Annotated in this window: 57 protein-coding genes and 1 pseudogene (1 of these 58 cut by a window edge); 34 read left to right on the top strand and 24 right to left on the bottom strand. The window is 69.5% G+C overall.

Annotation, left to right across the window (positions count from 1 at the left end; all coding sequences use genetic code 11):
- The first annotated feature begins 229 nt into the window (after window positions 1-229).
- The 6 genes from LCL61_RS15765 to LCL61_RS15790 all read left to right on the top strand — a co-directional run bounded on the left by LCL61_RS15765 (window position 230) and on the right by LCL61_RS15790 (window position 6,300).
- Entirely contained in the window at window positions 230-2,428 is a 2,199-nt protein-coding gene (locus LCL61_RS15765; protein WP_425342045.1) for a SulP family inorganic anion transporter, read from the top strand.
- 55 nt (window positions 2,429-2,483) lie between these two features.
- A complete protein-coding gene (bioD, locus tag LCL61_RS15770; RefSeq protein WP_340688594.1) occupies window positions 2,484-3,200 on the top strand; it encodes a dethiobiotin synthase in 717 nt (238 codons plus the stop codon).
- An 84-nt stretch (window positions 3,201-3,284) separates the two neighbouring features.
- On the top strand, window positions 3,285-4,301 hold the full coding sequence (bioB, locus tag LCL61_RS15775; protein WP_340687510.1) for a biotin synthase BioB: 1,017 nt from the start codon (window positions 3,285-3,287) through the stop codon (window positions 4,299-4,301).
- Entirely contained in the window at window positions 4,288-4,491 is a 204-nt protein-coding gene (locus LCL61_RS15780) for a hypothetical protein (protein WP_125684417.1), read from the top strand. The genes bioB and LCL61_RS15780 overlap by 14 nt, the downstream gene beginning before the upstream one ends.
- A 97-nt stretch (window positions 4,492-4,588) precedes the next feature.
- Window positions 4,589-5,194, top strand: coding sequence for a DUF2567 domain-containing protein (locus LCL61_RS15785; RefSeq protein WP_340687511.1), 606 nt, complete (start codon window positions 4,589-4,591; stop codon window positions 5,192-5,194).
- 44 nt (window positions 5,195-5,238) lie between these two features.
- A complete protein-coding gene (locus LCL61_RS15790) occupies window positions 5,239-6,300 on the top strand; it encodes a M48 family metallopeptidase (RefSeq protein WP_340687512.1) in 1,062 nt (353 codons plus the stop codon).
- Between the two features lie 193 nt (window positions 6,301-6,493).
- Here the strand turns inward: LCL61_RS15790 and LCL61_RS15795 are convergent, their stop codons facing one another.
- Together LCL61_RS15795 and LCL61_RS15800 are read right to left on the bottom strand one after the other, a co-directional pair.
- Entirely contained in the window at window positions 6,494-7,210 is a 717-nt protein-coding gene (locus LCL61_RS15795; protein WP_340687513.1) for an LON peptidase substrate-binding domain-containing protein, read from the bottom strand.
- A 40-nt stretch (window positions 7,211-7,250) separates the two neighbouring features.
- The gene (locus tag LCL61_RS15800) at window positions 7,251-7,886 is read right to left on the bottom strand and encodes an NUDIX hydrolase (RefSeq protein ID WP_340687514.1); all 636 of its coding nucleotides are present in this window, start codon (window positions 7,884-7,886) and stop codon (window positions 7,251-7,253) included.
- A gap of 115 nt (window positions 7,887-8,001) precedes the next feature.
- Here LCL61_RS15800 and nadA point away from each other — a divergent pair, with 115 nt between their 5' ends.
- The 4 genes from nadA to LCL61_RS15820 are packed head-to-tail and all read left to right on the top strand — an operon-like array spanning window position 8,002 to window position 12,767.
- On the top strand, window positions 8,002-9,012 hold the full coding sequence (gene nadA / locus LCL61_RS15805; protein ID WP_340687515.1) for a quinolinate synthase NadA: 1,011 nt from the start codon (window positions 8,002-8,004) through the stop codon (window positions 9,010-9,012).
- The gene (locus LCL61_RS15810; RefSeq protein ID WP_340687516.1) at window positions 9,009-10,664 is read left to right on the top strand and encodes an L-aspartate oxidase; all 1,656 of its coding nucleotides are present in this window, start codon (window positions 9,009-9,011) and stop codon (window positions 10,662-10,664) included. The genes nadA and LCL61_RS15810 overlap by 4 nt, the downstream gene beginning before the upstream one ends.
- Entirely contained in the window at window positions 10,661-11,551 is an 891-nt protein-coding gene (nadC, locus tag LCL61_RS15815) for a carboxylating nicotinate-nucleotide diphosphorylase (RefSeq protein ID WP_340687517.1), read from the top strand. Before LCL61_RS15810 ends, nadC begins: the two co-directional genes overlap by 4 nt.
- A 46-nt stretch (window positions 11,552-11,597) precedes the next feature.
- A complete protein-coding gene (locus tag LCL61_RS15820) occupies window positions 11,598-12,767 on the top strand; it encodes a S8 family serine peptidase (RefSeq protein WP_340687518.1) in 1,170 nt (389 codons plus the stop codon).
- 134 nt (window positions 12,768-12,901) lie between these two features.
- Here LCL61_RS15820 and LCL61_RS15825 read toward each other — a convergent pair whose 3' ends face one another.
- From LCL61_RS15825 to LCL61_RS15850, 6 genes are all read right to left on the bottom strand, one after another.
- Window positions 12,902-13,279: a hypothetical protein gene (locus LCL61_RS15825; RefSeq protein ID WP_340687519.1), complete on the bottom strand. Its 378-nt coding sequence runs from the start codon at window positions 13,277-13,279 to the stop codon at window positions 12,902-12,904.
- Between the two features lie 10 nt (window positions 13,280-13,289).
- Window positions 13,290-14,636 carry an alpha/beta hydrolase gene (locus LCL61_RS15830; protein WP_340688595.1) on the bottom strand — a complete coding sequence of 449 codons (1,347 nt, stop codon included), beginning with the start codon at window positions 14,634-14,636 and terminating at the stop codon, window positions 13,290-13,292.
- 32 nt (window positions 14,637-14,668) lie between these two features.
- Window positions 14,669-15,973 carry a WXG100 family type VII secretion target gene (locus LCL61_RS15835; protein WP_340687520.1) on the bottom strand — a complete coding sequence of 435 codons (1,305 nt, stop codon included), beginning with the start codon at window positions 15,971-15,973 and terminating at the stop codon, window positions 14,669-14,671.
- Window positions 15,970-16,374 (bottom strand): hypothetical protein, encoded by a 405-nt coding sequence (locus LCL61_RS15840; RefSeq protein WP_340687521.1) that lies wholly within the window; start codon window positions 16,372-16,374, stop codon window positions 15,970-15,972. The genes LCL61_RS15835 and LCL61_RS15840 overlap by 4 nt, the downstream gene beginning before the upstream one ends.
- A 110-nt stretch (window positions 16,375-16,484) precedes the next feature.
- Entirely contained in the window at window positions 16,485-16,787 is a 303-nt protein-coding gene (locus tag LCL61_RS15845; RefSeq protein ID WP_005155348.1) for a hypothetical protein, read from the bottom strand.
- Between the two features lie 21 nt (window positions 16,788-16,808).
- The gene (locus LCL61_RS15850; RefSeq protein ID WP_076153289.1) at window positions 16,809-17,150 is read right to left on the bottom strand and encodes a WXG100 family type VII secretion target; all 342 of its coding nucleotides are present in this window, start codon (window positions 17,148-17,150) and stop codon (window positions 16,809-16,811) included.
- A gap of 230 nt (window positions 17,151-17,380) precedes the next feature.
- Here LCL61_RS15850 and LCL61_RS15855 point away from each other — a divergent pair, with 230 nt between their 5' ends.
- Window positions 17,381-18,334 (top strand): hypothetical protein, encoded by a 954-nt coding sequence (locus LCL61_RS15855; protein ID WP_425342046.1) that lies wholly within the window; start codon window positions 17,381-17,383, stop codon window positions 18,332-18,334.
- 52 nt (window positions 18,335-18,386) lie between these two features.
- On the opposite strand, the gene LCL61_RS15860 is transcribed toward LCL61_RS15855, so the two are convergent.
- On the bottom strand, window positions 18,387-19,085 hold the full coding sequence (locus LCL61_RS15860) for a S1 family peptidase (RefSeq protein WP_340688596.1): 699 nt from the start codon (window positions 19,083-19,085) through the stop codon (window positions 18,387-18,389).
- Window positions 19,086-19,309: 224 nt separating this feature from the next.
- Between LCL61_RS15860 and cpt the strand changes: the two genes are divergently transcribed.
- Entirely contained in the window at window positions 19,310-19,831 is a 522-nt protein-coding gene (cpt, locus tag LCL61_RS15865; protein WP_340687523.1) for a chloramphenicol phosphotransferase CPT, read from the top strand.
- Window positions 19,832-19,877: 46 nt separating this feature from the next.
- Window positions 19,878-20,674 (top strand): annotated as a pseudogene (locus LCL61_RS15870) (inositol monophosphatase family protein).
- 641 nt (window positions 20,675-21,315) lie between these two features.
- Here LCL61_RS15870 and LCL61_RS15875 read toward each other — a convergent pair.
- From LCL61_RS15875 to eccCa, 3 genes are all read right to left on the bottom strand, one after another.
- Complete coding sequence (locus LCL61_RS15875) at window positions 21,316-22,353, bottom strand: HNH endonuclease signature motif containing protein (protein WP_340688597.1); 1,038 nt, start codon at window positions 22,351-22,353, stop codon at window positions 21,316-21,318.
- A gap of 421 nt (window positions 22,354-22,774) precedes the next feature.
- Window positions 22,775-23,743: a serine hydrolase domain-containing protein gene (locus tag LCL61_RS15880; protein WP_340687524.1), complete on the bottom strand. Its 969-nt coding sequence runs from the start codon at window positions 23,741-23,743 to the stop codon at window positions 22,775-22,777.
- A 9-nt stretch (window positions 23,744-23,752) separates the two neighbouring features.
- Window positions 23,753-27,694: a type VII secretion protein EccCa gene (gene eccCa / locus LCL61_RS15885; protein ID WP_340687525.1), complete on the bottom strand. Its 3,942-nt coding sequence runs from the start codon at window positions 27,692-27,694 to the stop codon at window positions 23,753-23,755.
- Between the two features lie 153 nt (window positions 27,695-27,847).
- On the opposite strand from eccCa, the gene LCL61_RS15890 reads away from it, so the two are divergent.
- From LCL61_RS15890 to eccD, 6 genes are read left to right on the top strand one after another with little or no spacing between them, the layout of a single operon-like run.
- The gene (locus tag LCL61_RS15890; RefSeq protein WP_340687526.1) at window positions 27,848-28,627 is read left to right on the top strand and encodes a WXG100 family type VII secretion target; all 780 of its coding nucleotides are present in this window, start codon (window positions 27,848-27,850) and stop codon (window positions 28,625-28,627) included.
- A 21-nt stretch (window positions 28,628-28,648) separates the two neighbouring features.
- The gene (locus tag LCL61_RS15895) at window positions 28,649-29,683 is read left to right on the top strand and encodes a hypothetical protein (RefSeq protein WP_340687527.1); all 1,035 of its coding nucleotides are present in this window, start codon (window positions 28,649-28,651) and stop codon (window positions 29,681-29,683) included.
- Window positions 29,684-29,700: 17 nt separating this feature from the next.
- Entirely contained in the window at window positions 29,701-31,050 is a 1,350-nt protein-coding gene (locus tag LCL61_RS15900) for a WXG100 family type VII secretion target (protein ID WP_340687528.1), read from the top strand.
- 5 nt (window positions 31,051-31,055) lie between these two features.
- A complete protein-coding gene (locus tag LCL61_RS15905; protein ID WP_340687529.1) occupies window positions 31,056-31,574 on the top strand; it encodes a hypothetical protein in 519 nt (172 codons plus the stop codon).
- Window positions 31,571-31,900 carry a YbaB/EbfC family nucleoid-associated protein gene (locus tag LCL61_RS15910; protein ID WP_016336001.1) on the top strand — a complete coding sequence of 110 codons (330 nt, stop codon included), beginning with the start codon at window positions 31,571-31,573 and terminating at the stop codon, window positions 31,898-31,900. Before LCL61_RS15905 ends, LCL61_RS15910 begins: the two co-directional genes overlap by 4 nt.
- A complete protein-coding gene (gene eccD / locus LCL61_RS15915) occupies window positions 31,897-33,273 on the top strand; it encodes a type VII secretion integral membrane protein EccD (protein ID WP_340687530.1) in 1,377 nt (458 codons plus the stop codon). Before LCL61_RS15910 ends, eccD begins: the two co-directional genes overlap by 4 nt.
- A gap of 96 nt (window positions 33,274-33,369) precedes the next feature.
- On the opposite strand, the gene LCL61_RS15920 is transcribed toward eccD, so the two are convergent.
- The gene (locus tag LCL61_RS15920; RefSeq protein ID WP_340687531.1) at window positions 33,370-34,443 is read right to left on the bottom strand and encodes a type VII secretion protein EccE; all 1,074 of its coding nucleotides are present in this window, start codon (window positions 34,441-34,443) and stop codon (window positions 33,370-33,372) included.
- A gap of 119 nt (window positions 34,444-34,562) precedes the next feature.
- Between LCL61_RS15920 and eccB the strand changes: the two genes are divergently transcribed.
- Genes eccB through LCL61_RS15935 form a run of 3 tightly spaced genes read left to right on the top strand, consistent with a single transcriptional unit; the run spans window position 34,563 to window position 37,407 of the window.
- Entirely contained in the window at window positions 34,563-36,017 is a 1,455-nt protein-coding gene (gene eccB / locus LCL61_RS15925) for a type VII secretion protein EccB (protein WP_425342005.1), read from the top strand.
- The gene (locus tag LCL61_RS15930; RefSeq protein ID WP_425342006.1) at window positions 36,014-36,754 is read left to right on the top strand and encodes a response regulator; all 741 of its coding nucleotides are present in this window, start codon (window positions 36,014-36,016) and stop codon (window positions 36,752-36,754) included. The genes eccB and LCL61_RS15930 overlap by 4 nt, the downstream gene beginning before the upstream one ends.
- Window positions 36,751-37,407: a response regulator gene (locus LCL61_RS15935; protein WP_034319368.1), complete on the top strand. Its 657-nt coding sequence runs from the start codon at window positions 36,751-36,753 to the stop codon at window positions 37,405-37,407. The genes LCL61_RS15930 and LCL61_RS15935 overlap by 4 nt, the downstream gene beginning before the upstream one ends.
- A gap of 10 nt (window positions 37,408-37,417) precedes the next feature.
- Here the strand turns inward: LCL61_RS15935 and LCL61_RS15940 are convergent, their stop codons facing one another.
- The gene (locus LCL61_RS15940) at window positions 37,418-38,314 is read right to left on the bottom strand and encodes an SMP-30/gluconolactonase/LRE family protein (protein ID WP_340687533.1); all 897 of its coding nucleotides are present in this window, start codon (window positions 38,312-38,314) and stop codon (window positions 37,418-37,420) included.
- A gap of 68 nt (window positions 38,315-38,382) precedes the next feature.
- Here LCL61_RS15940 and LCL61_RS15945 point away from each other — a divergent pair, with 68 nt between their 5' ends.
- The gene (locus LCL61_RS15945) at window positions 38,383-38,871 is read left to right on the top strand and encodes an Lrp/AsnC family transcriptional regulator (RefSeq protein WP_340687534.1); all 489 of its coding nucleotides are present in this window, start codon (window positions 38,383-38,385) and stop codon (window positions 38,869-38,871) included.
- Here LCL61_RS15945 and LCL61_RS15950 read toward each other — a convergent pair.
- Entirely contained in the window at window positions 38,819-39,613 is a 795-nt protein-coding gene (locus tag LCL61_RS15950; protein ID WP_340687535.1) for a carbon-nitrogen hydrolase family protein, read from the bottom strand. The genes LCL61_RS15945 and LCL61_RS15950 overlap by 53 nt on opposite strands.
- A gap of 84 nt (window positions 39,614-39,697) precedes the next feature.
- Here LCL61_RS15950 and hisD point away from each other — a divergent pair, with 84 nt between their 5' ends.
- Genes hisD through hisB form a run of 3 tightly spaced genes read left to right on the top strand, consistent with a single transcriptional unit; the run spans window position 39,698 to window position 42,716 of the window.
- Window positions 39,698-41,023, top strand: coding sequence for a histidinol dehydrogenase (hisD, locus tag LCL61_RS15955; protein WP_340687536.1), 1,326 nt, complete (start codon window positions 39,698-39,700; stop codon window positions 41,021-41,023).
- Window positions 41,020-42,120, top strand: coding sequence for a histidinol-phosphate transaminase (locus tag LCL61_RS15960; RefSeq protein ID WP_340687537.1), 1,101 nt, complete (start codon window positions 41,020-41,022; stop codon window positions 42,118-42,120). Before hisD ends, LCL61_RS15960 begins: the two co-directional genes overlap by 4 nt.
- Window positions 42,117-42,716, top strand: a complete 600-nt coding sequence (hisB, locus tag LCL61_RS15965) for an imidazoleglycerol-phosphate dehydratase HisB (RefSeq protein ID WP_340687538.1) — start codon at window positions 42,117-42,119, stop codon at window positions 42,714-42,716. Before LCL61_RS15960 ends, hisB begins: the two co-directional genes overlap by 4 nt.
- An 18-nt stretch (window positions 42,717-42,734) precedes the next feature.
- Here the strand turns inward: hisB and LCL61_RS15970 are convergent, their stop codons facing one another.
- From LCL61_RS15970 to LCL61_RS15980, 3 genes are read right to left on the bottom strand one after another with little or no spacing between them, the layout of a single operon-like run.
- A complete protein-coding gene (locus LCL61_RS15970) occupies window positions 42,735-43,307 on the bottom strand; it encodes a dihydrofolate reductase family protein (protein ID WP_340687539.1) in 573 nt (190 codons plus the stop codon).
- On the bottom strand, window positions 43,307-43,777 hold the full coding sequence (locus LCL61_RS15975) for an SRPBCC domain-containing protein (RefSeq protein ID WP_340687540.1): 471 nt from the start codon (window positions 43,775-43,777) through the stop codon (window positions 43,307-43,309). The genes LCL61_RS15970 and LCL61_RS15975 overlap by 1 nt, the downstream gene beginning before the upstream one ends.
- A 2-nt stretch (window positions 43,778-43,779) precedes the next feature.
- Window positions 43,780-44,118 (bottom strand): metalloregulator ArsR/SmtB family transcription factor, encoded by a 339-nt coding sequence (locus LCL61_RS15980; protein ID WP_340687541.1) that lies wholly within the window; start codon window positions 44,116-44,118, stop codon window positions 43,780-43,782.
- 88 nt (window positions 44,119-44,206) lie between these two features.
- Here LCL61_RS15980 and LCL61_RS15985 point away from each other — a divergent pair, with 88 nt between their 5' ends.
- Window positions 44,207-44,362, top strand: a complete 156-nt coding sequence (locus LCL61_RS15985; RefSeq protein ID WP_016335988.1) for a hypothetical protein — start codon at window positions 44,207-44,209, stop codon at window positions 44,360-44,362.
- A gap of 89 nt (window positions 44,363-44,451) precedes the next feature.
- Here the strand turns inward: LCL61_RS15985 and LCL61_RS15990 are convergent, their stop codons facing one another.
- Window positions 44,452-46,626: an MMPL family transporter gene (locus LCL61_RS15990; protein WP_340687542.1), complete on the bottom strand. Its 2,175-nt coding sequence runs from the start codon at window positions 46,624-46,626 to the stop codon at window positions 44,452-44,454.
- A gap of 160 nt (window positions 46,627-46,786) precedes the next feature.
- Between LCL61_RS15990 and LCL61_RS15995 the strand changes: the two genes are divergently transcribed.
- Complete coding sequence (locus LCL61_RS15995; protein WP_016335985.1) at window positions 46,787-47,356, top strand: TetR/AcrR family transcriptional regulator; 570 nt, start codon at window positions 46,787-46,789, stop codon at window positions 47,354-47,356.
- A gap of 46 nt (window positions 47,357-47,402) precedes the next feature.
- The gene (locus LCL61_RS16000) at window positions 47,403-48,275 is read left to right on the top strand and encodes a hypothetical protein (RefSeq protein WP_340687543.1); all 873 of its coding nucleotides are present in this window, start codon (window positions 47,403-47,405) and stop codon (window positions 48,273-48,275) included.
- Here the strand turns inward: LCL61_RS16000 and LCL61_RS16005 are convergent.
- Both LCL61_RS16005 and soxR read right to left on the bottom strand, forming a co-directional pair.
- Window positions 48,272-48,820, bottom strand: coding sequence for an RNA 2'-phosphotransferase (locus LCL61_RS16005; protein ID WP_340687544.1), 549 nt, complete (start codon window positions 48,818-48,820; stop codon window positions 48,272-48,274). The genes LCL61_RS16000 and LCL61_RS16005 overlap by 4 nt on opposite strands.
- A gap of 46 nt (window positions 48,821-48,866) precedes the next feature.
- Window positions 48,867-49,328, bottom strand: a complete 462-nt coding sequence (soxR, locus tag LCL61_RS16010; protein ID WP_016335982.1) for a redox-sensitive transcriptional activator SoxR — start codon at window positions 49,326-49,328, stop codon at window positions 48,867-48,869.
- Window positions 49,329-49,380: 52 nt separating this feature from the next.
- Here soxR and LCL61_RS16015 point away from each other — a divergent pair, with 52 nt between their 5' ends.
- Genes LCL61_RS16015 through LCL61_RS16025 form a run of 3 tightly spaced genes read left to right on the top strand, consistent with a single transcriptional unit; the run spans window position 49,381 to window position 51,407 of the window.
- Window positions 49,381-50,073, top strand: a complete 693-nt coding sequence (locus LCL61_RS16015) for a transketolase (protein WP_340687545.1) — start codon at window positions 49,381-49,383, stop codon at window positions 50,071-50,073.
- Between the two features lie 4 nt (window positions 50,074-50,077).
- Window positions 50,078-50,968 carry a transketolase family protein gene (locus LCL61_RS16020; protein WP_340687546.1) on the top strand — a complete coding sequence of 297 codons (891 nt, stop codon included), beginning with the start codon at window positions 50,078-50,080 and terminating at the stop codon, window positions 50,966-50,968.
- A gap of 10 nt (window positions 50,969-50,978) precedes the next feature.
- A complete protein-coding gene (locus tag LCL61_RS16025; protein WP_340687547.1) occupies window positions 50,979-51,407 on the top strand; it encodes an NUDIX hydrolase in 429 nt (142 codons plus the stop codon).
- On the opposite strand, the gene LCL61_RS16030 is transcribed toward LCL61_RS16025, so the two are convergent.
- The 3 genes from LCL61_RS16030 to LCL61_RS16040 all read right to left on the bottom strand — a co-directional run bounded on the left by LCL61_RS16030 (window position 51,393) and on the right by LCL61_RS16040 (window position 53,525).
- Window positions 51,393-52,061 (bottom strand): NIPSNAP family protein, encoded by a 669-nt coding sequence (locus LCL61_RS16030; protein ID WP_340687548.1) that lies wholly within the window; start codon window positions 52,059-52,061, stop codon window positions 51,393-51,395. The two genes, LCL61_RS16025 and LCL61_RS16030, sit on opposite strands and share 15 nt — an antisense overlap.
- Window positions 52,062-52,100: 39 nt before the next feature.
- Complete coding sequence (locus tag LCL61_RS16035; protein ID WP_340687549.1) at window positions 52,101-53,273, bottom strand: acyl-CoA dehydrogenase family protein; 1,173 nt, start codon at window positions 53,271-53,273, stop codon at window positions 52,101-52,103.
- Between the two features lie 72 nt (window positions 53,274-53,345).
- On the bottom strand, window positions 53,346-53,525 hold the full coding sequence (locus LCL61_RS16040) for a hypothetical protein (RefSeq protein WP_038510342.1): 180 nt from the start codon (window positions 53,523-53,525) through the stop codon (window positions 53,346-53,348).
- A 136-nt stretch (window positions 53,526-53,661) separates the two neighbouring features.
- On the opposite strand from LCL61_RS16040, the gene hisH reads away from it, so the two are divergent.
- Both hisH and priA read left to right on the top strand, forming a co-directional pair.
- Window positions 53,662-54,285 carry an imidazole glycerol phosphate synthase subunit HisH gene (hisH, locus tag LCL61_RS16045; RefSeq protein ID WP_340688599.1) on the top strand — a complete coding sequence of 208 codons (624 nt, stop codon included), beginning with the start codon at window positions 53,662-53,664 and terminating at the stop codon, window positions 54,283-54,285.
- Window positions 54,286-54,294: 9 nt separating this feature from the next.
- Window positions 54,295-54,952, top strand: partial view of a bifunctional 1-(5-phosphoribosyl)-5-((5-phosphoribosylamino)methylideneamino)imidazole-4-carboxamide isomerase/phosphoribosylanthranilate isomerase PriA gene (gene priA / locus LCL61_RS16050; RefSeq protein WP_007029948.1) — the 5' portion only. The gene runs 80 nt beyond the window's last position; 658 of the gene's 738 nt are visible here — the first part of the coding sequence; its start codon is at window positions 54,295-54,297; the stop codon falls past the right edge of the window.

Here is a 54,952-nt window from a genome sequence, read left to right on the forward strand (position 1 = left end):
TTCCCTCGGCTCAGCCGAGGGAAGGGGGCCTTCACGCGCGGTCGGCCGAGTTGACCGGGCGGCCGATCGATACATCCCAGGATTCGGGAGTCCATAAGGCTTTTCGCAACGCGGGAGACATCTCCGGGCAACGAAACGGGCCGAAAGTGGGCCACACCACTCTCCTGCGGGGTGATATTCACTCGATAGGGTGGTGCATATCGGACAATTCACCAGTTTCCTGGTGATCATGATGGTGATCATCAAAAAACCTCTCGCCGTGCTCCGGCACGACCTGCCCGCCTCGTTGGTGGTGTTCCTCGTCGCCGTCCCGCTTTCACTCGGGATCGCTCTCGCGTCAGGGGCGCCGATCGTCGCGGGGTTGATCGCCGCCGTGGTGGGAGGTGTGGTCGCCGGAGCCCTCGGTGGCTCCGCTCTCCAGGTCAGCGGCCCCGCCGCCGGTTTGACGGTGATCATGGCCGAGACCATCGCGACCTTCGGCTGGGCGACCACCTGCGCGATCACCGTCGTCGCGGGGGCGCTCCAGATCCTGCTGGGCCTGAGCCGCATCGCCCGCGCGGCGCTCGCGATCTCGCCCGCCATCGTCCACGGCATGCTCGCCGGTATCGGGGTCACGATCGTCCTCGGCCAGCTCCACGTCGTACTGGGCGGAACGGCCCAGAGCTCGGCGCTCAAGAACATCGCCGAACTGCCCGCGCAGATCGTCGGCCACCACGACACCGCCGCGTTGATCGGCGTGCTCACCATCGGCGTCCTGCTGCTGTGGCCGCGGCTTCCCGAGTCCGTCCGCAAGGTGCCCGGCCCGCTGGCCGCGATCGCGCTGGTGACCGTGCTGTCCGTCGCCGCCGGGATGACCCTGCCCCGCGTCGACCTGCCGGGTGATCTGCTCAACATCCGCTTCGCGCCGGAATTCCCGGACGCGGGCTGGGGCGCCTTCGCCGTCGCGGTCATCACCATCGCGCTGATCGCCAGCGTGGAAAGCCTGCTGTCGGCGGTCGCCGTCGACAAGATGCACACCGGGCCGCGGTCGAACCTCGACCGCGAGCTCATCGGGCAGGGCGCCGCGAACATGACTTCCGGCGCGCTGGGCGGCCTCCCGGTCACCGGCGTGATCGTCCGCAGTTCCACCAACGTCGCCGCCGGCGCCCGCACCCGCGTGTCCGCGATCCTGCACGGTGTCTGGATCCTGGTGTTCGTCGCCGCGTTCGCCGGGCTGATCCAGAACATCCCGCTCGCCGCGCTGGCCGGCCTGCTCGTCCACGTCGGCGCGAAACTGGTGAACCCCGGACACATGAGGCAGGTCCTCAAACACGGCGACCTGGGGCTGTACCTGGTGACGCTCGCCGGGGTCGTCGTCTTCGACCTGCTCACCGGCGTCCTGCTCGGGATCGCGCTTTCGGTACTGCTGATGCTGCGCCGCACGGTGTGGTCCGGGATCCACGCCGAACGCGACGGCGACGATTGGCGCGTCGTCGTCGAGGGCGTCCTGACGTTCCTTTCGGTGCCGAGGCTCAGCCGGGTGCTCGCGACCGTGCCCGACGGCGCGAAGGTGACCCTGGAGCTGGTCGTCGACTACCTCGACCACGCCGCCTTCGAAAGCCTGTCGAACTGGCAGCAGGCGTACGAACGCTCCGGCGGGCAGGTGACCGTCGACGAGATCGGGCATCCGTGGTTCGCCAACGGCAAATCCGGTGATCCCACGCTGACCAGGACGGCCGCGATGCGTTCGGTTCCGCGGTTCCTCGCGCCATGGTCGGACTGGCAGGCCAAGGACATCGAGGTGCCCGGCCAGCGTGGCGGGCCCACCCTGCGCGGGGCGACCGAGTTCCAGCGGCGCACCGCCGCGCTCATGCAGCCCGCGCTCAGCAAACTGGCGGGTGGCCAGTCGCCGCACACACTGTTCATCACCTGCGGTGACGCGCGGATCGTGCCGAACATGATCACCACGAGCGGTCCCGGCGATCTGTTCACCGTCCGCAACATCGGGAACCTGGTGCCCGCCCGCCGGGCCGACCCGTCGATGGGCGCCACCGTCGAGTTCGCGGTCGGGGTGCTGAAGGTGCGCGAGATCGTGGTCTGCGGGCATTCCGGCTGTGGCGCGATGCAGGCGCTGGCCACCGGCGCCCCGGACGGCGCGCCGATGCTGGCTTCGTGGCTGCGGCACGCCGAGCCGAGCGCGAACCGCAAGGTGGCGGTGACCCTCGACGGCGAACGCCCGGAATCCGAGGTCAACCGGCTGGCCCTGCAGAACGTGCTGCAGCAGCTGGAGCACCTGCGTCACTACCCGCTGATCGCCGAGGCGGAGGCACGCGGCGAACTGCATCTGACCGGGATGTACTTCGACGTCGGGGCGGCGCAGGTCTACCTGTCCGACGACGAGAGCCCGGCGTTCACGCCGGTCGGGGCCGTCACCACATCCGGGGGCTAACGGAAGCCGTTCAGCGCGACTCGAATCCGACCCACTAAGTTCAACGCACGTGAGCATGCTGGTCATGACCGGCACCGGTACGGGTGTCGGCAAGACGATCTCCACCGCCGCCATCGCCGCTCTGGCCGCCGGTCAGGGCCAGCGTGTCGCCGTGCTGAAACCGGCGCAGACCGGAGTGGGCCCGGACGAACCGGGCGACCTCGCCGACGTGCTGCGGCTCGCCGGTCCGGTCACCACCCGTGAGCTGCGGAGATACCCGGATCCGCTGTCGCCGGAGGCGGCGGCCAGGCTCTCGGGACTGCCGACGCTGGGCCCGAGCGAGATCGCCGCCGCGGCGAGCGACCTCAACGGCGAGCACGACCTCACGCTCATCGAGGGCGCGGGCGGCCTGCTGGTCCGTTTCGACGCCGACGGGGCCACGCTGGCCGACGTCGCGTGGTCGCTGGGCGCGCTGGTCATCATCGTCGCCGAGGCCGGGCTGGGCACGCTCAACGCGACCGCGCTGACCGCCGAGGTCGCCACCAAACGCGGGCTCACCGTGGCCGGGGTGATCATCGGTTCGTGGCCGGACAAGCCGGATCTGGCGGCGGTGTCGAACCTGCGGGATCTGCCGGTCGCCGCCGGCGCCCCGCTGCTGGGCGTGCTGCCCGCCGGGCTGGGCACGGCCGGGCCCGAGGAGTTCGCCGACCGGGCCAAAGCCGGGCTCTCGCCGTGGTTCGGCGGGGAGTTCGACCCGGAGTGCTTCGCCGGCCGCGCGTCGGCGCAGAAGTGACCTGCGTCGCTGTGGCCGAGGCGCCCGGTCGTGCACGATGATGTGCCTTTGCATCACCGCCCCATCCCGAACAGGAGCCGCCTCGTGACCACTGCCCCGGAGACCGTCGACATCCTCGCCGTGGCGCGTGACCAGGTCCTCGAGCGTGGTGTCGGGCTCAGTGAAGAGCAGATCCTCGAGGTCCTGCGGCTCGGCGACGACCACCTGACCGACCTGCTGGCGCTGGCCCACGAGGTCCGGATGCGCTGGTGCGGCCCCGAGGTCGAGGTCGAGGGCATCATCAGCCTCAAGACCGGCGGCTGCCCGGAGGACTGCCACTTCTGCTCGCAGTCGGGCCGCTTCCCGACGCCGGTGCGGTCGGCGTGGCTGGACATCCCCGGCCTGGTCAAGGCCGCCCGCCAGACCGCCGAGACCGGCGCGACCGAGTTCTGCATCGTCGCCGCCGTCCGCGGCCCCGACAAGCGGCTGCTCTCGCAGGTCCGCGAGGGGATCAAGGCCATCCGCGAGGACGGCAACGACATCCAGATCGCCTGCTCGCTCGGCATGCTCACCCAGGAGCAGGTCGACGAGCTCGTCGAGATGGGCGTGCACCGCTACAACCACAACCTGGAGACCGCGCGCTCGCATTTCGCGAACGTCGTCACCACGCATACGTGGGAAGAGCGCTGGGAGACCCTGCGCATGATCCGCGAGGCGGGCATGGAGGTCTGCTGCGGCGGCATCATCGGCATGGGGGAGAGCATCGAGCAGCGCGCCGAGTTCGCCGCGCAGCTGGCCGAGCTGAACCCGGACGAGTGCACGATGAACTTCCTCATCCCGCAGCCGGGTACGCCGTACGAGGGATACGAGGTCGTCGAGGGCAAGGACGCGCTGCGCACCGTGGCCGCGTTCCGGCTTGCGATGCCCCGCCCGCTGCTCCGCTTCTCCGGCGGCCGTGAGCTGACCTTCGGCGACCTGGGCACCAAGCAGGGGATGCTCGGCGGCATCAACGCGATCATCATCGGCAACTACCTGACCAACCTCGGCCGCCCGGCCACGGCGGACCTGGCGATGCTCGACGAGCTGAAGATGCCGGTGAAGGCCATCAGTGACGTCCTCTGACCGACCGGCGTTCTGTGTCCACTGTGGACAGCCGTCCGACGGTGGCGCGGAACATCCCGCCTGCCACAACCCGAGAACGGCGCTCGAACCGCCGCGCTACTGCACGTACTGCGCGCGGCGGATGGTCGTCCAGATCACCCCGGTCGGCTGGACGGCGCGATGCAGCCGTCACGGTGAACTCGCGGGCTGACTTCCCGCATTCAGAGGACGAAACGCGGTGGAGGCGCGTGCGCTGGGGGCGTCATTGGTTACGCTCTGCACAAGCAGCACGAGGGAGGAGTCCGGGGTTGGGCGAGACGACCGGTAAACCGGCGCACCTGTCTTCCAGCGTGCCCGACCCCTGGTCGGTGCCCGTGCTGCCGAGGCCGCGCCGTCCGTACCCCAAGGTCGTCGTCAAGGCCGATCTGCTGCCGGCGGTCAGCGTCCTGTCCACGGCGGGGCTGCTCGGCTTCCCGCTGGCCTGGCTGTGGTCGCTGCTCGCGCCGCCGCAGCGGATGCGGGTCATCAACGACCGCGGCGGTCTCGCGCCGCTGGAACTCGAGAGCTGGCACCGCTTCGACGACCTCGCCATCTACGGTTTCCTCGCGCTCGGCGCTGGGCTGCTGATCGGCATCGTGACCTGGCTGCTGCGGGAGTGCCGCGGCCCGGTCGTGCTGATCGCCGCGGTCGGTGGCGCCGCCTTCGCGGGCTGGCTGGGCACGACGATGGGCGTCGGGTTGGCCAATATCCGCTACAAGATCACCTCGGCACCTGCCGTCGGTGACGTCATCGCGAAGGCACCGCAGATCGAATCGCCGTGGATCATGCTCGCCGCGCCGCTGATGACCGCGCTGGCGTACACGCTGCTGACCGCGTGGAACGGACGGGAAGACCTGGGCCGCCGCCTCGGCTGACGAATTTCCTCTAGGGTGGGCGGCAACTTCTCTAGGGGGCTTTCTTGACCGACGACATCGAGGTTTCCCGGCACAACGCCGTCCGCTTCCCGGGTATCAGCCCGCGCGCCTACGAACACCCCGTCGACCGCGGCGCACTGGCCACGCTGCGCGCCGTTCCCGGGTTCGCGCAGGTCGTGAAGGCGGTCTCGGGCTTCTACGCCGAACGCGGCGAGCGGCTGATGGCGCTCGCGTCCGCGATCAGGGTCGGCCCGAAGCAGTATCCGGAACTGGACAAACTGCGCAACGAATGCGCCGAAACGCTCGACCTCGACCGCGTGCCGAACCTGTTCGTCGCCCGCAGTCCCGAGGTCAACGCGCAGACGATCGGCATGGACGAGCCGTTCATCGTGCTCAACACCGCGGCCGTCGAGGCGATGGACCTCGCGTCGCTGCGGTTCGTGATCGGGCACGAGATGGGGCACGTGCTTTCCGGGCACGCGGTGTACCGCACGATCATGATCCGGCTGATCGGCCTGCAGATGTCGATGTCGTGGACGCCGGTGAGCGCGATCGGCATCCGCGTCGTCATCGCCGCGCTGCGCGAGTGGTACCGCAAGGCCGAACTGTCCTGCGACCGCGCCGGGCTGCTGTGCTCCCAGGACCCGACGGCGGCGCTGCGCTCGCAGATCCTGGTCGCGGGCGGGATCGACCCGTCGAAGATCGACATCCCGGCCTTCCTGCAGCAGGCGGCGGAATACGAGTCGGTCGAAGACATCCGGGACAGCTACCTGAAGCTGCGCTACGTCGAGACGATGTCGCATCCGCTGGCCGTCGTGCGCGCCGCGCAACTGCAGAAGTGGGCCGCGTCGGAGGAATACCGGGGGATCCTTGCCGGCGAGTACCCGCGCCGCGACGAGGACGCGCCCTCGTCCAACTGGACCGACGACCTGAAGTCGGCCGCGAAGTCGTACAAGGATTCCTGGAACAGCTCGGCCGACCCGTTGACCAAGGTGTTCAGCGACGTCGGCGAGGCGGTGTCCGGGGCGGCGGGCAAGGTGTGGAGCAAGTTCGGCGGGGGCGGGAACGGTTCGGACGAGGGGTCTTCCTCGGAGTCCGGTAAGTAGCGCCTCGCGCGTGCTATGAAAGGACCTTTCATGGCATCAGGGGCAGGGCGGCTGAAGGGGACTTTCCCCGCGTCCCGTGTGGTGAAGGGAGCTTTCGTCGCGTGGCATGCGGGGAAAGCGCCCTTCACCCCCCCGGCGGGGGAGCGGCCTCCGGGACAGGGGGGCACCTCGGGATCGAGGGGCCCCGGGCGCCTCAGTTCAGGTTCGAGGGGCGGGTGAACTCGCCGAGTTCCCCCGGCGGCATCGGGACCGCGCCGAGCGTGCTGAGGAACCCGGCCTCCCGCGTCAGCAGCCGGCACGCGATCCGCAGCCGCCGCAGTGGGTTGGTCTCCTCCAGCAGACGCTGCCGGTCCTCCAGCGGGAGCAGGCAGTCCGCGGTGAGCCGGTACGCGAGTGCCGCGATGTCACCGTCGTCGGGCGGCGTCGTCCAGTCGTCGGCGTCCCAGGCTGATTCGCAGTAGCGCCGGTGCGCGGCCTTCGCGACGTCGGCGAGCCTGGTCACGGTGTCGCCGTGCACCGTGGCGACCTTGTCGTCGGGCACCCACTCGACCGAGCCGATCAGGTACGGCGCGGAAACGCGGTCGATCTCGAGCAGGCGGAACCGGCGCCGCGCGGTGGTGACGACGTCGAATCTGCCGTCCGGCAGCCGTTTCGCCTCACGTAACACCGTGCTGCAGCCGAACTCGTGGACGTGTTCGGGCCCGCTGACCTCCCTGATCATCGCCGAACGCAGCGCGACGACGCCGAACTCGCGGTCCGGGACGACTTCGGCGACGAGGTCGGCTATCAGCTGCCGGTACCGCGGTTCGAAGATGTGCAACGGAAGGTGTGTTCCGGGCAGAAGCACGGTCTGTAGCGGGAACAGCGGCAAGATCGCCTTCCCGGTGGACTCCTCGCTCGGCTCGGTCACCCGTTCAAGGTACGGGGACCGGGAGGACTTCGCAGGACGGTCACTTCCCGGTGGGCGGGCGGAAGACCGCGAACGGGTCGGTGATCTGCATCCCCTTGCCCGCGAAGGAGAAGAGTGCCGCCGGACGTCCGCCGCTGCGCCCGGGCGGGGCGGTGTGCCCGGTGGGGACGAGCAGCCCGCGCCGGGACAGCACCCGCTGCAGGTTCGTCGCGGACACCCGGTAACCCAGCGCAGCCGAATACAGGCCCCGCAACGCCGATACGGTGAACTCTTCCGGGGCGAGCGCGAACCCGAGATTCGTGTAGCAGAGCTTCGAGCGCAGCCGGTCCCGCGCGCGCAGCACGATGGCCTCGTGGTCGAACGCCGTCCGCGGCAGCTCGGAAACGTCGTGCCACTCGGTGTCTTCGGGGACCGCGGGGTCCACATCGGACGGTACGAGGCCGAGGAACGCCGTCGCGACCACGCGGGGTCCCGGCACCCGGTCCGGCGCGCTGAAGACCGCCAGTTGCTCCACATGCTTCAACTGGCGTACGTCGACCTTCTCCGCGAGCTGCCGCCGGATGGACGCCTCGACGTCTTCATCCGGGCGAAGCCTGCCGCCGGGAAGGGACCAGCGGCCCAGATGCGGATCGAGCGCGCGCCGCCACAGCAGGACCCGGAGTGTGTCGGAGCGCACTTGCAGGACCGCTCCCAAAACCTCGTGGGCAAGGGGGGTCTGGGTGTTAAGATGACTTCGCACGGTTTTCGATTGTAAGGCGAAAACCGGAGATCGGTCCAGGAGGGCCAGAACGATGACGAGCACCCTGCAGAACGACCTGACCCCGTACGGCGGAGTTGTCGCCGACGCCGCTTGGGCGGAGGAGGTGCGGAGCCTCGCTCACAAGCGCGACGCCGTCCTGCTCGCGCACAACTACCAGGTCCCCGAGATCCAGGACATCGCCGACTTCACCGGCGACTCCCTCGCGCTCAGCCGCATCGCGGCGAGCAGCGACGCGTCCACCATCGTCTTCTGTGGCGTGCACTTCATGGCCGAGACGGCGAAGATCCTGGCGCCGGAGAAGACGGTCCTGATCCCGGACGCGCGGGCGGGCTGCTCCCTCGCGGACTCGATCACCGGCGACCAGCTGCGTGCTTGGAAGGCCGAGCACCCGGGCGCGGTCGTCGTGTCGTACGTGAACACCACGGCCGAGGTCAAGGCGGAGACCGGCATCTGCTGCACGTCGTCGAACGCCGTCGACGTGGTCGCCTCCATCCCCGCTGACCAGGAGGTTCTCTTCCTGCCGGACCAGTTCCTCGGCGCGCACGTCAAACGCGTGACCGGCCGGGAGAACATGCACATCTGGGCGGGGGAGTGCCACGTGCACGCCGGGATCAACGGCGCCGAACTGGCCGAGCGTGCCTCGGAGAACCCGGACGCCGACCTGTTCATCCACCCGGAATGCGGCTGCGCGACGTCGGCGCTGTACCTGGCGGGCGAGGGCGCCGTCGCCCCCGAGCGGGTCAAGATCCTCTCGACCGGCGACATGGTCCACGCCGCCCGTGACACCAAGGCCAAGTCGGTGCTCGTGGCCACCGAGATCGGGATGATCCACCAGCTGCGGAAGGCCGCGCCGGAGATCGACTTCCGCGCGGTGAACGACCGGGCCTCCTGCCGGTACATGAAGATGATCACGCCGGCCGCCCTCCTGCGGTCGCTGCGTGAGGGAGCCGACGAGGTCCACGTCGACGCCGAGACCGCCGCCCGTGCCCGCGCTTCCGTGCAGCGCATGATCGAGATCGGGCAGCCTGGCGGCGGAGAATGACCGACCCGGTTACCGCTCTCCAGGCGAAAACCTGCCCGGCTTGGGAGGCCGCCGCCGATCTCGTGGTGATCGGCAGCGGCGTGGCCGGGCTGACCGCGGCGCTGCGCGCACAGGAGCTCGGCCTGCACGTCCTGGTGGTCACCAAGGCCGCGGTCTCCGACGGGAACACCCGCTGGGCGCAGGGCGGGGTCGCGGTCGTGCTGGAGAACGAGCACGAGCGAGGCGACTCGGTCGGCAAGCACGCCGCGGACACGCTCACCGCCGGTGCCGGGCTCTGCGACGAGGACGCCGTGCGGTCGATCATCGCCGGTGGCCCCGCCGCGGTGGCCCGGCTGCGCGCCGAGGGCGCTCGTTTCGACCCGGCGGCCGAAGGGCGGCCCGAGCTCGCCCGAACGCGGGAAGGCGGGCACAGCGCGTTCCGCGTCATCCACGCCGGTGGCGACGCGACCGGCGCGGAGGTCGAGCGGACGCTGGTCGCGACGGCCGGTGACCGGCGGATCCCGGTGCTGGAGCACCACATCGCCGTCGACGCGATCCGCACGCCCGCGGGCGAGGTCGCCGGCGTGACCGTCCTGGACCGCAACGGTGTGCCCGGGGCAGTCCGGGCGCCGGCGGTGCTGCTGGCCAGCGGCGGGCTGGGGCAGCTCTACCAGGCGACGTCGAATCCGGAGATCGCCACCGGGGACGGGCTGGCGCTCGCGTTGCGCGCGGGGGCGCAGGTCGCGGACGTCGAGTTCGTCCAGTTCCATCCGACGGTCCTGTTCACGCCCGGCGCGCGCGGCCGTCTCCCGCTGGTCACCGAGGCGGTGCGCGGCGAGGGCGCGACGTTGCACGACGCGACGGGCGCTTCGGTGATGCGGGGAGTCCATCCGCTCGGCGATCTCGCGCCACGGGACGTCGTGTCGGCGGCGATCACCCGCCGGATGGTGCAGGCGCCCGGCGGTATCGACGACCATGTTTTCCTTGACGCGACTGGGATCTCCGGGTTCGCCAAGCGGTTCCCGACCGTGCACGCGGCGTGCGCGGCGATCGGGTTGGACCCGGCGAAAGAGCCGATCCCGGTCACGCCCGCGGCGCATTTCGCCTGCGGTGGTGTCGTGACCACTGTGGACGGACGCTCCGGCGTCCGCGGTCTCTACGCGGCGGGCGAGGTCGCCAGGACCGGTCTGCACGGCGCGAATCGGCTGGCCTCCAACAGTTTGCTCGAAGGCCTGGTCGTCGGGCAGCGGGTGGCGGAAGCGGTCGCCATCGATCTCGCCGCCGGATTGCTGGCCGACCCGCGCCGTGGTGTGCTCCTGCCTCCGGCGAAGGTCGCGGTGGCCGATCGCGACGCGTTGCAGCGGGCGATGAGCCGATACGCCGCCATCGGCCGGGACGCCGAAGGCCTTGCGGTCGTGGGTTCGGTGCTGGATCTCACCGTGACCGAGAGTCCTTTGTGGACTCCCCGGGTCGTGGAGGACGCGGCGCTCACCTTGGTGGCGGAGGCACTGGTCGCGGCGGCGGCGCGCCGGACGGAGTCCCGCGGCTGCCACGTGCGGACCGATTTCCCCGAACGCGACGACAACGTCTGGCAACGCGGCCAGCTCATCCGGCTCAGCCCGTCGGGGCAGCCGGTCCTGGCCGATCCGATCGCTTTGGAGGGTGTGGCATGAGCGAATTCTCCCCGTGGGTCACCAAGGCGCTGGCCGATCACGGTCTCGACGTCGCCGATGTGCACCGTGTCGTCACGACGGCGCTGGCCGAGGATCTGCGGTACGGGCCCGACGCGACGACGAACGCCACCGTGCCCGAATCCGCCCGCGCGCTGGCCGAGCTCACGCCGAGGACGGCCGGTGTGGTCGCCGGGATCCCGGTGGCGCTGGCGGTGTTCGACGTCGTGCTCGGCTCGGGCCTGGAGATCCTGGCCGCCCGTGACGACGGCGACCGGCTGACCGCCGGCGAGCCCGCGCTGGTCGTGCGGGGTCCGGTGCGCGGCCTGCTCACCGCCGAACGCACCGCGCTGAACCTGTTGTGTCACCTGTCCGGTATCGCCACCGCGACCGCCGCCTGGGTGCGCGCCGTGGAGGGAACCGGTTGCCGGGTCAGGGATTCCCGCAAGACGCTGCCCGGGCTGCGGTTGCTGGAGAAGTACGCCGTGCGGGCCGGTGGCGGGGTGAACCACCGGCTCGGGCTCGGCGACGCGGTGCTGATCAAGGACAACCACGTGGTCGCCGCCGGCTCGGTGACCGCCGCGCTCGCGGCCGCGCGCGAGCACGCGCCCGAACTGCACTGCGAGGTCGAGGTCGATGACCTGGCCCAGCTGGAGAAGGCGCTCACCGCGGGTGCCGACGAGGTGCTGCTGGACAACTTCACCCCCGACGAATGCGCGAAAGCCGTCGATCGGCGCGACGAGGTTTCGCCGAAGACCAGGCTGGAATCCTCGGGCGGCCTGCGGCTGGACGTCGCGCGGGCGTACGCCGAGTCCGGTGTGGATTTCCTCGCCGTCGGAGCGCTCACGCATTCCTCGCCCGCGCTCGACCTCGGGATGGACCTCCGCTGACCTCCGGCAGTAGAATTCCCTTGTGTGACAAGGGAGTTCTGGAGGAATGGTGGGCTTTGCCGGTAAAAGTGCCGTCGCGGGATGCGTGGGTTTCATGGCACTGCTCGGCACCCCCGTCCCGTCGACGGCGGTCGCCGAACAATGCGCGAACCCGACGGGCACCTATACCGCGGCCGTCCCGTGGGGACAGCGGCTGATCGATCCCGTGCGGATCTGGCCGCTGTCCCGCGGCACCGGCCAGCTGGTCGCGGTGATCGGCACCGGGGTCGACGGCGGCAACGGCCAGTTCGCGCCCGGTCAGCTTCTCGGCGGCCAGGGCACCCAGGCCGACGACTGCGACGGCCGGGGCACCATCGCCGCTGGGATCGTCGGCGCGCAGCCGGATCCGTCCACCACGTTCACCGGGATCGCGCCCGGTGCCAGGATCCTGCCGATCCGCTACACCCAGGTGAATGGTGGCGGTGACCCCGGGCAGCTCGCGTCGGCCATCGAAACCGCGCTGAACCGCGGCGCCGGGATCATCCTGATCGCCGTCCCGGCCGCCTCCGACAGCCCCGCGCTGACCGATGCCGTCTCGCGTGCCAGGGAGAAGGGGGCGCTGATCGTCTCGCCCGCCGCGGGGTCGCAACAGGGCCAGACTTCCTACCCGACCGCGACACCCGGCGTGCTCGCCGTGGGATCGACCAACCAGGCCGGTGAGGCGGTGCAGACTGAAGCCGGTTCCTACGTGGGGATCTCCGCGCCCGGCGCCGAACTGGTCAGCACGTCCGCGGGCGCGGGTGGGACGGTGGCGCACCGGTGGCCGGTGAGCGACCCGAGCCTGGCCGCCGCGCATGTCGCGGGTGTCGCCGCGCTCGTGCGCGCGTATCACCCGGAGCTGTCGCCGGAGCAGGTCGTCACGCGGCTGACGCTGACCGCGCACCGCGGCCCGAGCGGCGGGCACGATCCCCGGCGGGGCTGGGGCGCGATCGACGCCTACGCCGCCGTTTCCGCCTCGATCCCGGCCGGCACACCCGGACCTGGAGGGCCGCCGAGTGTCGGCCCGGAAACCTTCGTCGTCCCCGCCGCCGCGTCCGCGCGGGCCAACGCGGACAAGGTTTCCGGTGTGCTCGCCATCTCCGGGGTGGCCGCGGCCATCGCGGCGGGCGTGGTGGTGGCCGCGGTCCGGCGGGGCAAACGCCGGGGTTGGAAGCCTTCGCGATTCCGCGCCTCGTGAGCGGCGGCGCCGATGAGGCTTCTCTGTGTGCCGCCTGTGCGTTTCCTGTGAACGATCNAAGAACTCTTGAGGTGGACCGGGGTTCCTGGGGACACCGCCGCCACTCACGAGGCCTTTTCGCGACCCCCTGGGGTTTAGGGGACGGATACGCAGGCCGTCGAGCCCACGATGGCCACGCCGTCGCCGGCGCGGGAGACGTGCACGTTGAAGTCGGCGCCGTCCCGGCTGAACTGAGCGATCAGCTCACGCGGGTTGCTGCGGTCGCGCGTCCGCCAGCCCTGGCTTTCCAGCAGGGGCAGGACGACGTCGACGAGTTTGCGGATCGCGTCGGTCGCGTCGTCCACCCGGAGGCCGTACTGCCAGCAGAGCAACCGGCCCGGCTGGGTCGGGTCGCAGTCCAGCTCGCCGTCCACGGTGCGCTCCGCGCTGGAGCCGAAGGTGCCCGCGACACCGTCGATGACCGCGGTCAGGTCCTCGGCCAGCGGGTCGAGCTCGGTGTTCCTGGTGATCATGGTGAACCCCTCACAAGCCTCGTCCGACGCCTTCGATGACCATCTCGCGCAGCGAGCCACCGGTGAAGCCCTCGTGCGTGACCGCGCCGCCCGTGATCACACCGTAGATGTTGTTCCACGAATCGGAACCCGGCTTGAGCACACCGCTGTGGGATTCGAAACCCCACTGCAGATCGCCGTTCGCGTCGCGGCCGGTTTCCAGTTCGACGACGCCGGGGAAGCGGTCGGGGTCCGCTCCGTGCCCGGCGCCGAGCCATTCGAAGAGCCCCGCGTTGCCCTGTGCCACCACGATCGGGTCGAAGGGGGCCGTCATGGAGTACCGCTGCACACCGGCCTGGCTGGCCGGGAGGTCGTCCGGGCTCCAGATCCCGTGTCCCATCCCCGCGGACTCGACGTGCAGCACCTGGTCGGCCCTGAGCCCGAGCTGCTCGGCGAGCCCCACGGTCGCGCCGCCGTAGCTGTGCCCGACCGCCGTGACCACGACGCCCGGCCCGGCGTGGCTGTCGATCTGGCCGCGCAGTTCGTCGCCGAACGCCTTGAGATCGGGCGCCATCGTCTGCGCGTAGTGCGCGGCCGGCCCTTCGGTGACGACGTTCTGCGGGAAGACCCCGTCGGCCCAGACCACCATCGCGGTCCGTCCGGTGGCGTCCGCGGCGACCAGGCTCTTGCCGAGGTCGGCGTAGCTCTGGAAGTTGTCGAACGAGGTGTTGACGCCGGGGACGAACAACCCGACGTTGCGCGTGCCCGGCTCGATGCGGCCGACCAGTTCGACGATGCGCCCGAGCTCGCGCGGGTCGAACCGCAGGATCTGCCGGTCGTTGGCGAGGATGTCCTCGTACAGCGCGATCCGGGTGCGCGCGCTCGCGATGTCGTCGGCTTTTCCGCCGTGGGCAAGGAGATTCGCGAGCCGTTCGCGTTCGGCGGTCAGCGCGTCGGTGACCTTCGTGCGGTTTTCGGCGATCGCGGTGGCCCAGGAACCGGTGTCGGCCGCGCCACCGACGCCGGACGGATTCCCGGCCCTGGGCAACGGGTTCTCCGGCATCAGCGACCGGTACGAAGCGGCGATCTGGACGTCGGCGCGCCGGTAGCCGCCACCCGCGGCCGTGAGGCCCTGGTGGATCACCGTCGCCTTGGTGATCTGGCCGTCGAGTTTGCCCGCGACGTCCTTGATCGTCTTGGTGTATGTCGCCGAAGCCGCGCTGGAAGCCGAAACCTGGCCGAACGCGGTGGCCGGGACGTTCTCACCCGCCAGCGCGGTCTGCGCGGTCTTGAGCACACCGGCGCGCTGTTCGAGTTCGGCCGCCGCCGCTTCGAGCCTGGCGGGGGCGACTCGGTAACCGCCCGCACTGGATGCCATCACCGAGCCGCCTCTCCTGTTCAGGAAAAAAATCAGTACTGTTCGGGTTCTTCGCCGAGCACGGCGGGAGCGACCGGGGACGACTGACCCCAGACGTTCTCGGTCTCCACGAGCCACGGCGGGATACGCCGTCCGGAGCCCATGTCGCCGCCCGCGCCCATGCCCATCGGCATCATGGGCATCATCGGCATCGCGCCCTTGGCCGCCGCCGCGCCCGCGGCACCGGCCGCTCCGCCCGCCAGGCCGCTCATCGCGCTGCCCGAGCCGCCGTCGCCCGCCAGGCCGGAGAACGCGGCCGGGACCTCACCGGGGCCGGAGACTCCGCCGCCGCCCGCGCCGATCGCACCTCCGTCCAGCGACGGTGCTCCGCCACCGCCGATCGGGATGCCGCCGCCGGCACCGCCCGCGGTCGCGCCTGCCGCGCCGGCGCCTCCGCCCGCGGGTTCGCCGTTCTTGTCCTTGCCGTCGTTCTTGCCGCTGGCCCACGGGGGCACCCGCGGCATGATCGAGCCGAACCGGCCGAACGCGGCGGCCGAGGCCGCGGCGAGACCGGCGGTGAACATGTCGCCGAACAGCGGGTTCGACTTGGGGACCTGGCCCGGCTGCCCGGTGGTGGGCGGCGTGGAGCCGTCCGAGGGCAGCGGATGCGTGTTGTCGCCGGGAACCAGCCCGACGCCGGGCGTTCCGCCGATGTTGTTGCCGACCGAGCCACCCGGGGCGGTGCCGCCACCGGTGACCGGTGGCGGGGTGACGGCGTTCGGCGAGGCCGGAATGGACTCCTCCGCGGTGGAGTACTCGCCCGCGAGCTGGGTCATCACCACGATCGCCTTGCTGTGCGCCGCGCTGGCCGCGCCCGCGGCCTGCTGCTGCGCTTCGACGTTCGCGATGGCCTGCTGCCGCTGCTGAGCGGCGTTGATGATCGTCGCCTGCGACGAATCCGGCGGCAGGAGGGGCGGATTGACGGCCAGCGCGAGATCGGCGGGGGAGACGTCGGGCACCGCGACCGGCGGCGGCATCTCCTTCTTGGCCTTCACCAGCGCGTCCGCCGCGTCCTCGAGGAGGTTGTTCATCGCGTGCGCGGTCTGGGCGACCTTGCGGATTCCGCCGACGAGGTCGGTGATCATCGTGTGGTACTTGTCGGCGGCGCCACCGGTCCAGTTGCCGGAGAAGTCCTTCAGCTCGCCGGTCAGGTTCTCGGCCTGTTCGAACAGCCCGGTGCCGGTGGACTGCCATTTGTGGGCCGCGTGGCGCGCCGTGTTGGGGTCACCCGCCTGCAGCATCGCGTAGAGCTGCTGGTGCGAGTACGCGGCGAAGTTCGTGTGCGCGGTCTCGGTCATCCCTTGTTCCCCCCGCCGTTCGAGCCGCTGTTACCGCCCAGCACGCCCCCGAGGACGTTGAGCAACGGATCGAGCAGCCCGGTCTGCTGGCTCGCGTGGTGGATGTCGCCCGCCACCGAGTCGTCCGCCGCCGCGTAGCCGTCGGCCACGGTCGTCGTGACGTCCTGCGCGAAGGTGATCGCGCCCTTGACCTGGTCCAGCAGGCCCTGCATCTCGGCGACGGCCGCCTGGTGCGCCTTGTTGAGTGAACCCGCCTCTCCGAACTCGCCGAACAGCAGTGGCTGTTCGCTCAGGGTCAGCAGGAAGTCGTTCGGCTTGGACATCGCGTGGATCTGGGTCTCCAGTTCCCGCACGAAGTCCTTCAGTGATTCCAGATGGACGTAGTACGACTGGTCTTGCATTGATCCCGGCTCTCTCGTGAACGGCCACGCCGACAAGGGGACGACTACGCGCAAAGCCGGCCGGCCGGTGCCGAGGGGGGTGAAAGCACCGGCCGGCCGACGGATGGGGATCAGCCGGCGAACAGGCCCTGGTTACGGTTCTCCAGGCTGTGCTGGAGATCGTGGGCGTCGCCGACCTTGCCACCGAACTGCGCGATGATCGCCACGATGTCCGCGGTGGCCTGGCGCAGGCGGGTCTCAGACGCGCGGGCGGCCTCACCGGCGGAGCTGCCGGAGGCGTACCAGGTCTGGGTGATCGGCTGCAGGTTGGTGTGCAGCTGTTCGAGCTGGGACGTGAGCGCCTTGGCCTTGGCGGCCAGCGAGGCCGAGCTGTGCTGCAGCGCGGCGAAGTTGATTTCGACGACGTCAGCCATGATTGGTGGTCCTCTCGCGGATCAGGGGTTCAGCCGGTGGATCACGGTCTGGTCGACGACTCCGCTGACGCCGGTGAGGCTTTCCCGGACCTGCTCGTCACCCGAGTTGTAGTTCCGGTTGCTCTCGTGCACGAGGCGCGACATCGTGTTGAGCTCGTTCACGGCGATGGTCATCTTCTCCTGCAGGCGGCGCTGCAGGTCCCAGAACGCGACCGCCTGGTCACCCTTGTAGTTGTGCAGGGTCTGGGTCAGCTCGCTCTCCAAGCTGGCCATCGTGGTCTTGGCGTTCGACGCGGTCTCCTCGAACCCCTGGACGGCGCGCGCCATCGCAGCTGCGTCTGCCTGATATCCCGTACCGGTCATTGATGGGCCACCTCCTCTCATCTCGCTGGAAATCCCGGTGAGCACCAGGGGACGCCCTGTCTGCTCTTGTGAAGGACACGCTAGAAAAGAGGTGAGTGCGGTCAAACGGCACAACTGCCGGTCGCACTGACGGCACTATTACCCACAGGTCGGTGGTGGGGCTTTCCCCACCCTCGATCAGGGGGAGTGCTCCAGTGTCCGGATCGGAGCTTCCCGGCACGCTCGATGCCATGGTGGACAAGGGATCCAGGGTTGTTCTGCATCGACCGTTGATGATCTTGGCGGCGGCGATGGCGGTGCTCGGGGTCATCGCACTCGGCGGTCTCGTTTTCGACGACCGCAGCCTCGTCAACGCGCCCATTTGGCTCAAACCGCTCAAGTTCACGATTTCCGTGGGACTCTACGCGGTGACGCTGGCCTGGCTGATCGGGCAGCTGACCCGGGGCAAGCGGCTCGGCTGGTGGCTCGGGACGGTGTTCGCCGCCGGGCTCGGCCTGGACATGGCGTTGCTGTTCTGGCAGATCGCCATCCGCGGCCGGACACTCCACTTCAACCGGGAGACACCCGCCGACCAGTGGATCAACAACATGGTCGCGAACGGCGCCTTCACCGGCTGGGGAGCGACGGCGGCCATCGCGCTTCTCCTGCTGTTCCAACGTCTTCCCGACCGGGCGATGAACTCCGCGTTACGCGCGGGTGCCGCATTGTCGGTCGCCGGCATCGGGGTCGCGTTGCTGATGTTCGGGCCGAACGAACAGCAAATGGCCCAGTTCCGCGCCGGCGAACGGCCGTCGATCCTCGGCGCCCACGCGGTCGGTGTTCCCGACGGCGGCCCGGGGCTGCCGGTGCTGGGATGGAGCACGGTGGGCGGGGACATGCGGATCCCGCACTTCTTCGGCATCCACGCGATCCAGGTGCTGCCACTGGTCGCCTTCGGGCTGCTCAAGCTCGCCCGGCGGTATCCAGTGCTCGAATCGGAATTCGTGCGGCGGAATCTGGTGCGGACCGCTTCGGCGGGCTTCGCGGGGGTGCTCGTGCTGCTCACCTGGCAGGCTCAGCGAGGACAGTCCATCGTGCACCCTGATTTCTGGACGCTGGTCGCGGGTGCGGGAATCATCGCCGTCTTGGCCGCCGGTTCGGCACTTTCGCTTCGGGCTTCGCGGCCGATGCATCACTTGACGTGAGGCTCGGCGAAAAGGGACCGTTCGGGGTGAACGGTCCCTTTTCCCTTTCGGCTCAGACTCCCGCGGTGGCGCGGATCCAGTCGCGGCTCGCCGCGACGCTGGCGTAGTTCTGGGTGCCCTGCGGGTTCGTGCCGGAATTGCTGCCGGTCGAGCAGACACCGACCTGGACGCCGTTCGCCAGCTGCGGGCCGCCCGAGTCGCCGTGCCAGGCCGAACCGTCGACGCCGACGCTGGCGATGGCCTGGCCCCCGTAAGCGTCGCTGCTGGTTCCGGTGATGCGGACGTCGGCCGTCTTCAGGACGCTCGAAGGCGGGTTGTCGCCCTGCGTGCGGCCCCAGCCGTAGATCTGGTTGGTGGTGCCGTTGGCCGGGTTCGAGGTGCCGAGCTTCATGTACGTCGTGCTGACCGCGGTCGTGAGGTGCAGCAGCGCGATGTCCCCGCTCGGGGCCGCCTTCTGCTGGTCGACTTCGGCGTTCGTGCCCTGGTTGAGGTTGACGTTGCCGACCTTCACGTGCATGCCGGGCGCGTTGAGGCAGTGCTTCGCGGTGAGGACCCACTGCGGCGCGATGATGGTGCCGGAGCAGTTGAAACCGCCGTACGCGGTCGCGTCGTTCCAATAGATTTGGGCGCCCCACGGCGCGGAGCTCACGGTTCCGCCGCCGATGATGTCCTGGCTCGCGTTCGCGGCGGGGGTGGCGGCAAGGGTCAGCGCCGCGGCGGCACCGGCCACCGTTGCGACTATCTTGGACATACGCATGAATACGCCCTTCGGCCCGCGTCGGGGATTCCGTATCGAGTTGAAACGGTTTCACCAAGTTAGGCGGCGGTAAGGGTTTTGGTAACCTACTGAAGTCGGTGGACGATTGGTCCGTCCTGTGCGAATTCCGGAATGGGATGGATGCTGCCCTTTGCCGCGGACGTCCGTTGTATCCGGTTCGCTGGCTGTGGCTTGCCTGCCGCGTCTAGGGTGTTCGCGTGACGACAGTGATCGTGCTCAACGGCGGTTCCAGTTCGGGTAAGTCGGGGATCGCCCGGTGCCTGCAGGCGGTGCTGCCCGATCCTTGGCTCACGCTCGGCGTGGACACCTTGATCGACGCCATGCCGCCCGCGGTGGACGAGGGGATCGACTTCGCGGCGGACGGTGGAGTGAGTGTCGGCTCCGGTTTCCGGCGGCTCGAGAACGCGTGGATGGCCGGTGTCGCGGCGATGGTGCGTGCCGGTGCGCGGGTCATCATCGACGACGCCTTCCTCGGTGGGGCCGCGTCACAGCAGCGGTGGCGTGACGCGTTGGCCGGGCTTGAGGTGCTGTGGGTCGGGGTCCGGTGTGATGGCGTCGTGGCCGCCGGGCGGGAGGTGGCGCGGGGGGATCGGGTCACGGGGATGGCGGAGGCACAGGCCGAAATCGTGCATCGGGGCGTGGTTTATGACTTCGAAGTGGACACCGGGGTGAATGAAGCTTTGGTTTGTGCGCGGGAGATCGCCGCACGGGTCGAATGAGTTCGCTGGGTGGGCTGGAGACGGGTGGCGCCCTGTGGTCACGACGATGAGGGCCGGCTCTGACGAGGAGGTGGCGCTCCGGGCTGTAAACGCCGCGTGTGAGGTGATCCGGCGTGCTTACGGTGGCGCGGTCGAGCGATCAGGGAAGGGCGGCGGAGATTTCGCCACCGGGGTGGATCCCGCCGCGGAGCGCGTGATCCGGAGGAGTTTGCGGAAAGCGTATCCGCGCGATGTGATCCTCGGTGAAGAGTACGGCGCGGACGAGGGGGAAGGGGCCCGGACCTGGCTGGTCGACCCGTTGTGTGGAACGTTGACTACGCGGCGCATACCCCGCTGGTGGCGGTGAACATCGCCCTGCGTGTCGGGAACGACGTGACCGTGGCGGTGTCGGCGGATCCCCTGTCCGGCGAGGTGTTCTGGGCAGGCGACGGTGGAGCCGTCCTGCACCGCGACGGCCGCGACGAGCCTCTGACGCCCGCGGCGGGCGATGGACTCGTGGATGTCAATCTCGACCCGCCGTTCCCCAACGCGGCCTCCTTCCGCACGGTCCGGATGCTGTCGGACGACGCCTTTACCGGACGCTTCCGTCCCCGCGTCTTGTCCACGACGCTGGCGTTGGCCTGGGTCGCGGCCGGACGGCGGGCCGCCTCCGTCACCGATGGGCACGTGCGGGACAGCGTGCACTTCACCAGCGGTATCGCGCTATGCCAAGCCGCCGGCTGTGTGGTGACCAACCTTGCCGGGCAAGCGGTCCACACCGGCATCCAAGGATTGGTCGTGGCCGCTGATCCGGCGACACACCAAGACTTGATCGACCTCGTGGCACGCCACCGTGACGACTGAACAGACCGGCCATGATCGAAGCGCCGGGTCCGGCGGGGGGCGATGAGCGTGCATCGAGAGTCAGGACATGGCGAGTTCACCTTGCTCGCGAACGAGATAAGGGGGCCTTATGCGAACGCGGGGGCCTATTTGGACCTGGCCCGGCTCGAACGGGCAGCCTCCCTCTCCGCTGCGGACGCACCCTTACCGTGTAGGCACGCCTAGGGCAGGTTCGCATTGAGGTTATGCGGCTGCCTCAGCTCAGGCGAACACGTTTCGCATCGCTGCGCGGTATGCCGAGTCGCCGTTTGTGAACGTCCGGCTGCCGATGGGATTGCGATTCCGCGATGTGCCCATCGTGCCTTGGTACGGGAGGTCGGGCGAGTCCGGACTTCGGACCGGGGCACTGGTGTCATGGTCGTCCCGGTATCACCAGGGATCAGATCGGCGAGTGGCGAAGGGCTCCTGCCTACCCACAGGGTAGGCAGGGACGACAGGGAGGCCTTCACGGCCAAAGTGAACGCTGCGTGGGTGATTCGGACTCGTGAGTTGTCAGTCGCCGGAAGGGGGTATGTCGCCTTTCTCGCTCTGCCAGGGGAGTGGCGGCCTTAATCCTGCTGGCGTAGTCGCGAAAGGCGTGGTCGATACCCCGCACACGGCCCTTAGAAGGGTGGGGTGTCGTCTTCCGGTTCGGGTCGTGGGTCGTGGAGTGGTTCGGGTGTTGCGTGGTAGGTGCGGCCGGTGGGGGTGGTGATGGTCATGCCTCCGTTGCAGGTGGGTTCCGCGGCCCAGCCGGGTTCTTCTTTGAGGAGGTTGTGGGTTTTGCAGGCGGCGTGGCAGTTGTGGTGATCGGTGTTACCGTTGCTGGCCCAGGTGGTGATGTGGTCGATCTCGGAGAACTCCGCCGGGCGGTGGCAGCCAGGGTGGGTGCATTCCCGATCCCGGGCTTTGATCAGACGGGCGAGTGACGCCGGGGACCGGTAGGTGCCCGAACTGGCTTCGAGGAGTTGCCCGGTGGCGGGATCGGTGATCAACCGCGACCAGGTCGAGCCGGGGTCGGCGGCCATTTCTCGCACGAGCCAGCCGGGGACGGGGCCGTAGCCGGCGAGGGTCGCGGGATCCTCCCGCGCGCCGGTCAGGGTCAGCAAGTCGACATAGACATGGACATGCGCCCGCGGTGTCCCGTGACCGTCCTCGGCCAGCAGCCGTTCGGCGAAAATATCCGCCCGGTGCTGATCCAGCGTCCGGGACGTGTCGTTGGCGCGACGAGTGCGGGCGGCGTGGCTCAGGGACGCGTAGATCGAACTGGCGACTTCGGCGGGGAGCCAGCCCGACAGCTTCGACATGGTCTCGTCCTCGTGTTCCAGCGACACATGCCGTAACGCGCGTTTGGTCGCGGCGCGTTCCCGGTAACCGCCGGGGTCGAATTTCTGCACCGCGTGATCCACCGATTTCCGGATCGCCCCCGGATCACGCCCGGCGAGACGTTTCGCCATCCAGGCATCCACCTGGGCGGCGACCTCGTCGGACACCTCGCGGGTCAGCTGACTGACTTTTGACGCCTTGTACAGATCGATGTCACCGTTCTCCAGTGCTGCCAGCGTGTTCGGCAACCGGGCCACCAGCGCACACGAGGTTTCGGCCAGCAGATACGCCTGATTACGGGAGATCGAGAACGCCAGCGCGACCTCCTCGGTCACCGATCTTCGCGACCCACCGACCGCGGCGAAACCCGCTATCGAACGCACCTGCCGCCCCTGCGCCCGACGAAGCACAACCTCCTCGTCGTAAGCGGAATCCAGAAAACGAGCGGCTTTCGGATTAAAAGCAAGAGATGTGGCCATGGCCAAGATTATACTCGAACATGCGTTCGGTCGCCACTCGTTCGGCGGGTTGCAGTCAACTGCGTGAGGTTTCCTTGGAGATAAGGAAATTTGGCGTGACAGGGCCGGTAGCGGGAGTGGGTTCAGCAACGATGCCTGGCGCATTATCGGCTGTCTGAAAGGGAGCTATTTCAGGGCGGCGCGTACCGGTTTGAGTGCTACGCTGTCCTCCTTTGCTGTGAGCGTCCAATGCTGAACTGCGCATCTCCGGTTCCTCGATAAAAGCAGAAACCAAAGGTCACCGCGCGACAGGAACGGCGTCCGAAACAGCACGAACGAGTTCCTCGACACCCTGCCCCCACCGGGAAACGATGACGAGATCACGATCGGGATCGATCCACAACAAGTGCTGATCCGCGCTGCCACGCGCGAACCGGCCGGTCGGCGGCGCGGACGGGAACCCGTTGAGCCACCAGAGATAGCCATAGTCGGGGTTCCGGGGACAGGGCGTCCAACTGCGCTCGATCCAGCTCTTGCTGAGCAACCCGTTGGGGAGACAGAGCAGCCCGAGCAGGGAGAGGTCGGCGGCGGAGATCCAGAGCCCGCCTCCCCAGTGGGCGCCACCGCTGACCACCGGGACGGTCTCGCCGTCGATGGTGGTCAGCGAGTTGCGGTAGCCGTGCCAGGACCACGTGTCGGACGCGCCGAGCGGGCCGAGGACGTGTTCCTCCAGCACCGAAGGCAACGCTCGGCCGAAAAGGTGAGTGAGGGCAAGGCAAAGGAGGTTGACGCGAACGTCGTTGTACTCCCAGGCCGAGCCCGGCGTGCCCTCTCGGCGAGGGCCGTCCAGCCGGGCCGGTTTGCCCCAGAGTTCGCCGTCCCATTCGCTGGTCTGCTGCAACAGGTGATGCCAGGTGATCGAGGTCCCGGCCAGTTCCGGCAGGTCGAGGCTGTCCGCCACGGGCCGCTGCGGATCGGGGAGCAGCCCCCGGTCGAAGGCGACCCCGGCGACGATCGATACGACGCTTTTCGTGACGCTGAAGGCCATTTCCGGCGTATCGGCATCGCCCCAGGCGGTGATGCGCTCTCCGCGGTGAAGGATCACCCCGCTGGTGCCGGACGCCGGCCGCAGCGGCCCGAGCACCTCACGGTGCGAACGTTCTTTCACCTGGCTCGCCAGATACGCGCTCATGTCGCCGATGCCCGGCGTGACGCGCTCGGCCTGTGCCGCCGCGGCGGCGTGGACAGCGGGCAGATCCAGTGCCATGCCCCGAGATCAGTCCTCCACGGGCTTCGTCCAAGCCACCTGCACCAGGCCCGTCCCATGCCGCCGCGACACCAGCACACCCCGTCCTGCGGGCTGAGGCCCGGGCTTGACGTCCCCGAGCAGCGCCCCTTCGTCCCGCGACCCGGACATCACGAGACCGGGGGAGCCCAGCTCCCGGATCCGTTGCAGCACAGGCTCGAACAGGGACCGCCCGGCACCGCCGCTCCCGCGCGCGATGACGAGGTGGAGCCCGATGTCCCGAGCCTGCGGCAGGAATTCCAGCAGCGGCTGCAACGGGTTCCGGCCGACGGTCGCGACCATTTCGTAGTCGTCGACGAGCACGAACAGCTCCGGCCCCCGCCACCACGACCGGTTCCGCAGCTGGTCCGGCGTGACGTCCGCGCCGGGGAGCCGGTTCCGCATGGCCTGCTGGCATTGGTCGATCAGCCCGGTCAGCACGGTTTCGGAACCCGCGTAGCCGAGCAGATGCGAATCCGGCACCGCGCCCAGCATCCCTCGCCGATAGTCGGCGACGACGATCGCGGCCTCTTCCGCCGAATACTTCGACACGATGCCTTGCGCGATGGCGCGAAGGAGCGAGCTCTTACCGGATTCCACGTCACCGAAGGCCAGGAAATGCGGTTCGGTGGCGAAGTCGAGGTGCACCGGTCGCAGATTCGATTCCGCGATACCGAGCGTGACCTGCTTGCGCGGACCGGCTTCCAGCGAGTCCAGCGGCACTTCGGCGGGCAGCAGGCGGACGGCGGGGGCGGGATTTCCCTTCCAGGCGGCGGAAATCCGGCGGTTCAGGTCCAGGCCACCGGCGCCGACGGTGTCCGGGCGCTGGTCCGAGTCGATACGCGGGAGCGCCGCGAGGAAGTGCAGCTTGTCGGCGGTCAGCCCTCGTCCCGGCCGGTCCGCCGGGACGTTCTGCGCGATCTTGCGGTCGATGAGCGAGTCCGCCGGTTCACCGAGCCGCAGTTCGAACTTGGTGCCGATGGCGTCGCGCAGCGTCGCCCGCATGCCCATCCACTGGTTGATCGAGACGACGACGTGGATGCCGAAACCGAGCCCGCGCGAGGCCAGGCTGGTGATCTGTTCCTCCAGCTGTTCGTATTCCTGGCGGATCGTGGTCCAGTTGTCCACGAACAGGAAGACGTCGCCGAACTCGCGGCCTTCCGTGCTCTCCCGGAACTCCGAACGCCGCTGGCGGAACGTCGTGATCGACTCGATCCCGTTGGCGGAGAAGAACTCCTCGCGCTGTTCGAGCAGGGTCGTCAGTTCCGCCACCACCCGGCGGCAGCGCTGGGCGTCGCGCCGGGTCGCGTAGCCGGACACGTGGGGCAGCCCGGCGATCGGCGCCAGCGCGCCACCGCCCATGTCCAGCACGAACAGCTGGACCTCTTCCGGCGTGTGGGTGAGCGCGAGCATCGCGGCGATGTCGCGCATCAGCGTGCTCTTGCCGCTCTGCGGCGCCCCGACGATCAGCGCGTGCCCGGCGGCACCGGAGAAATCGGCCCACAGCATGTCGCGCCGCTGTTCGAAGGGCTTGTCCACCAGGGCGACCGGGATCATCAGCTTGCCGTTGCCACCCCAGCCCAGCGGGCACAAGCCGCGCACCGGGTCTTCGCCGAGCGGAGGCAGCAGCTGGTCCAGCGTCGGCGGTTCGGCCAGCGGCGGAAGCCAGATCTGGTGCGCTTCCGGGCCTTTGCCGTCGATCCGCGAGATCATCGCGCCGATGATGGTCTCGCCGGTGCCCTTTTCGACCGGCGCCTCGGCCTCGACGGTCACCGGGATCTCGACCGGTGCCAGCGTGAACGGCATCAGCCCGAGACTCTGCCCGTCCTTGCGCACGATCTTGCTGCGCGGCGGCAGTTCCCCCGAGACATACGCGGCCTTGAGCCGGATGAGGGTGTCGTTGTCGGACTTCAGATACGCCGAACCCGGCACGGGCGGCAGCTGGTAGGCGTCGGCGACACCGAGCACCGCGCGGCTCTCCGACGCGGAGAACGTCCGCAGGCCGATCCGGTAGGACAGGTGCGAATCCAGCCCGCGCAGCCGTCCCTCCTCCAGCCGCTGCGAGGCCAGCAGCAGGTGGATCCCGAGACTCCGCCCCAGCCGCCCGATCGCGACGAACAGGTCGATGAACTCCGGCCGCGAGGACAGCAGCTCGCTGAATTCGTCGATGATCACCAGCAGTGACGGCAACGGCCGCAGGTTGGCGCCCGATTCCCTGGCCTTTTCGTAGTCCCGCACCGACGCGTAGTTCCCGGCGGCGTGCAGGAGCTCCTGACGCCGCAACAGTTCGCCGTTCAGCGCGTCCGCCATGCGGTCGACCAGCGCGAGGTCGTCGGAAAGGTTGGTGATGACGGCGCAGGTGTGCGGCAGCCCGGTCATCCCGGCGAACGTCGCGCCACCCTTGAAGTCGATCAGCGCGAGGTTCAGCTTCTCCGACGAATGCGTGACGGCGAGCGCGGTGACCAGCGTCCGCAGCAGCTCGCTCTTGCCGGATCCGGTCGCGCCGATGACCAGCCCGTGCGGCCCCATCCCGCCTTCGGCCGATTCCTTCAGGTCGAGTTCGACCGGCCTGCCTTCGGGGTTCACGCCCAGCGGGATACGCAGCCGGTCCCGCGCGGACCGCGGCGCCCAGGTGACTTCGGTGTCGGTGTCGCGCGGATCGCCGATGCCGAGCAGCCCGGCCAGCCCGAACGTCGCCGACATCGGCGCCTCGCTGACCACCGCCGTGCCCTGGAACAGCGGCGTCAGCATCCGGGACAGCGCTTCGGCGGCGCCGCGGTCCAAGGTGTCCGGCTTGCCGAGGAAACCGAGCCGTTGCTCCGTCCCGTCACCGACGACCATCCCGAGCTGCTCCGGGCTCATGTGCAGGCTCAGCAGCCGTTCCGACGAGACCGACCGCGGCTGCTCCGTGCCGATCTCGATCACGGTGACACCGAGCCTGCCCTCCTCGGCGACGAGCCGCGTGTCGCCGTGGGTGTGCCCACCGTCCACGATCACGACGATCTGGGGCAGGTCCAGCCGGGCGTCCGGCCGCCGGGTGAACGCGGGCCGGTCGCCGAGGTCGGGGCCGAGCAGGTCGGCGAGCTTCCCGGAGCCGGCGTCGACGAGCCGCCGCGGACCGGCGGCGTCGGCGGCGGTGGAGGCGACGTGCGGCAGCCACTTCGCCCACTCCCAGTCGTGCAGCCGGTCGTCCTTGACGCACAACGCGATCCGCAGGTCGCCGGGCGAGTGGAACGTCGCCAGCTGGGTCAGCAGCGCCCGCGCGGTCCCGAGTGTGTCCGGGCGGCGGCCGGACAGGACGACCTGCGCGAACGACCGCAGCGAGACCGCGACTGGGAGTCCGTCGACCGTCGAATAGGTGCGGATGAAGTGCTTGAGGTTCGTCGAGCACACCGGGTCGAGGTCTTCCAGCGGCACGGTCTGCGGCGCCTTCAACGGTGTCGCCAGCCGCTGCGGCCCCGTTCCGATCCGCACCTGCCCGAACTGGGCGTCGGACCGGCGGCGATCCCACAGCCTGCCCGTCTCGATGCAGGCCCACAGATCCGCCGGGTCGGGCTGCAGCGCCGTCATCGCCGCGCGCTGGTTGTCCGCGATGTCCCGGACCTGACCGCGCAAACCGGTCAGATACCGCTGGTAGTCCCGGCGTTCCTCGTTGATCTGAGCCTTCTTCTGTGCGCCGCCGCGGCCGAGCGACATCACGACCATGCCCACCATCGCGGTGAGGAACAACGCGCCGAAGATGTACGTCATCACGCCACCGTCGCGTCCGATGTAGACGAACGACATGGCTCCCATGCCCAGCATCATCGGCATGAACATCAGCAACTGCATGGCTCCGCCGGAGGAGCCCTTCGGCAGCATCGGCGGGGACTGCAGGACGATTTCACCGGGCTGCTCGCCCAAGGCCGGCAGGCGGTCGCGAGTGGCGCTCATCAGGGTCTTTCTGGCCGCTTGTGGGTAATCCTGCCGATCATTCTGGCCACTCGTGCCGCCCTCTTGGTGGGTACTTTTGCCGTCCGCTCACGTCTGGTGGCGAACTTACGCTGCTGGTCAACGCAGACGTGGGGGAAGAGAGTAAGGAGAGCCATGGTCGGCACGGGCGAGTACCGGGCGGAGCCCGAGGCCATGCGCTCGGCGGTCGGGAACCTGGGCGGCATCATCATGCAGGGCATCAACGTCGTCGCCGACCTCGAACGCACCGTCCTCCAGCCGATGTCGTTCGCCACGTTCGGCAGCGCCGTGGCGGCGGCCAACACGGCCATGCAGAGCCAGCAGGTGGTCGCGGTCCGGACGCTCCTGCAACTGCTGCAGCAGATCAACGGCTTCATCAAGAGCAGCGCCGACGCCTACCAGGCCGCCGACGAGGCGGTCGCGGGCGGATACGGCGGCCGTCCGGGCGGCGGCGCCGGATCGACGTCGTCGTCGATCTGGGGCAACTCGCACGCCTCCGAACTGGCGACGCTGGCCATCAACGACAGCGCCGGCGGCGAGGGCGAGCCGTCGTCGGTCGGCAACGTGCTGCGCTACCTGGGGGACGCGCGGCTGGGTCAGCTCGGCGACCACCCGATCACCGACACGCGGTTCCACGGCGTCTCGGATTTCAACGACTGGCTGGCCGGTGACGCCGACAACCAGGCGCGGGTCGGGGTCATCGAGGTCTACGCCGGTACGGCGCGCAACTTCGGCGACGTGCCGGGCGGGGTGCACAGCGGCGACGTCGTCGTGGTCGAACCGCTCCTGTTCTCCGACAGCAAGCCGATCATCGCCATCGCCGGAGAGGGCGGGCTGCTCTACAACCACGGAATCGTCGACGCGGACATCAACGGCCTGGCGAAGGTCAGTGTCTACCGCCCGGCTTCCGTCTGACTTCCGGCCTGAGGAGCGACCATGCTGACTTACCCCAATTCCAGCGCGATGGACGCCACGGCGTCCTCGGGCGGACCGATCACGATCCTGCCGCAGATCCTCACCGGTCAGCCGGAGCAGATCGCGAAACACGTCCTCGAAGTGCTCAAGAAGGCCAACGAGTTCCTCACCATGTACAACGAGGTGACGAAGGCCGCCGAGCAGCTGGGCAAGATCTGGTCCGGCGCCGCGTCGGATTCCGCGTTGAAGAAGATCACCGACTCCCTGAACTCGCTGACCAAGATCATCCAGGTCGTGCAGAAGGGCGCCGAACTGCTCGGCATCGCCGGGACGCTGATCAAGACCGCGCAGACCGCCTACAAGGCGGTGGTCTCGGCGGTGAACCCGACGGTCGCGGGCCTGATGTCGAATCCGTGGACCTACGGCGCCGCCGTCGCGCTTTCCACCGCCACCAGTGCTTCGCTGCGCGCGTTCATCACCGCGATCGGCGCGCTGCTGAAGGCGCTCGGCGTGGTCGACCTCGCCAACCAGATCACCCAGATCGCCACCATCATCGGCGAGGTCCAGAAACTGTTCGGGCACAACGACGCCGGTGACAACGGCGCGGCGGGCAACTCGGCGGTCTCGGGCACCCCGGTCACCAACCCGCAGGCGCCGGGCTCGGTCGCCAGCGGTTCGGGACAGGCCGCCATCGGCGGTTCCGGTGGCGGTGCGGGCGGTGGTTCGACGCCGGGCGAGACGCCACCGTTCACCCAGTACCGGCCTCCCGCACTGGGCGGGAACGGCTCCCAGGGCAACTGGCCCGGCGGCGCCGACGCCTGGATCCCGGTGGACAGACCCTCGGGCGGCGGTGCGGGTTCCGGCGGCTCGTTCCCGGCTGCGGGCAACGGGAACACGGTCACCATCACCACCGACCTGAGCACCGGGAAGTCCACCGTGCAGGCGCCGGGTGGGCAGGACATCGATATCGACATCGACATGAACTACGGCGGCAAGCACTTCGAGCAGCACATCGATATCGATGCGGGAGCTGACTCACCGGCGAAGGGCAGGTAGCCGTGTGGGGGAGCGGTGTGGTCGACGCGTCGGGCGTCGTCAGTTCGATCCTGTCGAATTACCGGCGGCTCGTGGTCGAATACCAGCGGCGGGTCACCGGTGATCCTTCGGCGCTGACCGCGGCGGGCCGGCGGTGCGGCGATCGGGCGTCGACGGTTTCGGGCCGGGCGGACGAGATCGGCAAGGCGGCGAAGGCGCTCAACGCGTCTTGGGAGGGCGACGCCTACACGGCGTTCTCCACCTCGGCCGCGAAACTGAGCCAGGAACTCGGGGAGCTCGGCGCGAAACTGAGCGACCAGTCGAACCGGCTGCGGGCGGGCGCGCAGGCCCTGCAGGGCGCGAAGTCCTGTGTGGACTCGATCCTCGCCCAGTTCGACCAGTACGCCGCGCAGCTCATCAGCCAGGCGCGGACGGCGAACGCGAACGCGGTCAACGCGTTCATCTCCGCCGCCCGGCAACTCGGTGAGCGTGCCGCGCAGGCGGCGCAGGAGATCGCCGACGAGCTGAGCGAAGAACTCGCGCGGCTGTTCCCGCCGGAGGGCACCGGCCGGATCGAGCACGAGCTCGGCAAATGGGGCCGCGGCCCGTTGTACTGGCTCAACGGTGAAGCCCTCGACGGCCGCAAACGTCCGCGCTCGCATCCTTCCTGGTTCGGCAACTCGGGCTGGAAGAAGCTCACTTGGGACGGTCTCGAAGGCACGCGCGCCCCGCGCGCGGGTGACACCCCGTTCGGCAGGCCGAAGCCGGATGGCCTGCGCGACAAGGCCTTGGGCAACACCGAGATCACCTACGCCAAGTGGAAGCAGGAGCAGGACGGCTTCACCCCGGGTTGGGACGCCAAGATCTCCTCGCAGGGCTGGGACGTCAAGGCGTCCGGGCACGCGGAACTGGCCGCCTTCAAGGAAGAACTCGAACGCAAGGGCGAGTGGGGCGTCGCTTCGGGCAGCGCCAAGGGAACCGCGTTCGTCGGCGGTGAGGTGAACGGATCGCTGCAGGCGGGCGCGCACGGGGTCGGTGTGCACGCCAACGCCTTCGTCGGCGGCAAGATCGAAGGCGAAGTCGCGGCGGACGTGGCCGGTGTCGGCGTCGGCGCGAGCGGAACCCTCCAATATGGACTCGGCGCGCAGCTCGACGGCCAAGCCGTCTACGACGCCGGGCACATCAAGGTCAACTTCAAGGCGGGTGTCGCGCTCGGCCTCGGTGCCGGGATCGGCGCGAAGATCGACATCGATCTGCCGAAGATCGCGGACACCGTCGGCGAATACGGCGGCGCGGCCGTCGACGCGGTGAGCGGCGCGGCGGGCCAGGCGGCGGACGCCGTCGGCGAGGCGTGGGACGACGCGATCACCTACGTGGGCACGTGGTGACGGGGATGAGCGAAACGATGACGCAGGACCGGGTCTCCCTCCCGCTCGGATTCGACATCCCCGAGGGCTGGGTGCCGGTCGAGCCGGCGTCCGTCGGTGCCGAGGGCGCGGTCTTCGTGGCGGTGCACTCCGGGACGTACGCGGAGTTCACCCCGAACATCACCCTGAGCATCGGGCAACGGCCCGACCCGGCGGAGATCACCGGCATCGCCGACGAGGCCGTCGAACGTCTCGGCCGGTCCATGGCCGCGCTCGAAGTGGTGCGGCGCAAGGTGATCGGCACCGGGATCGCTCCAGGGGTGACGCAGGTGCTGCGCATCCGCACCGGCGAAGGACAGGATCTCGTACAGACGCAGGTGCTGCTGACCGTGCCGGGAGCGACCCCGGCCGAGCGGCTGATCCTCGAAATCGCTTGTACCGCAACGCCCGAGGCGGCCCGTGGCCTCGGTGACGACTTCCGGCGGTTCGTGGGCAGTGTCCACGTCCGGCGGGATTTCACCGCAGATGAAGGAGAAGACTCGTGACCACCGACCCCTACGCCATGCCGGACATGGACGAGTTGCTGGACCAGGTCCGCAAGCAGACCGAAGAGGTGCAGCGCATCCAGCGTTCGGTCGAGGCGATGGAGGTCAAGGCGCACTCGCGGCAGAACGAGGTCACCGTCGTGCTGCGTGGTGACGGCCGGTTCACCTCGATCGACATCGACCCGCGCGCGGTGCGTCAGTACGACGCGCGCAACCTCTCGGAGATCGTGCTGGAGGCGGTCAACAACGGGCTGCAGAAACTGGCCGAGGCCAGCAGCGCCAAGTTCGCCCCGGTCATCGAGTCCGCCAAGTCGATCGAAGCATGACGGCCGCGATCGCGGGATCCACCCGGCGCGTCACGGTGGTGACACCGCGGGCGCGCGTCGATGTGGCCCTGCCGCAGCAGAGCACGTTCGCCGAACTCGTCCCGCAGCTCGTGCGGCTCGCGGGCGCGTCGGGACAGGCGTCGGCCGAGCATCCCGGCTGGGTGCTGTCCCGGCTCGGCGGCGCTCCGCTCGCACTCGGGCTCACGGTCGCCGCGGCACAGGTGCGCGACGGCGAAGTCCTCCATCTGACCCCGCGGGAACGCCCGCGGGGTCCGCTGCTGTTCGACGACGTCGTCGACTCGATCGCCAGCGTCGCCGAGTCGGGCACCGGGCGGTGGGGGCCGCCGGTGGCGCGCAAGGCGGGCATCGTCGCGTCGGTGGTGCTGCTGCTCGCCGGTGGGCTGCTGGTGCAGGCCGCCGCGTCCGGCAGTGTGCTGGCGCCGATCGGGACCGGGCTGCTCGCGCTCGTCCTGGTGCTGGGCGGCGGCGCGCTGAGCCGCGCATACGGCGACGCGGAGGCCGGTGCCGCCGGCGCGCTCGCCGGGGTCGGCGCGGCCCTGCTGGCCGGGATGTCGATCCTGCCGCCGCATCCGCTGTTCTCGCTGTCGGCCGGACCGCTCGCCGCCGGGTTCGCGATCGTGACCGTCTATGGCGTGATCGCGGCCGTTTCGGTGGCGGACCGGTTGCCGTGGTTCGTCGCGGTGACCGTGTCGGCCGGGCTCGGCGCGATCACCACCGCCATCGTCCTGCTGGCCGATGTCCGCCCGGTTTCGGCGGCCGCCGTGGTCGCCGTCGTGGCGACGGCGCTGGCCGCGGTCGCGCCGATGATGGCGCTGCGGCTCGGCAGGCTGCCGCTGCCCCGGGTGCCCGACGACATGGACTCGTTCCGTGCCGACGAGAACCCTTCGCTCGGGGAGGACATGGTCGGCGGCACGACGTACGCGCAGGCGTTGCTGACCGGGCTGCTCGTCGCGCTCGGGCTCGTCGTGGTTTCGGCGTCGGTGGTCCTGTCGTCCTCCGGCGGGGCTTGGGAAGCGGGCTTGTGCGCGCTGCTGGGTCTGGCGCTGATGCTGCGCTCGCGCGCCTTCGCGGGCCGCTCGCAGCGGGTCGTGCTCATCGGTTTCGGCGCGGCGGCCCTGGCGGCGGCCGGATTCTGGCTCGCCGCGAGCGGTCCGCGTTCGTTCGTCTTCGCCGCGGGCTGCGCCGTCGTCGTCGCGGCGGGCGTCTGTCTCACCTACGCGACGCGTGTCGCGAAGGGACGTCGTTCTCCTTATTGGGCAAGGACTCTCGATATCGTCGAGTTCCTGGTGCTGCTCTCGCTGATCCCGTTCGTCGGCATGATCGCCGGGGTCTACGAGGCCGTGCGGGGCTGACCCGCTTCTCGCATTCAGAGGACTAAATGCGTCACGTCCGTGAAGGACTCCTTCCCTACCCTCAGAGAAGAAAGGAGTCCTCCACGGACCGTCCCCTCAGTTCTCCAGCGCCAGCGGCAGGGTCCGCCGGACCGCCGCCGCGTGCCGTCCGTGCAGCGGGGTCACCGCGATCCCACTCGGCCGCACCGGTTCCGCTCCCGGTCGTCCGCCGACCCGGATGGTCACCTCGGACTTCTCGCGTCCGCCGGGCGAGCGGTACAGCGTGTACGAAGTCGCGGTGAACGCCGAGCCGGGGACGTGAAGATCCAGTGTCCGCGCGAGATCCCGCTCCGACCGGGGCCGGTAGCAGACCTGCGACGCCCCGCCCCAGTCCCAGGAACGCCAGCCGTCCACCGGCGCGTCCTGGCCGCTGCCGAGCGCGACGCGCAGGTTTTCCGTCACCTCGCCGGCTTCGAGCACGGTGCTCTCGAACCCGGCTTCGGCGAGCGCGCCCATCAGGGACAGTGCCGCGCAGGCGGTGCTACGCAGCGCGCCGAGTTCTCCGCCGCCTCTGGCGAGCGCGGCGATCGGCGCGTCCTCGGGCCGGTACCGGACGGTGAGCCAGCGGACGCGCAGCAAGGACTGTCCATTGGGGACGGTCCAGGTCAGCAGTTGCGCGCTGGACAAAGGGATCCCGGTGCTCGTGTACGCCTCGCGCAGGATGCCGACGAGCGTGTCCGGCGCGGGTGCCACTGCGCCGGGGGTGAGCCGCACGATGGCGCTCCACCCGTCGCCGACCTCGGCGACCCCGAAGCGGTTGCCCGCGCGGTCGACGTGCTGGCGCACCCGGACAGGACCGGCGAGCCGGTGCAGCGGATCGGGGACTTCGTGTTTGTCGCGGCGCTTCAGCCGATACCTGGCCCAGGTGAGCGCCCAGCCCGCGGCGTGGCGTCCGGCGAAGCGGACCGAAGTCGTCAGCACGAGGACGCCGGCGACGGCGACGATGCTGATCCACGCGACCTGCGGGATCCCGTCGACGGTGAGGGCCAGCAGGATCGCGATCCCGGCGATCTCCCAGAGCGCCGCCTGCAGCGGACGGATCGGCAGCAGCCAGGGCAGCGGCGCCGCGCCCGCCATCCCGCGTGGGGGCGCCTGTTCCGGGACCGGGCGGGCCGGGGCTTCAACCGACAAGGAATTCCCCTCCTCCGTGCACGCGCACGACGGTAGCCCCGCCCCGCGCGGGGGAGGGGCGTAAAAAATACCCTCACCGTGAACCTGGCCGGAACCTAACGTGAGCACCCTCGAAACGGGTGGGCACGAAGGCGGGGGACGGGAGCGTGTGGACGCAGCGGGACCAGATCCAGGCCTACCAATTCCTCCGCAGGAGACTGGTTTCGGCACTGGTCTCGGCTGACGCCAACCATCCGGTCGCCCCGAGTCGCAGGCTCGTCATCGGAACCCTGTGCGGCCTCGGCGTCGCGTTGCTGGTCACCGCGGTGTTCGGCGTGATCGGCCTGCTGAACCCGTCCGGCGGCAAGGACTGGCTAGCGGGCGGCAAGGTGATCGTCGAAGAGGGCACCGGCGCGCGCTACATCCTCGGCCAGGACGGCGCGCTGCATCCTGTGCTCAACTACGCCTCCGCGCGGCTGATGGCGGGCGGCAACGGCGAGGCCACTGTGACGGTCCCTTCGGACAAGCTCGCGAAGGCGCCGAGGGGTTCGCAGATCGGCATTCCCGGGGCCCCCGATTCGCTGCCCGCGGCGGCCGCGCTCGTGAATACGCCGTGGACGAGCTGCTCGCGCACGACCCAGGACGCGCCCGCGTCGGCCGAACCGGAGACGACGGTGCTCCTCGGCGCGCCCGCCGCCGGGGTCGACCTGCCGAGGGACCAGGCCGTCGTGGTCCGTGTCCCCGACGGCGAGCGCTACCTCGTCACGGCGGGACGCCGCTACAAGCTCACCCCGGAGGCCGCCACGGCGCTGCAGTTCGACACCTACCCGGTGATCGCGGTGTCCTCCCGGTGGATCGGTACCGTCGCCGCCGGACGCGATCTGGCCTACCGCGCGGTCGAAGACGCCGGGCGGCCCGGCCCGAAGGTCGGCGGCGCCGCGACGAAGGTCGGTTCGGTGCTAGGCGTCGTCGACGCGATGGCGTCACCCAACGACGCGACGTCCTACTACCTCGTCCGCGCCGAAGGGCTCGAACCGATCGGCCAGACCGAGGCGAGCCTGCTGATCAACACCCCGGAGAACGCGGACGCCTACATCGGCGTCCCGGCGCCCGTCGCGGTGCGCGCGGCCGACGTGGCCGCGGTGCCGAAGGTCGCCAAGGCGAGGACGGGTGGGGCCGATCCCGCGGAGTATCCGGACCGGATCCCGCGAAAAGCGCCCGTTACCGGACAGTCCGTGACGTTATGCGCACAGGGTTCTCGAATCGTTATCTCCGCACAGGTCCCGTTGCCGCAAGGTGCGAAGGCGATCCCGGTGACGGCGCGCACGGACGCGCTGGTCGCCGACGCCGTCTTCGTGCCTCCGTCGGGAGGCGCGGTGGTGGCGGAATCCGGTTCCGGCACGGTCTACGTCGTCACCGACACGGGCCTGAAGTACCCGGTGGCGAGCACTGAGGCACTCGCTTCCCTCGGATACGGCCAAGCCGAACGGCAACCGGTTTCGAATGGATTGCTGGCACTGGTGCCGCGCGGGCCCGCGCTGGATCCGGCGCAGGCAGGCCGTGCGGTGTCCGCGGCGGTGGGTGGGACGGGGTGATCGGGAACGTGCAGAGGACCGAAGACAGGCCGGAGACCGACCGGGTCGACGTCGCGGTGATCGAGGACCATCCGCTGTACCGGCACGCCGTGGTCCGGGTCCTCACCGAGGCCGAAGGGATCGAGCTGGGCGCCGTGGTCGATTCGGTCGCCCGGTTCCACGTCCATCCGCAGCCGCCCGGCAGCGTGGTGCTGCTCGACCTCGGCCTGCCGGGGATCGCCGGGGCGGCCGCCGTGCTCCAGGTGGCCGAACTGGGGCATCACGTGCTCGTGGTGTCCGCGCAGGCCGAGCCCGAACAGGTGCTCGGTGCGATCGCCGCCGGCGCCAAGGGTTTCCTGTCCAAGGACGTCGACGTCGACGAGCTGCTGACCGCGATCAGGACGGTCGCGCGCGGCCGGGCCTACGTTTCCGCGGTGGTGGCCGGAATGATCATCAAGGACAACGCCGACCGCCCCGCCGCGGCTCCGGACGTCGCGCTCTCCGCGCGGGAGAAGCAGGTCCTGCGGCTCGTCGCGGCGGGCGAACGCGACGTCGACATCGCCCGCATCCTGGGCATCGGAGTTCGGACGGTCCGCGGTTATCTGGACCGGATCCGTGACAAACTCGGAGAGAGAAGGCGGGCCGGTCTGGTCCGCAAGGCCATCCAGCTCGGGCTCGCGTCTCCGCCGGAGGTGCCCGGCCCGTCTCGGCCGGTCGCGCCCCGCGCCGACGCGGGCGGATTCGAAGGACGCCGGTGAACGCAGACGAGCAGCAGCCGAAACGCACCACGCCGATCAACGTCGGGGTGATCGAAGATCATCCGCTGTACCGGGACGCCGTCGCGCGTGTCCTCACCGAAGCGCCCGACATCGCGCTGGGCGCCGTCGCCGACTCCGTCGCGCGGTTCGCCGTCCAGGAGCAGCCGCCCGGCAGCGTCGTCGTCCTCGACCTCAAGCTGCGAGGCGTCCAGGACGCCGCCGCCGTGCTCGAAGTGGGACAGATGGGGCACAAGGTGCTCGTGGTGTCCGCGCACGCCGAGCAGCCCGAGGTACTGGGCGCCATGCAGGCCGGTGCGAAGGGCTTCCTGTCCAAGGACGTCGACGGCGACGAACTCCTGCGCGCCATCCGCACCATCGCCGAGGACAACGCGTACGTGTCGCCGACGCTGGCCGGGATGATCATCCAGGACAGCGAAGACCGCCACGCCGGGCCCAAGATCGTCCTGTCCGAGCGGGAGAAGCAGGTCCTGCGTCTGGTCGCGGCGGGCGAACGGGACGTCGACGTGGCGGAGATCCTGAACATCAGCGTGCGGACCGTGCGGTCCTATCTCGACCGGATCCGGGACAAGACCGGGGAACGGCGGCGGGCCGGATTCGTGCGGGTGGCGATCCGGGAAGGCCTGCTGCGCTAGATTCAGAGGACTAAATGCGTGGCCCCGAGAAGTTCACCCGCAGCGTGTAGACCGAACTGCTCGCCGTGATGAACAGATCGTTCCGCCGCGGCCCGCCGAAGGTCAGGTTGGAACAGATCTCCGGCACCCGCAGCTTTCCGATCCGCGTGCCGTCGGGCGCGAAGCAGTGCAGGCCGTCGTGCGCGGCGGCCCAGACCCGGCCCGCGGCGTCCACGCGCACGCCGTCGAAGCCGCCGGCGTCACAGGTGGCGAAGATTCCGCCGCCGGAAAGCCGCCCGTTGTCCACCGAGAAAACCCTGATGTGGCTGGGTTTCTGCCGCGTGTCCGCGATGTAGAGCAGCGATTCGTCCACCGAGAACGCGAGCCCGTTCGGGCGCGAGAAATCGTCCGCGACGATCCGCACCGCACCGTCCACCGGATCGACCCGGTAGACGTGGCAGGCGCCGATCTCGCTTTCCGCCTGATGGCCTTCGTAGTCGCTGTCGATGCCGTAACTCGGGTCGGTGAACCAGATCGCGCCGTCCGAGGACTCGACGACGTCGTTGGGGCTGTTGAACCTCTTGCCCTGATAGGTCTCCGCGAGGACGGTGGTCGCGCCGTCGTGTTCGGTGCGCGTCACCCGGCGGCCGCCCTGCTCGCAGCTGACGAGCCTGCCCTGGCGGTCGACGGTGTGCCCGTTGTGGAATCCGGCGGGCTCGCGGAACACGCCGACCGCACCGGTGGTCTCGTCCCAGCGCAGGACCCGGTCGTTCGGGATGTCGCTGAACACCAGGTACCGGCCGGCGGGGAAGTAGGCGGGCCCCTCGGTCCACCTGCAGCCGGTGTGCAGTCGTTGCATCCACTCGTCCCCGTTGACGCGGGCGAACCGCTCGTCGAGGACTTCGAAGTGCGCCTTGACCATGTCCATGAGAACCCCAGTGTTCCGAATGAGATATTGCGATCATCATGAAACGCCGCACTTGATATGGTCAACCCATGGATGACGTGGATCGCATGTTGCTCACCGTGTTGCAGCAGGACGCGACTCAGGCGTACGCCGCGCTCGGCAAGGCGGTCGGCCTGTCCGCGGGCGCCGCGCACGAACGGGTCCGCAAACTACGCGAACAGGGCGTCATCCGGCGCACGACCGTCGACGTCGACCCGGCGGCGGTCGGCCGGGGAGTGATGGCGTTCGTGCTGGTCGAGGCGGGCTCGTGGATGGGCGACGCGCCGACCAAGGCCGCGCTGGAGGCGCTGCCGGAGGTCGTCGAGGCGCATATCATCGCGGGCCCGGCCTCGCTGCTGGTGAAGCTGCGCACGCCGACCACCGAGGAACTGCAGGCGTCACTGCGCAGGCTGTACGCGATCGAGGGCGTCACCGGGACGCAGACGATCGTGGTGCTCGAATCCTTCTTCGAGCGCTCCGTGGACGCTAGAGGCGACGATTCGCCAGCACACCCGTCGCCGCCCGCGCCTTCCCGCTGACGGCGGGATCCACCTCGACGACCACGAGTTCCGGCCCGGCGCCCAGCTGGGTGTGGACGCGGCCGAAACCGTCGGACACCGTGGAGTAGCCGATCCCCGTGGGCGCCTTCGGGTTCACCGGGGTCGAGGTCGTGGCCGGATCGGCCTGCCCGCAGCCCAGCACCCAGCAGCCGGAGTCGAGCGCGCGGGCGCGCACCAGTACCTCCCACTGCTCGCGTTTGCCCTCGCCCGCACCCCAGGACGTCGGCACGAGGACGATGTCGGCGCCGTCGTCGGCCAGCTTCCGGAACAGTTCGGGAAAGCGGATGTCGTAGCAGGTCGCGACGCCGAACGTGGCCCCGTCGACCTCGAAGGTGGCAGGCGCGGCACCGGGCGCGACCGTGTCGGACTCGGCGAACCCGAAGGCGTCGTACAGATGGATCTTGTCGTAGCCGAAGTGATGCCCCGCGCCGGTGACGAGCAGGGTGTTGCTCACCCGCCCGTCGGGTGACGGCGTGAACATGCCCGCGACGACCACGACGCCGTGTTCCTCGGCGAGTGCGGCCACAGTGGACGCCCACGGTCCGTCCAAAGGTTGCGCGACGGGCCCGAGCGGGATGCCGAAGCGCGCCATCGCCGCCTCCGGGAACACGACGACCCGGGCGCCTTCGCCCGCCGCGGCCGTCACGCCCTCGCGAATCAGCTTCAGGTTCGTCTCGGGATCCTCGGCAGCCGTGAGCTGGCACAACCCGATTCGCGGCACGGAGGCCTCCCTCATCGTGGGATCGCTGGTCACCACCCCAGTGTGCCTGCTCGGGGCGATCCGGCCACCTCGTACCCTTGACCCATGCTGAACCGTACCGACCTGCGTGGACAGGTCCCGTCCGTTGCCGAGCTCAGGCGCACGCTCCCGCGTGCCGAGTACGACGTGGACGCGGCACTGCATCACGTACGGCCGGTGGTCGAGGCGGTCCGCGATCGCGGCGTCGAGGCGGTTCTCGAGTTCACCGAGAAGTTCGACAAGGTCCGTCCCGGCGGCGTCCGTGTGGCCGCCGCGGAGCTCACCAACGCGCTCGAGAACCTGGACCCGGCCGTCCGCGAGGCGCTGGAGGAGTCCATCGTCCGCGCCCGGAAGGTCCACGGCGACCAGCGCCGTCAGGACGTCACGACCGAGGTCGTCGACGGCGGCACCGTCACCGAGCGCTGGATCCCGGTGGACCGTGTCGGGCTGTACGCGCCGGGCGGGCTCGCGGTGTACCCCTCGACCGTGGTGATGAACGTCGTCCCGGCGCAGATCGCCGGCGTCGGCACGCTCGTGCTGTGCTCGCCGCCGCAGGCCGCGTTCGGCGGGCTCCCGCACCCGACGATCCTGGCCGCCGCCGAACTGCTCGGCGTCGACGAGGTCTGGGCCGTCGGCGGGGCTCAGGCCGTCGCGCTGCTCGCGTACGGTGGCACCGACACCGACGGCGCGACGCTGGAGCCGGTCGACGTCGTCACCGGTCCCGGCAACATCTACCTCACCGCGGCCAAGCGGCTGCTGCGCGGCATCATCGGTATCGACTCCGAGGCGGGCCCGACCGAGATCGCCATCCTCGCCGACGAGACCGCCGACCCGGTGCACGTCGCCGCCGACCTGATCAGCCAGGCCGAGCACGACCCGCTCGCCGCGAGCGTCCTGGTCACCACGTCCGAGGAGCTCGCGGACGCCGTCGACAAGGAGCTGACCGGCCGGGTCGCCGCGACCAAGCACTCCGAGCGAGTGACGGAGGCCTTGGGCGGCAAGCAGTCCGGCATCATCCTGGTATCCACTGTGGACGACGGGATCCGCGTCGTGGACGCGTACGCCGCGGAACACCTGGAGATCCAGACCGCGGACGCGCCGACGGTGGCGGCCCGCGTGCGCAACGCCGGCGCGATCTTCGTCGGGGCGTACGCGCCGGTCTCGCTCGGCGACTACTGCGCCGGGTCGAACCACGTCCTGCCCACCGGCGGATTCGCGCGGCACTCGTCCGGGCTTTCGGTGCAGAGCTTCCTCAAGGGCGTGCACGTCGTCGACTACAGCCAGGACGCGCTGCGCGAGATCGCCGGCCGCGTCGTCGCGCTGGCGAACGCCGAAGACCTGCCCGCGCACGGCGAAGCCATCACGGCGCGGTTCGAGGGGGAGCGGGCATGAGCATCGGCGAGGAGATCACGCTCGGCTCTCTCCCGCTGCGGGAGGACCTGCGGGGCAGGACCCCGTACGGCGCACCGCAGCTCGACGTGCCGATCCGGCTCAACACCAACGAAAACCCGTACCCGCCGCCGGACGCGCTGGTGGCCGACGTCGCCGAGGCCGTCCGCGCCGAGGCCGCTTCGCTGCACCGCTACCCGGATCGCGACGCCGTCGCGCTGCGCCAGGACCTCGCGGACTACCTCGCGGTGTCCACCGGCGTACTCGTGTCGGAGTCGAACGTGTGGGCCGCCAACGGGTCCAACGAAATCCTGCAGCAGATTTTGCAGGCCTTCGGTGGCCCCGGCCGCTCGGCGCTGGGCTTCGAGCCGTCGTACTCGATGCACCCGATCATCTCGGCGGGCACCCGCACCGACTGGCTGCCGGTGCCGCGCCGCGACGATTTCACGCTCGACACCGAGAAGGCGGCCGCGCTGGTGCGCGAACGCCGTCCGGACATCGTGTTCGTGACCAGCCCGAACAACCCGACCGGCGGGTCGATCCCGTTCGACGAGCTGCGCGGGCTGCTCGAAGCGGCGCCGGGCATCGTGGTGGTCGACGAGGCGTACGCGGAGTTCTCGTCGCAGCCGAGTGCTGTCGAGCTTCTCGAGGAGTACCCGGCGAAGCTGATCGTGTCGCGCACGATGAGCAAGGCGTTCGCCTTCGCGGGCGGGCGGCTCGGGTATCTCGCGGCGGCGCCCGCGATCGTCGACGCGCTGCAGCTGGTGCGGCTGCCGTATCACCTCTCGAAGCTCACGCAGGCCGCCGCGCGCGCCGCGCTGCGGCACGCGGACGCCACCCTCGCCTCGGTCGCCAAACTCGCGGCCGAACGCGACCGCGTGGTGGAAGCGTTGCTGGGCTTGGGATTCACGCCGGTCCCGAGCGACGCGAACTTCGTCCTCTTCGGACGGTTCGCGGACGCGCCCGCGACCTGGCGGTCCTATTTGGACAACGGTGTGCTGATCAGGGACGTCGGCATCGAGGGACACCTGCGGGTGACCATCGGGACGCCGGAAGAGAACGACGCCTTTCTCGAGGCCAGCAAGGAGGTGCCGCGATGAGTCGCGTCGGCAAGGTGGATCGCACCACCAAGGAATCGTCCATTTCGGTCCAGCTCGACCTGGACGGCACGGGGCAGGTGGAGATCGACACCGGTGTCCCGTTCTACGACCACATGCTCACCGCGTTCGGCGTGCACGGCTCACTCGACCTCAAGGTGCAGGCGACCGGTGACGTCCACATCGACGCGCACCACACCGTCGAGGACACCGCGATCGTGCTCGGCCAGGCGCTGCGACAGGCGCTCGGCGACAAGAGCGGCATCCGCCGCTTCGGCGACGCGTGGATCCCGATGGACGAAACCCTCGCACACGCCGCGATCGACGTTTCCGGGCGCCCGTACTGCGTGCACCTGGGCGAGCCGGAGCAGTTCACCAGCTTCACCATCGGCGGGAACTACCCGTTCGTGCTGACGCGGCACGTGTTCGACTCGCTGTCGTTTCACGCGCAGATCGCGCTGCACGTCCGGGTGCTGCACGGCCGGGACCCGCACCACATCGCGGAGGCCGAGTACAAGGCCGTCGCGCGGGCGCTGCGCGCCGCCACCGAACCGGACCCGCGGGCGGGCGGCATCCCGTCGACGAAGGGCGTCCTCTAACCCCCGCATCCAGAGGACTTAAATGCGTCCGGTGGGCTTGTAGGTATTGAGCTGGACGCCGGACGGGGTCGTCGTGGAGCCGACGAAGTCCAGGGTCTGGGCAGGCGTTCCTTCGGCGAAGAAACGCTTGCCTGCACCCAAAAGGAGCGGATAGACGGCCAGCACGACTTCGTCCGCGAGCCCGCTTTCGAGCAGCGTCGACGTCAGCGTGGAGCTGCCCGAGAGGATGAGGTCCGGGCCGTCCTGTGCCTTGACACGGCGGACGCCTTCGACGATGTCCGGGCCGACTCCCTCGAACGGGCCCCATTTCAGGCTTTCCGGCCGATGGGTGACGACGTATTTCGTCGCCGCCTTGAGCCGGTCCGCGAACGGGTCGCTCGGCGCATCCGGCCAGTATTCCGACCAGAGGTCGTAGGTGCGGCGGCCGAGCAGCAGGTCGAAGCTTTCGGTGTGCGCAGCCAGGAGGGCTTCCCGGCCGGCGGGGGTTCGGTAGGGCATGTTCCAGCCGCTGTACGGGAAGCCGTTCTCGTCGGCGGAATGCTGGATCACGCCGTCGAGCGAGATGTGCTCGATGATCTTGAGCTTTCTCATCACGCCTCCAGTAGTGCGTCGAGTTGGGGCATCGCGGCGCGGAAGCCCTCTTCCATCCCCGGGATCGTCTTCTCCATCGCTTCGACACTGGAGAACCGGGTGACGTGGACCAGCCGTGACCCCGTCGGTGTCGCCTCGAAGGTGAAAGTCATCGAGGTGGGCATGTTCTCGGCGTCGGCGTTGTCATCACCGTCGAGCACCTCGAACGAGTCGATGGGGTTCACCGCGGTGAACTGCCAGGAGTCGGCCCACTTTTCGCCGTTCGGCCCGGACAGGTAGTACTCGGCGCGGCCGCCGGTCCGGAAATCGTGATGGGTGAACGTGGCGGGTGCGAAGGGTGGCCCCCAGAAGCGTTCGAGTTGTCGTGGATCGGCCCAGGCGTCCCAAAGCCGTTTCCTCGGGACGGGAAAGTCCGCCACGACGGTGAGACTGAGCTTTTCGGGCTGCTTGGTGACGGAGGTGATCGGCATCGTCATTCCCCTTCTCGCAGGACATCGTCGAGCTGCGCCACCCGCTGGCGCCAAAGGACTTCGTAGGAGTCGAGAAGCTCGCTGGCGCGCTGGAGCCGCTCGCGGTCGGTCGAGACCAGTTGTTCGCGGCCGTTGGCGCGCTTCCGCACGAGACCCGCGCGCTGGAGCACGGCGACGTGTTTCTGCACGGCGGCGAAGCTCATCTCGTAGCGCGCGGCGAGTTCGGACACCGACGGCGCTTCCGCGATCGCCCGCGCCAGGATGTCGCGGCGGGTGCCGTCGGCCAAGGCGCGGAAGAGCCGGTTGAGCGACTCCTCGCTCTCCTCTCGAAGTGCAACCATGTGGTTGTACGTTAGCCGTGCCCGGTCGCGAGGGCAAGGTCCTGGCCCGGCGCGGTCGCGGTGCCGGACGTGTGGCAGGGTGGCGGTCGTGAGTAACACGACCATCGCTGTGCTGCTGTTCGCGCTCGGCGGCTTCCTGATCGGCGGCGTCTACGCGACCTGGAAGAGCGTCAAGTTCATGGCCGTCGTGCTGGGGATCGGCGCGCTGCTGGCCATCGGTGGCGCCATCGCCTGGCTGGCCTGATCAAGCTTCAAACGAGCTGAAGGGGACTTTCCCCGCATCTCATGCGAGGAAAGTCCCCTTCGCCGCGTCTAATGCGGGTAAAGCGTCCTTCAGCTCCGGACCAGCTCCCGCTCGTCAGGAGCGTCCAGCTGCTTCGCGAGCTTCTCGCCTTCGACGTCCACATCGGGCAGCACGCGATCCAGCCACTTCGGCAGCCACCAGGCACCGCGTCCGAGTAGCGACATCAGCGCCGGCACGATGGTCATCCGGATCACGAAGGCGTCCACCAGCACCCCGAAGGCCAGCGCGAACCCGATCGACTGGATCAGCGACGACTCCGCGAGGACGAACCCGGCGAACACGCTGATCATGATCAGCGCGGCGGCGACCACGACGCGGGAGCCATGCCTGAAGCCGGTGACCATCGCCTGCTGCGGGTCGGCGCCGTGGACGTACTCCTCTCGCATCCGGGTCACCAGGAACACCTGGTAGTCCATCGCGAGCCCGAACAGCACACCGATCAGCAGGATCGGCAGCATGCTCATGATCGGCCCGGTCGTCTTCACCCCGAGCAGGTCGGTGAGCCAGCCCCACTGGAACACCGCCACCACGGCGCCGAACGTCGCGACCACGGAGCCGAGGAAGCCCAGCGTCGCCTTCAGCGGGACCACGATCGAGCGGAACACCAGCATCAGCAGCAGGAACGCGAGCCCGACGATCAGCGCGAGATAGGGCAGCATCGCGTCGGCGAGTTTCTCCGAGACGTCGATGTTGGCCGCGGTCTGGCCGGTCACCGCCAGCGACGCGCCGGTGGCCGTGCCCAGCCCCGCGTTCAGGCCGCGGATGTCGCTGACCAGGTCTTCGGTCGCGGTGCTGCTGGGGCCGCTCTTCGGGATGACGGTCAGCAGCGCCAGGTCACCGTCCCGGTTGATCTTCGGCGGCGTGACGATCGGGCGTTCGGGGAGCCCGCCGATCCCCGCGGCCGCCTGCTGGAGCGCGGACTGCCGGTCGGTGCTGGCGCTCAGGTCGACGACGATCACCAGCGGCCCGTTGGCGCCCTCGCCGAAGCTGCGGGCGACGGTGTCGTAGGCCTTGCGCTGGGTGGTGTCCGGCGCGGCGGTGCTGTCGTTCGGCAGGCCGAGCTGCATGCTCGCGGCCGGGATGGCGACGATCGCGAGGCCGGCGATCGCGGCGATCAGCACCGGGATCCGGCGGCGGGCCACGAAACGTGCCCAGCGCTCGCCGTGTGTCGTCGCGTTTTCCTTGCGGCGCAAGCGGATCTTGCCGCCCGCCAGTTTGCCGCCCGCGAAGCCGAGCACGGCGGGCAGCAGGGTGAGCGCGATGACGACCGCGATGGCGACGGTGATCGCCGCGGCGATGCCCATCTCGCCGAGGAACGGGATGCCGACGACGGTCAGGCCCGCCAGCGCGATGATCACGGTCAGCCCGGCGAACACCACGGCGGAGCCCGCCGTGCCGGTGGCGCGTCCGGCGGCTTCCTCCGGATCTCGGCCGATCGTGAGTTCGTGCCGATAGCGGGAAACGATGAAGAGCGCGTAGTCGATACCGACGGCGAGGCCGATCATCAGCGCGAGCACCGGCGTGTTCGTGTTCAGTTCGAGGAAACCGGACGCCGTCGTGATGCCCGCCATGCCGATGCCGACGCCGATGAGCGCGGTCAGCAGCGGGATCCCGGCCGCGAGCAGCGAGCCGAAGGTGATGATCAGGACGACGGCGGCGACCGCGACACCGAGGCCTTCGGTGGCGTTCGTGGCGGGCATCGCCTGCACGGCGTCACCGCCGAATTCGACGGTGTACCCGGCCGCCTTGGCGGAATCGGCGGCGGCCATCAGGCCGTCGCGGTCGGCGTCGGTGAGCTCGAAGCCCGGCACGCGATAGCTGACCTGCGCCAGCGCCACATGCTTGTCGGGCGAGATCGCCTGCACCTGCAACGGGTCGACCACGCCGGCGACCTTCGGCGCGTCCTTGAGCCCGGTGACGAGACGGGCGATCGCCGCCTGCCCACCGGCGTCGGTGATGTCACCGGGCGTCGAGATGACGACGCGCGCCGTCGCGCCACCGGCGGCGGCTTCCGGGAACCGGTCGGCGAGCTGGTCGATCGCCTTCTGCGACTCGGTGCCGGGGATGGTCACCGAGTTCGAAAGCTGGCCGGACAGGGTCAGCGCGCCCGCGCCGAGGGCCACCAGGACGGCGGCCCACACCGCCGTCACCAGTGCCCGGCGCCGGAACGAGAACCGGCCCAGGCGGTACAGGAAGCTGGCCACGAAAGTCTCCCGTTCACTCGATCAGGTTCATTCCAAGCTAGCCGATCGGCTAGGGGCCTACAAGCCGATCGGCAAGTGTGTGACTAGCCGCACGGCTAGTACTCGTTTGGCCACGCGGGCACGCTTGACGTAATCTCCGACGGCTGAACGAGGAGGGAACATGGACGTCGTCCACGCGGAGGACACCCGCACGCGACTACTGGGCACGGCGTTGCGGTTGTTCACCGAACACGGCGTGGAAGGCACCTCGCTGCAGATGATCGCGGACGCCCTCGGCGTCACGAAGGCCGCCGTCTACTACCACTTCAAGACGAAGGCGGAGATCACCGAATCCGTCGCCGAACCCGTGCTGCGAGAGCTCGAAGGCATCGTCGACGACGCCCGCGCCCAGCGCACCCGGGGCGCGCAGATCGACCACCTGCTCGACGGTTTCGTCGATCTCGTGGTGCGGCACCGTTCGCTGGTCGCCCTGTTCTCCAGCGACCCCGGCATCGCCCGCGCGATCGAGAAGTCCGTGCACAGCTCGGACAGCTTCAAGAACCGGCTGCTGGAGATCCTCGTCGGCCCCGATCCGGATCTCACCGCGATCGTGACGGCGCAGGTACTGCTGGCTGGGATCGCCGTCGCCGGCGGCTCGCCCGAGGTCGCCTCGCTCGACGACGAGACACTGCGCGAAACGCTCCTGGCCGTCGGACGCAAGCTCTACAACCGCCCGCGCCGACGCTCGTGACCGATGTGTTCAAGACAGCGGCCGCGATCCACGCGACCCTGTCGGCATGAACATCGATCTGAAGACGGCGGCCACGTTCATGGCCACCCAGGCCCGGCTGCTCGACAGGCGGCGCTTCGAGGTCCTTTTCCGCGACGGTGACCCGGCGGCGGCGCTCGCCGCGCTGGAGGCGTACCGCAATCCCGACGGCGGCTACGGCCACGGACTCGAACCGGACTGCCGCTCGGTGACCAGTCAGCCCGCCGGTGCGCTGCACGCTTTCGAGGTCTTCGCCGACGTCGGCAAGTCGACAAGTCCGCGCGCGGCCGAACTCTGTGACTGGCTGGCCTCGATCTCCTTGCCCGACGGCGGGATCCCGTTCGCGCTGCCGATGCCGGATCCGGAGGGCGGCGCGCCGTTCTGGACGAGCGCGGATCCGGCGGTCTCCTCACTGCAGATCACCGCGATCGTCGCGGTGACCGCGCATCGCGTCGCGGCACACGATCCGGCGGTCGCCGCGCATCCCTGGCTCGCGAAGGCAACGCGCTACTGCCTAAATGAGATCGAGAAGCTCGACGAGGCGCCGCACGCGCTCGTGCTCGCTTTCGCGATGAAGCTGGTGGACTCGCTCGGCGACACGCGCCTGGTCGAGAAGCTCGGCCGGTTCGTCCCGGACGACGGTGTGGTCGCCGTCGGCGGCGGGATCGAGGGCGAGGCCATGCGCCCGCTCGACTTCGCGCCGGAACCCGGTGGCCCGGCACGGAAGCTCTTCCGGCCGGAGATCGTCGATGCGGATCTGCGGCGGGTGGCGGGCGGGCAGCACGACGACGGCGGCTGGCGGGTCGACTACACGAGCTATTCGCCGGCCGCCGCGCTGGAGTGGAACGGGATGTTCACCGTGAACACGTTGTCGCTCCTGCGGAACAACGGCTTGGTCTAAGGGAGTCTGCGGAGGAACTCCGGCGGGACGGCGGCGGTGAGCCAGACGCCGTTCGCGCTCACCTGGAATTCGTGACCGGCGGCGGACATCTCCCGGGCGTCCACGGCGAGCAGCACAGGGACGCCGCGCCGCGCCCCGACGGCCCGCGCGGTGTCCACGGTCGCCGAGAGATGCACGGCGTGCCGCTTCATCGGCCGGAGTCCCTCGTGCAGGATCGCGTCGAGGAACCGGGAGACCGTGCCGTGGTAGAGCACCTCCGGCGGGATCGCGGCGGGCAGTGCGAGGTCGACGTCGACACTGTGGCCCTGGCTGGCACGGATCCGCAGCCCGGCCTCGTCGAAAGCGAAGCGCCGTTTGTTTTTGCCCTCGACCACTTCGTCGAGTTCGGTGCGGGTGAGCGGCAAACCATTGCGCCGCAAGGCCGCCAAGAGCGTGTCGACGTCGACCCAGCCGTCAGGGGTGAGGGTGATCCCGATGTCGCCGGGTGCGTGCCGCAGGTGCCGGGAGAGCCGTTTCGAGACTCGGATGAGGTTCTTCTTGTCCATTTCGAGTCACAGTGACGCATATCCGGCCCCCGCGTGGCAACGGAATTCAGATGCCGCCCTCGGAAGCCGGGCGCAGTTTCCCCGCGCCGGGGCCGAAGCGGGACATCTGGTCGTCGGCGTTGTAGAGCCCGCAGCTGCGCAGGGAGAGGCAACCGCAGCCGACGCATCCGGTCAGCCTGTCGCGCAGGCGCTGCAACGCGTCGATCCGCGCGTCGAGCTCGTCCTGCCAGCCCCGCGAAAGGCGGGCCCAGTCGGCCTTGGTCGGCGCGTGGTCCTTGGGTAGGGTTTCCAGTGCCGAGCTGATGTCGTCCAGGCTGAGCCCGACCCGCTGCGCGGCACGGATGAAGGCGATCCGGCGCAGCACCGAGCGCGAGTACCGGCGCTGGTTGCCCGCCGAGCGCTCGGAGCTGATCAGTCCCTTGTCCTCGTAGAAACGCAAAGCCGTATGGGGCACGCCGCTGCGGTCGGCGACCTGCCCGATGCTCAGGTGTTCAGCCAGTCTCGTCACGTCGCCAGATTAGCCTTGACTTCGACCTAAGTCGAGGTTGCAACCTCGGTTCATGACCACCGACACCAAGACCGGCTACGAGGATCTGCCGAGGCTGATCTCGTTGATGACCGGGGACGAGAAACACCAGGCGGCCGCGGAGTCCACTGTGGACGTCCTGTGGGTGCTCTACGACCGTGTGCTCGACATCACCCCGGAGAACGTCCGTGATCCGGGCCGCGACCGTTTCCTGCTGTCGAAGGGGCACGGCCCGATGGCCTACTACGCGGTGCTGGCGAAGAAGGGCTTCCTCCACGAGGAAGAACTCGCCGACTGGACTTCGGCCGAGTCCCGCCTCGGTCACCATCCCGACCGGGCGAGGCTTCCCGGGGCCGAGATCTCCAGCGGTTCGCTCGGACACGGGCTCCCGCTGGCCATCGGCACCGTGTTCGGCCTGCGCGCCAAGGGATTCCGTGACGCCAAGGTCGTCACCCTCCTCGGCGACGCGGAACTGGACGAGGGCTCCAACCAAGAGGCCATCGCGGTCGCGGGCCGGATCGGCATGCCGCAGCTGACCGCCGTCGTCATCGACAACTCCTCGGCCACGCACGGCTGGCCCGGCGGGATCGCGCGCCGGTTCGAGGTCGAAGGCTGGACGACCCGCACCGTCGACGGCCGCGATCACGACGCGCTCCACGAAGCCTTCACCACACCTCATCCGGACCGGCCGCTCGCCGTGGTCGCGACCGTCGAGCGAAAGGCCTGAGCCCGTGAACATGCGTGAAACGTTCCTCGAAGCCGCCGCCGAAGCGCTCGACGCCGACCCGAACGTCGCCGTCGTGCTCGCCGACATCTCCGCGGCACAACTCGCCTTCGCCGCGCGGAAACATCCCGACCGGGTGCTCAACGTCGGCATCCGCGAACAGCTGATGATGAGCACCGCGGGCGGACTCGCGCTGGCCGGCATGCGGCCGATCGTCCACACCTTCTCGTCGTTCCTCGTGGAGCGGGCGTTCGAGCAGGTCAAACTCGACCTCGGGCACCAGGACGTCGGGGCCGTGCTGGTGTCCTCGGGCGCGTCCTACGACATGTCGACCGCCGGGCGGACCCACCAGGCGCCCGGGGACGTCGCCCTCATCGACACGCTGCCGGGCTGGACCGTGCACGTGCCGGGGCATCCCGAAGAGGCACGGCGGCTGCTGCTCGAGTCCATGCCTGGCGACGGGCGCGTCTATCTCCGGCTTTCCGCGCAGGAGAACGCGAAAGCCCATCTGGGGGCGGGTCTGCAAACGCTGCGCGAAGGCAGGCGAGGTGTGGTGGTGGCCGTCGGGCCGATGCTCGACCGGACGCTGGAGGCGACCGCCGATCTCGACGTGACCGTGCTCTACACCTCGACCATCCGGCCGTTCGACGCCGCCGGGCTGCGCGCGGCCGTCGACGACACCGGGGCCACCGACGTCGTGCTGATCGAGCCGTACCTCGCGGGGACGTCGGCGCACGCGGTGACGGACGCTCTGTCCGAAACTCCGCACCGGCTGCTCTCCCTCGGCGTCCGGCGTGACGCGGAAGTGCGGATCTACGGCGAAATGGCCGATCACGACCTCGCGCACGGCCTCGACGCCGGTTCGATCACCTTGTCCGTCAAGGAATTCCTCCGCTAGCGTCACCAGGGTGACGAAGATCCGCCCGCTCGCGCTCGGGGTCATCCGCCGCGGTGAAGACCTTCTCGTGTTCGAAGGCCGCGACCACACCAAAGGCGTGACCTACCATCGCCCGCTCGGCGGCGGGATCGAGTTCGGTGAGACCGCCGCCGAGGCGCTGCACCGCGAATTCCAGGAGGAACTCGCGGCGGAGCTGACCTCGGTCGAGCAGATCGCCGTGCTGGAGAACGTGTTCACCTTCGAAGGCAGGCCGGGGCACGAGATCGTGTTCCTGTTCAGCGCGGACCTGACGGACAAGGCGTTCTACGAGCGCGACGAGGTCGGCGTGGTGCTCGACGACGGCGCGCGCGTGCACTGGCTGCCGATGGCCGACGTGGCGAGCGGCAAGGCGATCCTGTACCCGGACGGACTCGCGGACCTCCTTTCAGCGCAGGACTGACCGCGCGGTCGGCGTCAGTTCCCGTTGTCGCCAAGGGCGTTCGAGTTTGCCCGCGAGTTCGATGCCTGTCCGGTCCAGGAGTTCGCGGTGTTCTTCCGTGAACTTGGAGAACCAGACGAACACCGTCTCGTTCTCCCGCACGGGAAGACGGGGAAAGGTGTTCTCCGCGGGCTCCGTTTCGAAGTGGCCGAACGTGTCCACGCCTGATTCCCGCAAGGCGGGCGCCACGTTGTCCGCGAAGTACTCGGAGAACTCCTTGACCGGGACGGCAGGATGGCACACCGTCACCAGAACCCGGGAATCCCCAGCGCCGCCCGGAGCGGGGAACCCCGGCCCGGACGGGCGCAGCAACAGGACGTCCGATGCGTCGATCATCGTCTCGTTCGCCGCCGGGCCGTGCTCTCGCCACACGGGCCCCTGGTAGAACGATTCGAGCGCGGCACGCCTGGTCTCCATGTCCCGGAAACCGCGCAGCCACACGAACTTGTCCGGCTCCGCAGGCTCGCGGAAGAGGCCGAACAGGCGCATGCCACAGGCTTCTTGGCTCTCCACGAACTCGCGCTCGAAGAGCTCGATCAGCTCGTCCCGGCGGCCGGGGTGCAGCGTGTACCGGCGCAGTTCGACGACGGACTGGAACGCGGGGGAAACGGTCATACGCGGACCATAGAGGTCCGCACCGACAGTTCCGGCGGCTCAGCGGAAGGCGGCCAGACCGGTGACCGACTGGCCGAGCGAGAGCGCGTGCATCTCTTCGGTGCCTTCGTAGGTCAGCACGGTTTCCAGGTTCGACATATGCCGCATCACCGGGTAATCCAGCGAGATCCCGTTGGCGCCGAGCATGGCGCGCGCGGTCCTGGCGACCTCCAGCGCGGAGCGGACGTTGGCGAGCTTGCCGAAGCTGACGTGGTTGTGGTGCAGCGTCCCGGCGTCCTTGAGCCGCCCGATCCGCAGCGCGACCAGACCGGCGCGGTTGACCTCGACGACGAGATCGGCGAGCTTGCGCTGGGTGAGCTGGAACCCGGCCAGCGGTTTGCCGAACTGTTCCCGGCTCAGCGTGTACTCCAGCGCGGATTCGTAGCAGGAGCGAGCGGCGCCGACGACGCCGAACAGGATCCCGTAGCGCGCCTCGTTCAGGCAGGACAGCGGTCCGCGCAGGCCCCTGACCTCGGGGAAGGCCGCGGAATCCGGCAGGCGGACGCCGTCGAGCACGAGTTCCGCGGTCAGCGAGGCGCGCAGTGACAGCTTGTGCTTGACCTCGTTCGCGGTGAAGCCCGGCGTGTTCGTGGGGACGACGAAACCGCGCACGCCTTCGTCGGTCCGCGCCCAGACGACCGCGACGTCGGCCACGGTTCCGTTGGTGATCCACATCTTCGTGCCGCTCAGCACCCAGTCCGAGCCGTCGCGCACCGCGCGGGTCCGCATGCTGCCGGGGTCGCTGCCGGCGTCCGGTTCGGTCAGGCCGAAACAGCCGAGCGCCTCACCGGCGGCCATCCGGGGCAGCCACTCCTGTTTCTGCTCCTCGGTGCCCCATTTGTGGATCGCGTACATCGCCAGCGAGCCCTGCACCGAGACGAAGCTGCGCAACCCGGAGTCGACGGCCTCCAGCTCGCGGCAGGCGATGCCGTAGGCGACGGCGCTGGTCCCGGCGCAGCCGTAACCCTCCAGGTGCATGCCGAGCAGTCCGAGCTGCCCGAACCCCTTGGCGAGCTCGGCGGCGGGCAGCGCGCCCGTCTCGTACCACTCGGCGACGTTGGGCAGGAGCTGGTCCTGGGCGTAGGAGCGCACTGCGTCACGCATGGCCCGGTCCTCGGCGGTGAGCTCGGCGTCGAGATCGAGGAAGTCGCGCGAATCCGGGCTGCTGCTCATGCGGTCACTCCTGGTCGGCTCGGTGGGGCGTCTTCCTATGAAGAAAACCACACACGCGACCGGAGTCGAGTGTCAGCGATCCCGCCATCCGGTGGTCTTCGTCACCTGAACCGATGCCGTGGCCGTCCGAGCCGGGGCGGAGCGCCGCTTCTGCGCCGGGATCAGCAGCTCCGCGAAGGTAGGGAAAGGCACGCTGTCGATGTCTTCGCGCCAGGCGCTGAGCAGGCGGGTCAGGTCGTCGGCGTCCTGCATCGTTCCTCCATAAGTGCAGGGCGGTCCTGCGCCGGCCTTTCACTCGGAGTCGCTATTACCCAGAAGAGTGAAGGTCGAAACAGGGAATCCGCGGAAAATCCGGTCCGCTAACCTGGGACGCGTGGCTACTCCTCGCGTGGTGATCCTGGACTACGGGTCCGGCAACCTCCGGTCCGCCGAACGTGCAGTTCAGCGCGCCGGCGCCGACGTCGAGGTCACCGCCGACCCGCATGCCGCCCTCGAGGCCGACGGCCTGGTCGTCCCCGGTGTCGGCGCCTTCTCCGCCTGTATGGAGGGGCTGCGGTCGGTGTCGGGGGAGAAGATCATCGGCAAACGCCTCGCCGGTTGCCGTCCCGTGCTGGGCATCTGCGTCGGCATGCAGATCCTGTTCGAACGTGGTGTCGAGCACGGCGTGGAGGCCGAGGGCGCCGGTGAGTGGCCGGGCACGGTCGACAAGCTGGAGGCCGACGTCCTGCCCCACATGGGTTGGAACACCGTCCGCGCCCCCGCGGACTCGCAGTTGTTCGCCGGTCTGGACGCGGACACGCGGTTCTACTTCGTGCACTCCTACGCCGCGCGGACCTGGGAACTGGACTCCGGCCTCGCCGGACGGCAACCCAAGGTGACCTGGGCGAACCACGGCCAGGACTTCGTCGCCGCCGTCGAGAACGGGCCGCTCTGGGCGACCCAGTTCCACCCCGAGAAGTCCGGGGACGCCGGGGCGCACCTGCTGCGCAACTGGCTGCACACCCTGTCTTAGAGTGGGCGCGTGACTTTCACGCTCCTTCCCGCCGTTGATGTGGCCGATGGCCAGGCCGTGCGACTCGTCCAGGGCGAGGCCGGCACCGAAACCTCCTATGGCAGCCCGCTGGAGGCGGCGCTCGCCTGGCAGCGCGACGGTGCGGAGTGGATCCATCTGGTGGACCTCGACGCCGCGTTCGGCAAGGGTTCCAACCGCGAACTGCTCGCCGACGTCGTGGCCAAGCTCGACGTCCAGGTGGAGCTGTCCGGTGGCATCCGCGACGACGCCTCGCTGGAGGCCGCGCTGGCCACCGGCGCCCGCCGCGTCAACCTCGGTACCGCGGCGCTGGAGGACCCGGAGTGGACCGCGAAGGTCGTCTCCTCCTACGGCGACCGCGTCGCCATAGGGCTGGACGTGCGGATCACCGAGGCCGGGCACCGGCTGTCCGCCCGCGGCTGGACGCAGGACGGCGGTGACCTCTGGGAGGTCCTCGACCGGCTCGACCGCGACGGCGCGCAGCGCTACGTCGTCACCGACGTGAGCAAGGACGGCACCCTCCAGGGGCCGAACATCGACCTGCTCCGCGAGGTCGCCGCCCGCACCGACGCGCCGGTCATCGCCTCCGGTGGTGTGTCCAGTGTGGACGATCTCCGCGCGCTGGCCGCGCTGGCCCGCGACGGTGTCG

This window comes from Amycolatopsis coloradensis (assembly GCF_037997115.1).
In the GTDB taxonomy this organism is placed as follows: domain Bacteria; phylum Actinomycetota; class Actinomycetes; order Mycobacteriales; family Pseudonocardiaceae; genus Amycolatopsis; species Amycolatopsis coloradensis_A.

Bases quoted from the DNA above. Each gene is read 5' to 3' on its own strand.
- LCL61_RS15970 (WP_340687539.1), bottom strand. From the start codon at position 43,307: ATGAGAAAGCTCAAGATCATCGAGCACATCTCGCTCGACGGCGTGATC.
- eccCa (WP_340687525.1), bottom strand. From the start codon at position 27,694: ATGAGCGCCACTCGCGACCGCCTGCCGGCCTTGGGCGAGCAGCCCGGT.
- LCL61_RS16000 (WP_340687543.1), top strand. From the start codon at position 47,403: ATGAACATCGATCTGAAGACGGCGGCCACGTTCATGGCCACCCAGGCC.
- LCL61_RS15895 (WP_340687527.1), top strand. From the start codon at position 28,649: ATGCTGACTTACCCCAATTCCAGCGCGATGGACGCCACGGCGTCCTCG.
- LCL61_RS15820 (WP_340687518.1), top strand. From the start codon at position 11,598: ATGGTGGGCTTTGCCGGTAAAAGTGCCGTCGCGGGATGCGTGGGTTTC.
- LCL61_RS15945 (WP_340687534.1), top strand. From the start codon at position 38,383: ATGGATGACGTGGATCGCATGTTGCTCACCGTGTTGCAGCAGGACGCG.
- LCL61_RS16015 (WP_340687545.1), top strand. From the start codon at position 49,381: ATGACCACCGACACCAAGACCGGCTACGAGGATCTGCCGAGGCTGATC.
- hisB (WP_340687538.1), top strand. From the start codon at position 42,117: ATGAGTCGCGTCGGCAAGGTGGATCGCACCACCAAGGAATCGTCCATT.
- eccD (WP_340687530.1), top strand. From the start codon at position 31,897: ATGACGGCCGCGATCGCGGGATCCACCCGGCGCGTCACGGTGGTGACA.
- LCL61_RS15765 (WP_425342045.1), top strand. From the start codon at position 230: ATGATGGTGATCATCAAAAAACCTCTCGCCGTGCTCCGGCACGACCTG.
- LCL61_RS16005 (WP_340687544.1), bottom strand. From the start codon at position 48,820: ATGGACAAGAAGAACCTCATCCGAGTCTCGAAACGGCTCTCCCGGCAC.
- LCL61_RS15845 (WP_005155348.1), bottom strand. From the start codon at position 16,787: ATGGCTGACGTCGTCGAAATCAACTTCGCCGCGCTGCAGCACAGCTCG.
- nadA (WP_340687515.1), top strand. From the start codon at position 8,002: ATGACGAGCACCCTGCAGAACGACCTGACCCCGTACGGCGGAGTTGTC.
- LCL61_RS15880 (WP_340687524.1), bottom strand. From the start codon at position 23,743: ATGGCACTGGATCTGCCCGCTGTCCACGCCGCCGCGGCGGCACAGGCC.
- LCL61_RS15905 (WP_340687529.1), top strand. From the start codon at position 31,056: ATGAGCGAAACGATGACGCAGGACCGGGTCTCCCTCCCGCTCGGATTC.
- hisD (WP_340687536.1), top strand. From the start codon at position 39,698: ATGCTGAACCGTACCGACCTGCGTGGACAGGTCCCGTCCGTTGCCGAG.
- bioD (WP_340688594.1), top strand. From the start codon at position 2,484: ATGCTGGTCATGACCGGCACCGGTACGGGTGTCGGCAAGACGATCTCC.
- LCL61_RS16035 (WP_340687549.1), bottom strand. From the start codon at position 53,273: ATGAGCAGCAGCCCGGATTCGCGCGACTTCCTCGATCTCGACGCCGAG.
- LCL61_RS15830 (WP_340688595.1), bottom strand. From the start codon at position 14,636: ATGGCATCCAGTGCGGGCGGTTACCGAGTCGCCCCCGCCAGGCTCGAA.
- LCL61_RS15960 (WP_340687537.1), top strand. From the start codon at position 41,020: ATGAGCATCGGCGAGGAGATCACGCTCGGCTCTCTCCCGCTGCGGGAG.
- LCL61_RS15835 (WP_340687520.1), bottom strand. From the start codon at position 15,973: ATGACCGAGACCGCGCACACGAACTTCGCCGCGTACTCGCACCAGCAG.
- LCL61_RS15840 (WP_340687521.1), bottom strand. From the start codon at position 16,374: ATGCAAGACCAGTCGTACTACGTCCATCTGGAATCACTGAAGGACTTC.
- LCL61_RS15855 (WP_425342046.1), top strand. From the start codon at position 17,381: ATGGTGGACAAGGGATCCAGGGTTGTTCTGCATCGACCGTTGATGATC.
- LCL61_RS15940 (WP_340687533.1), bottom strand. From the start codon at position 38,314: ATGGACATGGTCAAGGCGCACTTCGAAGTCCTCGACGAGCGGTTCGCC.
- LCL61_RS15980 (WP_340687541.1), bottom strand. From the start codon at position 44,118: ATGGTTGCACTTCGAGAGGAGAGCGAGGAGTCGCTCAACCGGCTCTTC.
- LCL61_RS15860 (WP_340688596.1), bottom strand. From the start codon at position 19,085: ATGTCCAAGATAGTCGCAACGGTGGCCGGTGCCGCCGCGGCGCTGACC.
- LCL61_RS16030 (WP_340687548.1), bottom strand. From the start codon at position 52,061: ATGACCGTTTCCCCCGCGTTCCAGTCCGTCGTCGAACTGCGCCGGTAC.
- LCL61_RS15825 (WP_340687519.1), bottom strand. From the start codon at position 13,279: ATGATCACCAGGAACACCGAGCTCGACCCGCTGGCCGAGGACCTGACC.
- LCL61_RS15975 (WP_340687540.1), bottom strand. From the start codon at position 43,777: ATGCCGATCACCTCCGTCACCAAGCAGCCCGAAAAGCTCAGTCTCACC.
- LCL61_RS15890 (WP_340687526.1), top strand. From the start codon at position 27,848: ATGGTCGGCACGGGCGAGTACCGGGCGGAGCCCGAGGCCATGCGCTCG.
- nadC (WP_340687517.1), top strand. From the start codon at position 10,661: ATGAGCGAATTCTCCCCGTGGGTCACCAAGGCGCTGGCCGATCACGGT.
- LCL61_RS16040 (WP_038510342.1), bottom strand. From the start codon at position 53,525: ATGCAGGACGCCGACGACCTGACCCGCCTGCTCAGCGCCTGGCGCGAA.
- LCL61_RS15850 (WP_076153289.1), bottom strand. From the start codon at position 17,150: ATGACCGGTACGGGATATCAGGCAGACGCAGCTGCGATGGCGCGCGCC.
- LCL61_RS15995 (WP_016335985.1), top strand. From the start codon at position 46,787: ATGGACGTCGTCCACGCGGAGGACACCCGCACGCGACTACTGGGCACG.
- LCL61_RS15810 (WP_340687516.1), top strand. From the start codon at position 9,009: ATGACCGACCCGGTTACCGCTCTCCAGGCGAAAACCTGCCCGGCTTGG.